The organism is Spirillospora sp. NPDC048819, from assembly GCF_040650055.1.
Taxonomy (GTDB): Bacteria; Actinomycetota; Actinomycetes; order Streptosporangiales; family Streptosporangiaceae; genus Spirillospora.
This window is the reverse complement of the sequence record NZ_JBEZGN010000005.1, coordinates 1-57419: the sequence shown is the minus strand read 5'-3', so window position 1 is coordinate 57419 and position 57419 is coordinate 1. Positions and strand designations below refer to the sequence as shown.

The following is a 57419-nucleotide window of genomic DNA, read 5'->3' as shown; positions in this document are numbered from 1 at the left end:
GGTGGCGACCTCCTTTTCGACCCGGACGCTGCGCTTCAGGCGGGTGTCCTTGGGGAAGGCGGTCTGGACGGCGCCGTTGAGCCACGAGGTGGGGCCGGTCAGGAGGGCCTGGACGAGTTGGGTCGGCAGGCTTTGCCGGTTCACGACGGGCAGGAAGATGCCGTTCGGGACGAGGGTGTGCCGGTCTGGCGCGAAGTAGAACAGGTTGACGGTGCGCATGGCGCGTTCGACGTCGTCGTTGGTGAGCAGAAGGCCGGTTCTCTCGTCGCCGGGCAGGCTGGTGATGCGCCAGAGGCCCTGCTGGGTCTTGGCGAGTTGGAACGTGGCGTCGAGTTCCTTCGGTGACGCGGTGTACTGGCCGTCGGTGGAGATGGTGCCGAGTTCCTCACCGGTGACCCTGACCGTCGCCTGGGTATCGGACGACTTGATGACCTGCGGGTCGGTGATGCGGCTCGACAGGACGGTCACGGAGGGGCGCAGCCCGGGGTTCCAGGTGTTCTGCTTGCTGAGGTAGAGCTTGGCGACCTTGTGGTTGTCGTCGAAGCTCGCGGACGCGGCGAGGAACCCGGAGACGATCTGGGCGGGGCCCCATTCGGGGTGCGGCTCCACCGGGATCAGCCGGACGTAGGGGTCGTCGACGCGTTCGGCGGGTTCGCCCGTCACGACCTGCCCGCCGCTCGGCACGGCCGCGCATCCGGCGCCGCCGAGGACGAGGGCGGCGGTCATCAGGAGGCAGGTGATCCGTCCGGTCACTCCTGGACCTCCAGTTCCGCGAACAGCGGGCGGGCGTCACCGGCCCCTGGAGGGACGAGCGGGAGCGGCGAGCCCCGGAGTTCGGCCCCGGCCGCGCGAGGCAGCGAGAGGCGGAACTGGGAGCCCACGCCGGGCTCTCCCCACGCCTGCAGCCACCCGCCGTGCAGTTGCGCGTCCTCCCGGGAGATCGACAGGCCGAGACCGGTGCCGCCGGTGGTGCGGGCGCGGGCTGGGTCGGCGCGCCAGAAGCGGTCGAAGACCATCTGCCCCTCCCCCGGCTTGAGCCCGACCCCGTGGTCGCGCACGGCGACGGCCACGGCGTCGCGGTCGGCGGCGACGGACACGACGATGTCCTCGCCGTCGCCGTGCTCGACGGCGTTGACGAGCAGATTGCGCAGGATGCGTTCGACGCGGCGGCGGTCGACCTCGGCCATGCACGGCTCGCCGGGCAGTTGCAGGACGAGCTTGCTGCCCTTGCGTTCGGACAGCCCTTGGATGTCGCCCACGACCCGCAGGACGAGGTCGCGCATGTCGAGGGACTCGGCGTCCAGGGTCGCCGCGCCCGCGTCGTGCCGGCTGATCTCCAGCAGGTCCGCCAGGAGGGACTCGAACCGCTCCAACTGGCTCTGCAGCAGTTCCGCGGAGCGTCCCACGGAGGGGTCGCCGAAGCTGTCGCGGTTCTCGTAGAGCATGTCCGCGGCGATCCTGATGGTGGTCAGGGGCGTGCGCAGTTCGTGGGAGACGTCCGAGACGAACTGGCGCTGCACCTGGGAAAGGTCTTCCAGTTCGCCGATCTTTTCTTGCAGGTTGGCGGCCATTTCGTTGAACGAGCGGGCGAGGCGCGCGAGATCGTCCTCGCCGCGGACTCTCATGCGTTCTTCGAGCCGTCCGGCGGCGAGCCTCTGCGCGCCCTGCGCGGCGAGCCGCACAGGTATGACGACCTGGCGCGTCACCAGCGAGGCGATCGCGGCCAAGAGCAGCACCAGCACGATGCCGACACCCGCCAGGGACCGCCCCACATTGGTCAGGGTCCGCTGTTCCTCCTCTAGCGGGAACAGATAGTAGAGCTCGAACTGGCCTGTCTTGCCTCCCACGATGAGGCCGCTCTCCGACGGACGGTCACCGACATAGGAAAGCTGGCCGTAGGTGTAGGCGCGCGTTCCCGCAGGCGCGTTCTTCAGTTCTTCGCGAAGCCGTGGTGGGACGCTCTCCTGACGCAGTTCATTGGTCGTGTACCCGTCGAAGTACTGTTCCGTGGTGTCGCGGATGTAGACCTCGTACAGCCCGGACGGGCCGCTGCGGGACTTCAGCCGGTCGATCGTGGTGTTGAGCCTGCTGTCGTCCCCCGGCGAGTTGCCCAGGTCTCGCTGTACCTGCGCCAGGCCGTCGTCCAGCTGGAGGCGTGCCGCCTTGACCTTCCCGTCCATGAGCGCCGACGACACCTGCTGCATCAGGAACGCGCCCAGGATCACCACCACGATCGCCGAAATGAACAGCGTGGACGTGACGACACGTACCTGGATCGACCGCCGCCAGCGCGTGTAGCCGCTGCGGGCGGCGCCCCGAAGGGCACGCTGAACCGCGCCCAGCGCACGCCGGACGGACCGCTTCACCCTCTTCATGTCGGTGTTCATGAGAGGCCCGCGAAGCGGTGTGGCCATGGAAAGCGCGGCTTTCCGGGAGAGTGCTCGACGGTCATCGGCGTGTCACGGGGGATACAGCGGATACAGCGGGTCAGGGAAACGCGGAGGTCACGGGGACCGGCCGCGGTCAGGCCGGTCCCGCCTTGTAGCCGACGCCGCGGACGGTGACGACTATCTCGGGACGTTCGGGGTCCTTCTCGATCTTGGCGCGGAGGCGCTGCACATGCACGTTGACCAGGCGCGTATCGGCGGCGTGCCGGTAGCCCCAGACCTGTTCGAGCAGGACCTCGCGGGTGAACACCTGGCGGGGCTTGCGAGCCAGGGCCACGAGCAGGTCGAACTCCAGCGGCGTCAGCGGGATGTGCCGGTCGACGCGCTTGACCGAGTGGCCGGCGACGTCGATGGTGATGTCCCCGATCTGCAGGGTCTCCGGCGCCGGTTCGTCGGTGCGCCGCAGACGCGCGCGTACGCGCGCCACCAGCTCCTTGGGCTTGAACGGCTTGACGATGTAGTCGTCGGCACCCGACTCCAGGCCGAGGACGACGTCCACGGTGTCGCTCTTGGCGGTCAGCATGACGATCGGCACGCCGGACTCGGCACGGATCTGGCGGCAGACGTCGATGCCGTCGGCCCCCGGCAGCATCAGGTCGAGCAGCACGAGGTCCGGCCGGGTCTCCCGGAACGCCTCGAGCGCCTTGTCGCCGTCGTGGACGAACGAGGGCTCGAAGCCCTCGCCCCTCAGCACGATGCCGAGCATCTCGGCGAGCGCGAGATCGTCGTCGACGACCAGTACACGTCCTCTCATGGCCCTCATCGTCACAAAGTCGGGGTTCGGTGGAGTGAGTGCTTTTCGTCCTCACCAGGGCTGACAGGTGCCGGCTCTCGCGATAGATCGGATGAAAGGTACTCGGCGGCGCGATGCTCCGCCCCCACCTCGCCAGGGAGAGATATGCCTTGGCGTGCCAGGTTACCCGCGTTTGCGTCGTCCATGGCTCTCCCGGGATCCGAGGGGCGGCACGGAATTGTAGGGGCGACTCGCGAAACCCGCGCAAGGCCGCCCGCGACCGGCGCGATTCGGCGTGAGCACACACCGTAGTACCCCAGATCAACACGCTCCGGACCGGTGACGGCAATGGGGGCACCGCGCCCGTGACAGGATGACCTGACCGGCGGTCGCTGCCGAGGCCCGGGGGGCCCGGGACACGCCGGGCACACCCTCGCCAGAGATCGCAGGAGCCGAGATGCCGGGACCGGACGGCTGGGACGACGACGCGGACGCACTCGACGTGCAGGGCGTCCCGTTCCGCCCCATGTCCATCTCGGAGATGCTGGACGGCGCGATCGCCGGGATCCGCCGCCGTCCGCGCACGTCGCTCGGGCTGTCGGTGGCGATCAGCACGGTGATCCAGGTGGCCAGTTCGGTCGCCGCGTATTTCTTCATCGGCGACGAGGCGCGTGACGAGGTCACCCCGGAAGTGCTGATGGAGTCGCTCGGCGCGCAGCTCACGCTGACGTTTCTGGGCCTCGTGCTGTCGGCGTTCGGAATTTTGCTGCTGTCGGGATTGCTGGCACCGATTCTGGGCCGTGAGCTGGTGGGCATGCCGATCGCGCCCAAGCAGGCGTGGCGGGACGCCCGTCCGAGGCTTGGCAGGCTGGTGGCCACCTCCGCGGCCGTCATGGGCATCTCGATGGCCGCGCTGGTCCTGCCGGTCGTGCCGTTCTTCCTCCTGATCGCCGCCGACGCGAATCCCGGGTTCATCGTGCCCGCCGGGATTTTGGGCTTCCCCCTCGGCGTCGGGCTGATGGTGTGGCTTTATCTCCTGTTCGTCTTGGCCGTCCCCGCGGTCGTCATGGAGCGGCAGACCGTCGGGGGCGCGCTTCGCCGGGCGGTGACGCTTTCCAAGGGCCGCTGGTTCCGGACGTGCGGGACGCTTCTGCTGGCTTTGCTCGTCACGGTCTTCATGGGCTTTTTCGCGTTGCGGATCCCGTTCCTGTTCGTGCAGCTGGTCTTCTTCGGTGACTCGTCCGGTACGGATTCGACGATGGCCGCGCTCGCCGTGGACACGCTCGGGCGGATCGTGAGCTGGTCGGTGGTGCTGCCGTTCGACGCCGGCGTGATCGCGCTGCTCTACATGGACCGGCGGATGCGCCGCGAAGGCTTCGATCTGGAGCTGCGCACCAGGGGACGTTCCGCGGCCGCCATCTCGGCGGGGCGGCAAGGCCGGGCCGCCGGCGGCCGCGACGGCCTCGACCAGGACTACCTCGACCGCGACGGCATCGACCGGGATGAGGGCTTCATCGACCTGTGGCGGACCGGCCCGCCGCCGGCACGTCCGGAGACGGGGGCGAATCCATGACCGTGCTCACAGCCTTGTCCTCCTCCATGTCCGCGGTGTCGCTCGATCCGGTCGGCCGTGACGAGGCCCGCGAGATGGCCCGCCGTGAGCTGGAGAAGCAGATCTACCAGCGCGACAAGCCGTCCTGGCTGGAACGCGCCTGGGACGACTTCTCCGAATGGCTGCAGGACCTGTTCAGCCAGACGGCCCAGCCGCAGGCGCAGGGCAGCGGCGGCGGCTGGGTGTCGATCGCCGTCATCGTCCTCATCGTCCTCATCGCGATCGCGCTGGTCGCGTGGCTGATGCGGGGTCGCTGGAACCCGCGCTCCCGGGCCGACCCGCTGCTGGACGACGAGCCGTCGACGGCGCTCGACCACCGGGACGCGGCGGAACGGCACGCGGCGGCCGGGCAGTGGGCCGAGGCGATCCGCGAACGGCTCCGCGCCATAGCCCGCGATCTCGAGGAGCGCGCGGTGCTGTCGGCGCGGCCGGGACGTACCGCCGACGAGCTGGCCGCCGAGGCGGGCGAGGCCGTGCCCGAGCTGGCCGACGACCTGCGCGCCGGCGTGCGGATCTTCGACGACGTCTGGTACGGCGACCGTCCCGGCACCGCCGACGGGTACGCGCGGGTCAGGGACCTGGACGACAGGCTGCGGGCGGCACGGCCGAAACCGCTGGAGGACGACGACCTCACGCTCGCCGGAGCCGGCGAGGACGGAGGCCCGCGATGGTGACGCAGACCCCGCCGCAGAGCGCACCGGCCGGGCAGGGCGGGCAAGGCGGGCAGGGCGGGCAGGGCACGGAGCCGTCCGCGCGGCAGGTCGCCGGGCGCCGCTGGCGGTCGGCCCGCGGCGTGGTCGCGGTGATGCTCGCGATGGTCGTGATCGCGGTGATCCTGGCGGCGCTGCGGCCCTCGACGTCGCCGCAGGCGCTCGACCCGACCTCGCCGAAGCAGGACGGCAGCAGGGCGCTCGCGGAGATCGTGCGGCAGAACGGGACGCCGGTGTCGGTGGCCAGGCACGTGGACGACGCCGTCCGGCAGTCCGCCCCCGGGACGGTCATGGTGGTGACCCGCAGCGAGCGGCTCACCAGCGAGGAGCTGAGCCTCCTGTCCGTCGCGCAGGTCGATCTGCTGCTCGTCCGGCCCACGTCGTTCACGCTGGCCGAGCTGGCCCCGCGCGTGCGCAAGGACGGCGCGACCTTCGAGGACGCCGACGAGCCGGGCTGTTCGCTGCAGGCCGCCACGCTCGCGGGCCCGGTCGCCCTCCACGAGTCGGAGACGTACGACGTGACCGGATCCGTCACGGAGTGTTACAAGACCGAGTACGGCGGGTCCAGGGTCGTCCAGGTGCAGAACGTCGGCAACACCGTCACCGTGCTGGGCTCCGCCTCGCCGCTGACGAACGAGCGCCTCACCGAGGAGGGCAACGCGGCGCTGGCGATGAACCTGCTCGGCACGACCGGCGACGGTACGAACTCCTCGGTCGTCTGGCTCGTCCCCGACATGCCGGAGGACGGCGCGGGCGCCGGGCAGCAGTCGCTCGGTGATCTGCTGCCGTTCGGCGTCAAGCTGCTCATGCTGCAGCTGCTCGTCACGGTGCTGCTGGTCGCCCTGTGGCGGGGCCGCCGCCTCGGCCCGGTCGTGGCGGAGGCGCTGCCGGTCGTCGTGCGCTCCGCCGAGACGGTCGAGGGACGCGCCCGCCTCTACCGCGCCGGGCACGCCCGCGACCGGGCCTCCGACGCGCTGCGCTCGGGGGCGCGCGAACGTCTCGTCCCGCTGCTCGGACTCCCCCGAAGCAGCGCGCAGGATCCCGCCGCCGCGCAGGAGATCGTCTCGGCGGTCGCGCACCGCTCGCCCTACGACGAGACGTACGTCGGCGCGGCCCTGTACGGTCCTGAACCCTTGGACGACGCGGGGCTCATCGCCCTCAGCGACGTCCTCGACGACCTGGAAAGGCAGGTACGCCAGTCTTGAACCACCCAGTGGAGCTAGGGAAGGACGACGTGCCCGGTGGCATGGGCGCCGTGAGCGGCACTCCGCCGAGCGGGCTGTCAGAGGAGACACGGCGGCAGGCCGAGACGGCCCGCAAAGCGCTCACGGCGCTGCGCGGTGAGATCGCCAAGACGGTCGTCGGTCAGGACTCCGTCGTGACCGGTCTGGTCATCGCGTTGCTCTGCCGCGGCCACGTGCTGCTGGAGGGCGTCCCAGGGACGGCGAAGACGCTGCTCATCAAGACGCTTTCACGCGCCCTCGACCTGGATTTCAAGCGCGTCCAGTTCACCCCTGACCTGATGCCCGGCGACGTGACCGGATCGCTGATCTACGACACCCGGACCGCGGAGTTCGAGTTCCGCGAGGGTCCCGTCTTCACCAACCTCCTCCTCGCCGACGAGATCAACCGGACGCCGCCGAAGACGCAGGCATCGCTCTTGGAGGCCATGGAGGAACGGCAGGTTTCGGTGGAGGGCGCCGCGCGCGCTCTGCCCGACCCGTTCGTGGTGTGCGCGACGCAGAACCCGATCGAGTACGAGGGCACCTACCCCCTGCCCGAGGCCCAGCTCGACCGGTTCCTGGTCAAGCTGACCGTGCCCGTCCCCACCCGGGACGAGGAGATCTCCATGATTCAGCGGCACGCGGCCGGTTTCGACCCGCGTGACCTGTCGGAGGTCCAGGCCGTCGCGGGTGCGGACGAACTCGCCGCCGGACGGGCCGCGGTCAGGGCCATCCACCTCGACCCCAAGGTCGCCGCGTACGTCGTCGACCTGTGCCGCGCCACCCGGCAGTCCCCGTCGCTCCAGCTCGGCGTCTCCCCGCGTGGTGCGACGGCGCTGCTGGCCACGTCCCGCGCCTGGGCCTGGCTGTCGGGCCGCGACTACGTGACGCCGGACGACGTGAAGGCGCTGGCCAGGCCGACGCTGCGGCACCGCGTCCAGCTTCGTCCCGAGGCGGAGCTGGAGGGCGCGACGGCCGACGGCGTGCTGGAGGGCATCCTCGCCCACGTCCCCGCCCCGCGCTGATGGCGCTGACCGGACGCCTGGGCCTGCTGGCGCTGCTCGGCGCGCTCGTCCCGCTGCTGGCGCCGAGCTGGTGGACGCTGTTCGCGGTGTGGGGCGTCCTGCTGCTCGGCGTCGTCGCCGACCTCGCGCTCGCCGGGAACGTCCGGGCGCTGCGCTTCCACCGCGCGGGCGACACCAACGTCCGTCTCGGTGAGACGGCCAAGGTGTCGCTGATCGTGGAGAACCTCGGGCGGCGGCGCCTCAAGGCCCGCCTGCGGGACGTGTGGCCGCCCAGCGCCGGTGCCACGCCCCGCACGGTCAAGGTGCACGTCCCCGCAGGGGAACGACGCCGCGTCGAGATGACGTTGACGCCGACCCGCCGCGGTGACCGGAAGGCCGTCACCGTCGTGGTCCGCTCTGTCGGACCGCTCGGGCTGGCCGCGCGGCAGCTTTCCCGTCCCGCGCCCTGGACGGTCCGTGCCCTGCCGGCGTTTCCGTCGCGCCGCCACCTTCCGTCCAAGCTCGCGCGGCTGCGTGAGCTGACCGGCGCGCACGTGGCCCTGATCCGCGGGCAGGGAACCGAGTTCGACTCGCTGCGCGAGTACGTGGACGGCGACGACGTCCGGTCCATCGACTGGCGGGCCACGGCACGCCGCAACGACGTCGTCGTCCGGACGTGGCGTCCCGAGCGCGACCGGCGGATCTACCTGGTGCTCGACACCGGCCGCACGTCCGCGGGCCGTGTCGGCGACATCCCCCGGCTCGACTGCTCGATGGACGCGGCGATGCTGCTCGGCGCCCTCGCGTCCCGCGCCGGCGACCGCGTCGACCTGCTCGCCTACGACCGCCGCGTCCGCACCCGCGTCGAGGGCGCGTCCCGCACGGACCTGCTGCCCGCGATGGTGCACGCCCTCGCGCCGCTGGAGCCGGAGCTGATCGAGTGCGACGCCGCCGGGATGGTGTCGACGCTGATGGCGCGCGTCCGGCAGCGGTGCCTGGTCGTCCTGCTCACCGAGCTGAACACCGCCGCGATGGAGGAGGGCCTGCTGCCGCTGCTGCCGCAGCTCACCGCCCGGCACCTCGTCATGATCGCCGCGGTGTCGGATCCGCGGGTCGGGGAGATGGCGGCGGGACGCGGCGACCTCGCGTCGGTGTACGACGCGGCCGCCGCCGAACGCGCCCGCGCCGAACGCCGCCGCCTCACCGCCGAGCTCCGCGGGCACGGCGTCGAGGTGGTGGACGCCCCACCCGAGGAGATCGCCCCCGCCCTCGCCGACGCCTACCTCGCCCTCAAGGCGGCAGGCCGACTCTGACCCCGGACGTCCGACACCCGGCTGGCCCGCCGGGCGCCCCGGTCAGCCGGCTACCGGGGCGAGGTCGGGGCGGAGGTCTGCGTCGCCTGTTTCGCCCTGGCGGGTGGCGCGGCGGCCGAGGACGATCACGTAGCCGAGGAACACGGCCTCGGCGACGACGCCGATGCCGATGCGCAGCCAGGTGACGTGCACCCAGCCGGTGACGAATCCCTCGATGAGGCCGGACACCAGCAGGACGGCGACGAGGCCGATGGCGATGCTGACGGCGGCGCGTCCCTCCTCGGCGAGCGCCTGCCCCCGCCGGCGCGGACCCGGATCGATGATCGTCCAGCCGAGTTTCAGGCCCCCCGCGCAGGCCAGGTAGACGGCGGTGAGTTCCAGCAGGCCGTGCGGGAGGATCAGCCCGAAGAACACGTCGCCCTTGCCGTAGGCGAACATCAGGCCGCCGGTCAGGCCGAGGTTGATCTGGTTCAGCAGCAGCACGTACACCGTCGGGATGCCGAGCAGGATGCCGAATATCAGCGCGATCGCCGACACCCAGGCATTGTTGATCCAGACCTGGAACGCGAACGACGCCGCCGAATGCTCGGTGTAATAGTTCGCGAAGTCGTTCTCGACCAGTTCGCGGATCTCGTCCGGTGTGCCGATGCTCGCCTGCACTTCGGGGCTGTGCACGACCCAGATCGCCAGGGCCAGCGACACCAGGTTGCCGAGGACCGCGCTGCCGAGCCACCACCACCGCATCCGGTACGCGGCCGCCGGGAACGACACCGTCGCGAACCGGGTGACGTCGCGCCAGAGCGGCGCCTGCGCGCCGGCCACCGCCGCCCTGCCCCGCGCCACGAGCGACGACAGGCGTCCTACAAGCTGGGGGTCGGGTGAACTCGACCGGACGACCGACAGGTGGGTCGCCGTCCGCTGGTAAAGCTCGACCAGTTCGTCGGCTTCCGCGCCGGTCAGCCTGCGGCCGCGGTTGATGAGCCACTCAAGGCGCTGCCACTCGGCGTTGTGCGCGGCCACATAGGCGTCGACGTCCACCCAGGGAGACTAACGTCTTCACCTAGCGAACCGGCAAAATGGACCCACCCCAGGCAATCGGAGGATCAGGACATGGCTGAACTCGTCACCGGCGAGGCCGTCGCGCTCGACATCCGCGTCGCGCGCCTGGCCAGCCGTGGCTGCGCCATGCTGCTCGACCTGATCCTCCAGCTGGTGCTGCTCAACATCGCGGTCTACCTGACGGCGATGACGGCGCTCGTCGCGGACGAAGCGTGGACGGTCGGGCTGACCCTGCTCGCCGTCATCGCCGTCCTGGTCGGCTATCCGTGCGTGTTCGAGACGCTGACGCGGGGCCGGACGCTGGGGAAGATGGCCGTCGGGCTCCGGGTCGTCGCCGACGACGGCGGGCCGATCCGGTTCCGGCAGGCCCTCGTGCGGGCGCTGGCCGGGGTCATCGAGTTCTGGACGCTCTACGGCTCGCCCGCGCTGATCACCTCGTTCTGCAACCGGCGCGGCAAGCGGCTCGGGGACCTGTTCGCCGGGACGATCGTCATCCAGGACCGGGCCCAGTCGGCGTACTTCACCCCCTTGGCGGTGATGCCACCGCAGCTCGCCTGGTGGGCCCGCTCGCTGGAGCTGTCGATGCTGTCGGACGAGCTGGCGATGACGGCGCGGCAGTACCTGTCGCGTTTCTGGGAGCTGCTGCCGGAGGTCCGCGACTCGCTGGGGCAGCGGATCGCGTCGCAGGTCGTCGCGGTGGTGAGCCCGCCCCCGCCGCCGGGCGTGCGCCCGGAGATCCTGCTGTCGGCCGTCCTCGCCGAGCGCCGCCACCGCGAGGAGTGGCGGCTGGCCCAGCGCCGCGCCCGCCGCATGCAGCGCTTCGGCTGGACGGCCTGGGCCCCCGCCACCGCCGCGGCGCCCGTCCCGGCCATGGCGGCGGCCGGGCCTCCGCCGGCCGGCCCGGCGCGGCAGGGCCCGCCAGCGCCGCCGCCGTTCAGCGCGCCCGCTCCCGGGCAGCCGCAGTTCCTGCCCCCGCCCAACTATGGCGCCGGGCCGTACCAGAACGTCCTGAACGCCCCTCGTCCGCCCGCCGGCGGCCCGTACCCGACGGGTCCCTACCCGGCAGGCGGCCCGCCGCCGAACGGCCCGTACCCGCCCCCAGGGGCCCCGCACAACCCGTACCCGCCCGACCGCTGAGGCGTGGGCCCGTACCCGGATGGTTGGCCGCGCGGTCGTCAGCGGCCCTGGAAGTCCGGGGGGCGGTTCTCCAGGAACGCCGTGATGCCTTCCTTGGCGTCTTCGGTGGCGGCCAGTTCGACGAGTTCGCCCAGCAGGTGGGCCACCTGGTCTTCCAGGGGGCGGCCTTCGATGGCGAAGAAGGCGTCGCGGCCCCGGCGCAGGCCGAGCGGGCTCTTGGACGCGATGACACCGGCGAGTTCGTCGACGCGGGCGTCCAGCGACGCGCGGGGGACGACCTCGGTGACCAGGCCGATGTCGCGGCCCTCGGCGGCGGTGATGCGGGAGCCCGTGTAGTAGAGCTTGAAGGCGTGCTTCGGGGCGACGTTCCGGTTGATGATCGCCATGATCATCATGGGCCAGAGGCCGACGTTGACCTCGGGAGTGGCGAGCTTGACGTCGTCGGCGGCGATCACGAGGTCGCAGGCGGCGGCGAGGCCCAGGCCGCCCGCGACGGCGTGTCCGGCGAGGCGGGCGATGATCGGCTTGCCGAGTTTCGGGAACGCGGTGAACAGGCGGAACGGCGCGCTCTCGCGAATCGCGTCGGGGGCGGCGAGACCCTTCTCGCCCAGCCCGCCGAGGTCGGCGCCCGCGCAGAACGCCCGGTCGCCCGAGCCGGTCAGGACGATGACGCGGACGTCGGAGTCGGTCTTGGCGCGGCCGAACGCGTCCAGGAGCTCGTCCGTCATCCGGTCGTTGAGGGCGTTGCGCGCCTCGGGCCGGTTCAAGGTGATCCGGGCGACCTGATCCGCGACCTCGTACAGGATCGTTTCGTACATGCCTTCGCCCTTCCTCCAGCCGCGCGACCACCGGCGAGCGCGTCGACTGCCCCTTGGAGTGAGCCGGAGGCGACGCACCAAGGGGCAGTTCGCGAAGCGATCCTAAACGCGCTCGATGATCGTGGCGTTGGCCTGGCCGCCGCCCTCGCACATGGTCTGGAGGCCGTAGCGGGTGCCGGTGCGCTCCAGCTCGTGCAGCAGCTTGGTCATCAGGATGCCGCCGGTGGCGCCGAGCGGGTGGCCGAGGGCGATCGCGCCGCCGTTGGGGTTGGTCTTCTCCAGGGACGCGCCGGTGTCCTTGGCCCAGGCCATCGGGACCGGGGCGAACGCCTCGTTCACCTCGAAGACGTCGATGTCGTCGACCTTCAGGCCGCCGCGGGAGAGGGCCTTCTCGGTGGCGGGGATCGGGCCGGTCAGCATGTAGACCGGGTCCGAGCCGACCACGGCGAGGGTGTGGATGCGGGCGCGGGGCGTCAGGTTGTGCTGCTTGACGGCCTCTTCGGACGCGATGAGCAGCGCGGACGCGCCGACGGAGATCTGCGAGGCGACGGCGGCGGTGATGTCCCAGCCCTCGCGGAGGGGCTTCAGGCCCGCCATCTTCTCCAGCGTGGTGTCGGGGCGGGCGCCCTCGTCCTTGGACAGGCCGGCGATCGGGGCGATCTCCCGGTCGTAGTAGCCGGCGTCGATGGCCTTGCTGGCGCGCTGGTGGCTTTCGAGAGCGAACTCTTCGAGGTCCTGGCGCTTGAAGCCCCACTTCTCGCACATCAGCTGCGCGCCGCGGAACTGGGAGATCTCCTGCTGGCCGTACCGCTCGGCCCAGCCGTCGCCGTACGGGAAGGGCATGCCCTTCTCCATGGCCATCGCGACGGAGGAGCCCATCGGGACGATCGCCATCTGCTCGACGCCGGACGCGACGACGAGGTCCTGGGTGCCGGACAGGACGCCCTGCGCGGCGAAGTGGATCGCCTGCTGGGACGATCCGCACTGCCGGTCGATGGTCACGCCGGGCACGGTGTCCGGCAGGCCCGCCGACAGCCACGCGGTGCGCGCGATGTCGAGGGACTGCGGGCCGACCTGCATGACACAGCCCATGATGTTGTCTTCGACCGCGGAGGGGTCGACGCCGGTGCGGTTGACGAGCTCCTTGAGCACGTGGGCCCCGAGGTCGGCGGGGTGGACGTCCTTCAGGGCGCCCTTCTTGGTACCGACGGGGGTACGGACCGCGCCGACGATGTACGCCTCGGCCACTACGCCTCCAAATTTTGGGGTTCCGTCCCGAAACCGAGTGAGATTCGGTCAGTCAGTATGAGATTACATCGCTCGCGACGCAACGCCATGTGAGCTGAGTCTCGGGCACTCTATGCGCGGTCCGCGGCCGGGTCCGGGCCGGGGCGGAGGATCTGGCCGTCCGCCTCGTCCCCGAGGGACGCCTCCGCGAGCCTGGCGAGGATGTCCGCCAACTCCGGGTGCTCCTCGGGCGACCAGCCCTCCACATGGCGGGTCAGGCCCTCGCGGCGCGCGGTGAAGAGCCGCTCGGCGACGACCTGGCCGGAATCGGTGATGGAGAGCGTTCCGTCCAGGCGCCGGACGTAGCCCGCGTCGACGAGCCGGTCGACGTAGGGGCGGCCGTGTTCGATCGCGACGCCGGCGCGTTCGGCGAGGTCCCGGCCCGTGACCGTCCTGTCCTTGGCGATCCTGCACAGCGCCCAGACGCTCCCGGCCGGGAGCTCGACCCCGGACCGCGCGCCCAGCCGCTCGTAGAGTTCGAGCGCCTTCGGGTCCTTGCGCATGAGTTCGCTCAACGCCCGCTCCATCTCGTGCCTGGACGAGCGGACGGTCGGCGCCGCACCGAAGCCCTCGCCATAGTCGCGCGTCCGCGACGTCTCGCGGAGCGGAACCTCACGCAGGAACCACGTCAGCACGAACGCGACCGCCGCCACTGGGACGGCCAACAGGAACACCGAGTCGATCGACTGCGCATAGGCGTGCAGGACGTCCTGCCTCACCTCGGCGGGGTACCGGTCGAGCAGTTCAGGGTTGCCCTGGACGGCCGAGGGGTCGAAGCCAGGGGGCAGGACAGGCGCCAGGTCCTCCACGTGGGCGGCGAGCCGGTTGCTGAAGACCGAGCCGAACACCGCGACGCCGAACGACCCGCCGATCTGCCGGAAGAACGTGACACCGGACGTGACGGCGCCGAGGTCCCGGTACGACACGGCGTTCTGGACGGCGATCACGAGCACCTGCATGACCAGGCCGAGCCCGAAGCCGAGCAGCGCGAACCGCAGGCTCATCGACAGGGTCGACGCGTTCTCGTCCAGCCGGGAGCACAGGTACAGCGCCAGCGCGATGATCGGGGTGCCGGCCACCGGGAAGATCTTGTAGCGGCCGAACCGGCTGATCAGCTGCCCGGAGCCGATCGAGCTGAGGAGCATGCCGAGCATCATCGGCAGCAGGTGCACCCCGGACAGCGTGGGCGAGACGCCGTGCACCACCTGCAGGAAGATCGGCAGGAACGTCAGCGCGCCGAACATCGCGAAGCCGACCGCGAAGCTGATCGCCGAGCCGAGCGAGAACACCGAGTCGGCCAGCAGCCGCGGCGGCATGATCGGCTCGGCGGCGCGGCGCTCGACGAGCACCCACACCCCGATCAGGACGGCGGACGCCGCGACGAGCCCGATGATCGGCGCGGAGACCCAGTCGTAGCGCGTCCCGCCCCACGTCGTCGCCAGCACCAGGCCGACGGCCCAGCCGACGATCAGCAGTGTCCCCAGGTAGTCGATGCGGTGCCGTTCGCGCTCCCCCGTCGCGGGCAGCACCGCCGCGACGACCAGCAGCGCCACGATGCCGATGGGCACGTTGATGTAGAACACCCAGTGCCACGACAGGTTGTCGACGAACCAGCCGCCGAGCAGCGGGCCGCACACGCTCGCCACGCCGAAGACGGCGCCGAACAGCCCCTGGTAGCGGCCGCGTTCACGCGGCGGCACCACCTCCCCGACGATCGCGACGGCGAGGACCATCAGCCCGCCGCCGCCGAGCCCCTGCACGCCGCGGAACACGATCAGCTCCGTCATGTCCCGCGCGAGGCCGCACAGCGCCGACCCGGCCAGGAAGATCACGATCGACGTCTGGAACAGCCGCTTGCGCCCGTACTGGTCGCCGAGCTTCCCCCACAGCGGCGTCGAGGCCGTCGCGGCGAGCAGGTACGCCGTCACGACCCAGGCCAGGTGGTTGAGCCCGCCGAGGTCGCTGACGATCGTGGGCAGCGCCGTCGACACGATCGTCTGGTCCAGCGCGGCGAGCAGCATGGCCAGCATGAGGGCGCCGAGGACGACGTACAGGTCCCTGCCCTTGGGCATGGCCTCCTCGTCCTGCGCCACCGCCCCCGCCGTCATGCCGCCGCCCCCCGCCGTCGTACGCGAACGGGAAGGGTCTACCCATGAGCCGGACGGGATCACCCGCCCGGCGACCGGCCGGGTCAGCCCATGATGTCGCGGGCGACCTTCGCCGCCCCGAGCGCCGCCGCGCTCCCGGCGACGCCCACGGCGCCTGCCGTGGCCCACAGCGGCAGACCCGGACGGGTCTTCATGCCGCTCATGACGTCGAGGGAGTCGACGGCGAGGCCGAGCCGCGCCCACAGCCGCCGCCCGGAGTCGTCGCCGCTGAGCAGGTACCCGGCGCCGAGCGCGATCTCCCGCGCGGCGAACATCCGGACCATGTAGTCGCGGCCCGGGTCGGCGCCGCCGCCCATGCCCATGGCCTTCACGGTCAGCCTGGGCGCGGCGAGCGCCGCGAGGCCGAGGGCGACCCGCCCGCGCGCCAGATTGGTCATCATGCCGTCGAGCCGGTCCCGGCCGTCTGTTTCCTTCGCATCTGCCACAAGGGCGAGGTTATCGGTGCCCCGCCCGGACCGAACCCGCGGGTAACCCTTTCCTTACACGTCTATCGTTCAGGGAGGCGGCACTCTCCCCCGACACATGAAGGTGGCCATGGAAGGCATCCTCAGCCTCGTCGTCGTGTCACTGCTCGCCGCGTTCTGCGTGCGCTGGGCCGCGGTGCGTCTCCGGTTGCCCATGCCGACCCGGATCGCGGTGATCACCGTGTTCGTCCTGGTCGTGCTGGCGCTGTACGGGCAGTACCTGAACACCTGAATTTGTGTGCGGCGGGTGCCGAACTTACTGCCTCGACCGTGAGTCATAACTGGCGAAACCGGCTTCACGCCCGTTCGACGCCCCCGCCGAGGCAGACGTGAGTCACCCGGATCGTCCGGGTGCCCCCGGCCCCCGGGCCCTGGCCTCGCGCGGCGGACGCGAGCGACACCCCGCCCGGCGAAGCCGGCCCGAGCCGAGGGAGAACCAGTGCCGCATCCCGCGACCGCGATCCAGGAGTCCGGCGGCACGATCGCCCCGCATCTGCGGCGGCTGCTGGAGTTCGTCGAACCCGCCCGCGACGACGTGTGCCTGGACATCGCGCGCGGCCACGGCCCGATGCCCGCCGCGCTCGGCCCGCAGGTGCGCCATGTGACCGCCGTGGACGCGATGCCCGCGCCCGCGCACGCGCAAGGCGCACCCGGCGCACGCGACACGCGCGGGGCGCACGGGCGGACGTCCACGGTGGAGTTCGGGACGGGCCCCGTCCGGATCACCGGAGACGACCCGCCGCCGGCGTCCGCGACGCGCGAGGACCGACGGCCGCATCCGGTCGGGCCGGACCAGACCACGATCAAGGCGGACGCCACCGCGCTGCCGTACAGGGACAACGCGTTCTCCCTGGTGACGGCCCGGTTCTCGCTCTACAACCTGGGCGACCCCGATCCCGTGCTGCGCGAGCTGCTGCGGGTGTGCCGGCCCGGCGGACGCGTGATCATCGCCGATCTGGTCCGCGGCAACCTCGCCGGGCCCGACCGGGACCGCATCCAGCGGCTCCGCGATCCCGACCATCCCGGGACGCCGTCCATCGCCCGCCTCACCGAGATGATCACCTCGGCGGGCGGGAGCATCCGCCGCCTCGACGTGTTCACCGTGGAACGTCCCGTGGAGCCGTGGCTCGCCGGGTCCTGCGACGACGCGACGGCCGACCGCATCCGCGACGCCCTCACCGACGAGGTCGACGGCGGCCCGCGCACCGGCGCGAAACCGCGCATCATCAGCGGCGAACTCTGGTTCACGCAGTCGTGGGCTCACGTGGCCGCCGAACCCATACCCTGAACGCACGTTCATCCGCGACGCGCCGGAGGGCGACACGCCGCGTCCCGCCGGGTCAGGGGACGAGGACGGCGGCGCCAGTGAAGCGGTCCGCGGCGAGGTCGGCCAGCGCGCGGTCGGCGTCGTCCAGCCCGTAGGGGTGCGTCGTGACGGCCACGTTCAGGCGGGCGGCCAGGGTGAGGAACTCCTCGCCGTCCGCGCGTGTGTTCGCCGTCACCGACCGGACCTCGCGCTCCTGGAACAGGTGCCGCTGATAGCCGAGGGACGGGACGTCGCTCAGATGGATGCCCGCGACGGCGCACGTCCCGCCGCGGTCAAGGCGTTCCAGGGCGGCCGGGACGAGTTCCCCGGCCGGGGCGAACACGATCGCCGAGTCGAGCGGGGCGGGGGCTGGGTCGAAGGAGTCGCCCGCCCAGGACGCGCCCAGCTCACGCGCCAGTTCGCGGGCGGCGGGGCTGCGGGTGAACACGTGCACGTCGGCGCCCTCCGCGATCGCGATCTGCGCGGCCAGATGGGCGGAGCCGCCGAAACCCCAGATGCCGAGGCGCCCGCCGGGCGGGACCGCGGCGCGGCGCAGGGCGCGGTAGCCGATGATGCCCGCGCACAGCAGCGGCGCGGCCCGGACGTCGTCCAGTTCGGGCGGCAGCGCGTAGGCGTAGGCGTCCACGGCCAGCGCGTACTCGGCGTAGCCGCCGTGGGCGTCCCAGCCCGTGTAGACCGACGACGGGCAGAGGTTCTCCGCGCCGCGGCGGCAGAAGCGGCACGCGCCGCACGTCCCGCGCAGCCAGGCGACACCGACCCGGTCGCCGGCGCCGTGCAGCGCGCCGTGGCCCGCGGCGACGACCTCCCCGACGATCTCGTGGCCCGGGGTCACGCCGGGCAGGTGGACGGGCAGGTCCCCCTCGGCGACGTGCAGGTCCGTCCGGCAGACACCGCAGGCCAGGACGCGCACGAGCAGCTCGCCCGGCCCGGGGGACGGGGTGTCGCGGTCGGCGCGCTCCAGCGGCCCCGAAGAGATCGGGGCCGGGGTCCGCACCACCCACGCGCGCATGGCGGTCAGGGCGTCAGCGGCAGCTCGAACCAGACGGCCTTGCCGTCCGCGGTCGGCCGGGCGCCCCACCGGGTCGCGAGCTGGTCGACCAGGTACAGGCCGCGGCCGCCCTCGTCGGTCTCGCCGGCGCTGCGGATGCGCGGCAGCCGCATGTCGGAGTCGAACACCTCGACCCAGATGGCGTCGGCGCCGCGCCGCAGGCGGAGCCGGAACTCCTTGGTCGGCGGCTCGCGGCGGCCGAGGTCGGCGCCGAGGTTCCAGTCGTCCTCGGCGAACGCGCCGCCCTCGAACGGGTCGCCGTCGAGCGGGCCGGTTTCGTAGCCGCCCGTGTCATAGGGACCCGTGCTGTACGGGCCGGCACCGAACTCGGTGTTGAACTGGACGGGCGGCGGGGCGCTGAGCGGCTCGCCGCCGCGCCCCGGAGGGCCGGCCGTCACCGGAACGCCCACCTCGCGGCGCGGGGTGGGCGTGGCGGTGGCGTGCAGCACGACGTTCGTGACGACCTCGGAGACCAGCAGGCACGCCAGCTCGGACTGCTCGTCCAGCATCCCCCAGGACGCGAACGTGTCGGCGGCCATCCGGCGGGCCTCCGACACCATGATCGGCTCGGCGGTGAAGTCGCGCTCCTCGACGGCCAGCTCGTCGCCGGCGGTGCGGATCACGACGATCGCCACGTCGTCGTCGATGTCGCCCGGCACCGCCTCGTAGGCGGCGTTGGCGACCGCCTCGACGCCGCCGCGGGACGCCTCGGCGACGGCGGCGCGGACCATCTCCCGCGACTCCTCGCGGGTGTAGTACTCGCCGTCCTCCTTGGGACGCCGGTCGATGAGGCCGTCGGTGTACAGGACGAGGGTGGAGCCCGGTTTCAGCTCGCTCGTCTCCTCGTTGAAGAGGATCTCGCCGCCCATGCCGGGGGCACGGAGGCCGAGCATGCCGCCCTCGCTCTCGAACGGCAGCTCGCCGACCTGGCCGTCCACGATCAGCAGCGGCGGGTCGTGGCCGGCGTTGGCGAACTCCAGCACCCGCGACCACGCGTCGTACACGAAGTAGGTGCACGAGACGAGCGGCGGGCGGACGAGGTCGTCGCTGTTCCAGCCGGACCGCATCCGCTCGGGCCGGGTCATCGTGCGGACCCACTCGTCCAGCTTGCGCAGTATGTCGGCGGGCGGCTTGTCGTCCTGGGCGAAGGCGCGCAGTGCGGCGCGGAGCTGCCCCATCACCGCGGCGGCGCGGGCGCCGCGGCCCTCGACGTCCCCGATGACGAGCCCGACGCGGCCCGCCGACAGCGGGATCACGTCGTACCAGTCGCCGCCGACCTGCGTCTGGATGCCGTGCCCGTGCGACTCCAGCGGGCGGGCCGGCTCGTACCGCCAGGCGATCTGCAGGCCGTCCAGCGGGGGCGGCCGGTCGCCGGGCAGCAGATGCTTCTGGAACGCCAGCGCGGTGTCGCGCTCCTCCTCGAACAGCAGCGCGTTGTCGACGGCGAGCGCGACGCGGCTGGCGATCGCGCCCATCAGGTCGCGGTCGAAGCCGTCGTAGTGCGGGTCGGGACGCTTGGTGAGGTTCGACAGCGCCAGGCTCATCACGCCGAGCAGTTCGCCGCGCACCAGCAGCGGCGCCGAGATCACCGAGGTGATGCCCATCTCGTCGCCGAGCCGCTTGGACGACTCGGTCGGCGCGGCGAACCGGTGCTGGATCATGTCCTCGACGAGGACGGCGTCGCGGCGGCTCATCGCCTTCTCGCTGAAGTGCCCGCGCGGGTAGGACACGGGCTCGCCGACCTCCGCCCAGGTGCCGGGCGGCGGCTCCCAGCCGCCCGCGTGCCGCGACACCCGCCGGTGCAGCCGGTCGCCGCTGTACAGGTCGATGAAGCAGTGGTCGGCGAACTGCGGGACGAGCGTGTCGGCGACGCGCCGCAGCGTGCTCTCCAGCTCCAGGGATCCGGCGAGCCGCTCGCCGATGCGCTCCATCAGGCCGTAGCGGTCCTGTTCGCGCTGGTTGGAGCGCAGCGCCTCCCGCGCGAAGATCACGACGCCGTCGACGGCGCCGGACGGGTGCCGCAGCGGCACCGCGTGCGCGCGGGTGTAGACGGTGGTGCCGTCGGCGCGCAGGTTGCAGAAGGTGCCCTCCCACACGCCGCCCTTGAGGACGTGCTTGGCGAGCTCAGTGGCCTGCTCGTGGTCCTCTTCGGCGATCCCCAGGGACAGGACGGAGTGGCCGATGATCTCGTCGCCGCCGAACCCGAACAGCTGGCGGGCGAAGGCGTTGCCGTAGATGACGTTGCTGAAGCGGTCGCAGACGATGACCGCCATCTCCATCTGGTTCAGGACGGTCTCGGGCGGCAGGTACGCCTCGTCAGGCGCTTCCCCCCAGTGGCTCATCTCCCCATCCCGATACCAGTCGCGGTTCCCGCCCGCACCGCCGCCCGGATGATCACCGGGCGTCGCGGCACGGGCATCGCACGTGTTCGTCTCGTCGTATTGAACGACGAACCCGCCGCCGGGATACGCCCGAAAGGCGCGATGTCACGGAGATCTTCGGTATAGACCGTCGAGATGGAGCCGTGCACACCGCCCACACGCATGCCCGCAGAGTCAGCGCCTGCTGACGAACACGTGCTCGGCGATGTCGCGCGGCAGTTCCGTCGCGGGACCGTCGGCCTCGTCCTCACTGATCACCCGCACCCCGTCATCGGTCGCCCGAAGAGTCACCTCACGTCCCGGTTGTATCCCTATCTGCTTGAGTCTAAGCATCAGGTCGCTGTCGCTTTGCACCTGCTCGCTGATCCGGCGGATCACGGCGTCCGAGCCGCCGGGGCTGGCCACCGCGGTCATCACCGACAACGGCGAGGTGTCGGCGGCGACGCCACCGGTCGCGCCGAGCTCGGCTAGGCCGGGGATCGGGTTGCCGTGCGGGCAGGTGGTCGGGTTGTCCAGCAGTGCGACGAGCCGGCGTTCGACGTCCTCCGACATCACGTGCTCCCACCGGCATGCCTCGATGTGGACGTCCTCCCAGGGCAGTCCGATCACGTTGACCAGCAGGCATTCGGCGAGGCGGTGCTTGCGCATGACGCGCGTCGCGAGACCGCGACCGCTTTCGGTCAGCTCGAGGTGCCGATCTCCCTCGACCCGCAGCAGCCCGTCGCGCTCCATCCGCGCGACCGTCTGGCTCACCGTCGGGCCGCTCTGGGAGAGCCGCTCGGCGATGCGCGCGCGGAGGGGGATGATCCCCTCCTCTTCGAGCTCGAAAACCGTCCGGAGGTACATCTCCGTGGTATCGATCAGGCCGTGTGAGGTCACAGCTCCCTCCAGTCTTATGGGCACGAGTCTACTTGCTCGGACCCGGCAGTGCCGGGCCACGCGAATATCCTCGTCAAGCCGGGTACGGGGGAACGCAAGATGAACGCGAAACCTTCCCCCGACGCGGAACCGTTCCTGCCGCGGACGCCCGAAGAGCGGGCCGATCTGGACGCGCTGCGCCGCGCGGCGGCCGGCTGCCGCGGCTGCGGCCTGTACGAGAACGCCACCCAGACCGTCTTCGGCGACGGGTCGCCGGGCGGACGGGTGATGTTCGTGGGCGAGCAGCCCGGCGACCAGGAGGACCGCAAGGGCCTCCCGTTCGTCGGCCCCGCCGGACGCGTCCTCGACCGGGCCCTGGTGGAGGCCGGGATCGAACGCGGCGACGTCTATGTCACCAACGCCGTCAAGCACTTCAAGTTCAAGCGGCAGGAAGGCGGAAAACGGCGCATCCACGAGCCACCGAACGCCGGCGAGATGCGCGCGTGCCGTCCCTGGCTGCTGGCGGAGCTGCGGCTCCTGGACCCGGACGTGGTGGTCGTGCTCGGCGCGACCGCGGGCAAGGCCCTGTTCGGCTCCTCGTTCCGGGTGACCAAGCAGCGCGGCCGCCTGCTCCCGCTCCCCGACCTGGAGACGATCGGCACCCCCGCGGCCGGCAGGGAGATCGTCGACGCACCGCCGGAGCGGGCCGGCGCGCAGATCGTCGCGACGATCCATCCCTCCGCCGTCCTGCGCGCCGAAGACCGCGAAGCGATGTACGAGGGCCTGGTCGAAGACCTCAAGATCGCCGCATCAGCTCTCGACTGACGCCGCGTCAGGGTTTGACGGGCACCGGTTCGGCGGTGCGGGTGTCGTAGCGGAGCAGCGCCGGGACGGTGAACGCCGCGATGATCACCAGGACCGCGCAGGCGAGGCCGCCGCCCACCCACGACGCGGTGGCGCCGGCGACGCTCGCGGTCGCGCCCGCGCGCACGTCCCCGAGCCGCGGTCCGCCCGCGACGACGACGGTGAACACGCCCTGGAGCCGTCCGCGCATCTCGTCCGGCGCGTAGGTCTGGAGCATCGACTGGCGGAAGACGGCCGACACCAGGTCCGCCGCGCCGCCGACGGCCAGCAGCACCACCACGAGCCACAACCGCCCGGACAGCCCGGCGGCCGCGACCGCGAGGCCCCCAGATCACGATGGACACGACGAGGGCGATGCCCTGGCGGTGCACCCGTCCGATCCAGCCGGACATCAGCCCGCCGAGGAACGCGCCGATCGCGATCGCGGCGAACAGGTACCCGACGGCGCCGTCGCCGCCGAACCGGGTCTCGGCCACCTCGGGGAACAGCGCGCGGGGCATCGCGATGGCCATCGCGATGATGTCCACGACGAACGACATCAGCAGCACCGGCTGCGTGGCCAGATACCGGAGCCCGTCGATCACCGACCGCAGGCCGGGCGAGCCGGTGATGTCGCCGAGGGGAGGGATCGGGGGAAGGCGGAGCGCCGCGTAGAGGGCGACGCTGAACAGCACGGCGTCGAGCGCGTACGCCGCCGCGTAGTTCCAGCGCGCCAGCAGCACCCCGGCGAACAGCGGCCCGGCCAGCATCCCGAACTGGCTGGCGGTGAAGGCGAGGGTGTTGGCCGCCGGGACGAGCGGCCTGTCGACGAGCCGGGGGATGATCGCGCTGCGGGTCGGTGAGGCCACCGCGAACCCGACGGCCTGGACCGCGACGACCCCCATGATCAGGGTGAGGCTCCCGATGCCGAGCAGAGCCTGGGCCAGCAGCAGCAGGGTCGCCACCCACATGATGCAGGACGAGACGAACAGCAGCTTGCGCCGGTCCATGTGGTCGGCCACCGCGCCGCCCCAGAGCCCGAACACGATCAGTGGGACGAGGTTGACGAAGCCGAGCACACCGACCCAGAAGGACGACCTCGTCATGTCGTACACCTGGACGGGCACGGCCACGGCGGTGACCTGGAAGCCGACGAACGACACTCCCTGCCCCAGCCACAGCCGCCGGAACGCGGGCAGGCCGAGCGGCCGGGTGTCGATCGCCAGCCGGCGCAGCCTGCTCCCCCGCGCCTTCTTGCGGGCCTTGCCGTCCTTCAGGGGTTCCTCCGGGGCCTCAGGGAGACAGTCTCTCCATCACCCAGTCCCCCGAATCGTCCGGGGCGGGGCGACGATAGCGGATTCGATCATGGAGCCGGTCACGGCGGCCCTGCCAGAACTCGATCGACTCCGGGACGAGCCGGTAGCCGCCCCAGAAGTCCGGCAGCGGGACGGCGTCCGCGTCGTCGGCGTCCGGTGCCCCCGGAGGACGCCCCGAGGCGGGGTCCGGCCAGCGTTCGGCCAGCTCGGCGTAGCGCCGCTCCAGCACGTCCCGTCCGGGGATGACGCCGGACTGCCGCTCGCTGGCCCACGCGCCGAGCCGCGATCCGTACGGGCGCGTCCGGAAATAGGCGGCCGACTCGTCCCGCGACAGTTCCTCCACCGGGCCCGCGACGCGCACCTGCCGGTGCATCTCGTGCCAGGGGAAGACGAGCGCCGCGCGGGGGTTCTCCGCGAGGTCGCGCCCCTTGTGCGAGGTCAAGTTCGTGAAGAAGCGGAATCCGTGCGGCCCGTACCCCTTGAGCAGGACGGTCCGGGCGCTCGGCACCCCGTCCCCGGACGCCGTGGCCAGCACCATCGCGTTCGGTTCGGCGAGCCCGAAGGCGTGCACGTCGGCGAACCACGCGGCGAACAGTGCGAGCGGATCGGCGGGGAGCGAAGTTTCCACCAATTCGCCCCCTTCGTAGGATCTTCGGAGCCGCGCGGGATCGGGCGTCGTGGAATCCACAGCGTCAGAGCCTCTCACCTGGGTCTTGTGCAACTCACATGGCCCCTGGGTACTGGCAAGTAAGGCGGACAGGGTTCAATGGCACGGCACCGCCTTATCACTCTTGGGGACGAAAGGCAGGACGACATGTCCGACTTCAAACCTGGTCTCGAGGGGGTCGTGGCCTTCGAGACCGAGATCGCCGAACCGGACAAGGAGGGCGGCGCCCTCCGCTACCGGGGCGTCGACATCGAGGATCTCGTCGGCCGCGTCTCCTTCGGCGACGCCTGGGGCCTGCTGGTGGACGACAGCTTCGACCCGGGACTTGCCCCCGCCGACCCGCACGTCCTGCCGGTCACCTCCGGCGACGTACGGGTGGACGTGCAGAGCGCGCTCCCCACCCTCGCCCCCGCGTACGGGATGCGCCCGCTGCTCGACATCTCCGACGAGGAGGCCCGCGCCGACCTCGCCCGGGTGTCGGTGACGGCGCTGTCGTTCGTCGCCCAGTCCGCGCGTGGCATCGGCGTGCCGATGGTCCCGCAGGACAAGATCGACTCCGCCGGGACGATCACCGAGCGGTTCATGGTCCGCTGGCGCGGTGAGCCCGACCCGAAGCACGTCCGGGCCATCGACGCGTACTGGGTCTCCGCCGCAGAGCACGGCATGAACGCCTCCACCTTCACCGCGCGGGTGATCGCCTCCACCGGCGCGGACGTGGCGGCCAGCGTGTCCGGCGCGATCGGCGCCATGTCCGGCCCGCTGCACGGCGGCGCCCCCGCCCGGGTGCTGCCGATGATCGAGAAGGTGGAGCAGCTCGGCGACGCCCGCAAGGTCGTCAGCGACATCCTCGACTCCGGCGACCGGCTGATGGGCTTCGGCCACCGCGTCTACCGCGCCGAGGACCCGCGCGCCCGGGTGCTGCGCCGCACCGCCAGGGAACTGGACGCGCCGCGCTTCGAGGCCGCGAAGGCGCTGGAGGACGCCGCCCTCACCGAACTGCGCGAGCGCCGCCCGGACCGGCCGATCGAGACGAACGTGGAGTTCTGGGCCGCGGTCATCCTGGACTTCGCCGAGGTCCCGACCGCGATGATGCCCGCCATGTTCACCTGTGGCCGCACCGCCGGATGGGCGGCGCACATCCTGGAGCAGAAGCGCACCGGCCGCCTCGTCCGGCCGAGCGCCAAGTACACCGGCCCCGGTACCCGCGAGATCAACGACGTCGCCGGAGCGGCGAAGGTCCTCAAGGCCGGCTGAACGGCCGATCCCCCGCCCCCGAAAACGCCTTGAGGCCCCCGGTCGAACCGGCCGGGGGCCTTCTGCCGCGCTCACCCTGCAGCGCTCAGGACGTGCCGCGCTCAACGCGACATGCCAGGCTCAACGCGACGAGCCGGCTCAACGCGACGTGCCGGGCTCGTTCGCGGGGGCGGGCGGGCAGGCGGCCTGGCCTTGCTCGCCCGCGATGAGGCGGCCGCAGACCTGCTCGACCTCCGTCGTCCCGTCCGGGTTGATCGTCGCGAGGATCACCGGCTTGTCGAGCACCTGGTGGCCGGTGCGGCGGGAGCTGAACCGGATGACGCCGCTCGCCCCGTTGCGCAGGACGTCGTGGTCGGGGTCGTTCAGCGCCGCGAACACCGATCCCGCCGACGGCAGCGCCTCCTCCTGCCAGTACACCTTGCTCGCCACGGTCGCGACGAGGGTGGCCGCGTCGTAGGCGACGGCGGCGCGGGTGATGGACGGCCGCTGGCCCTCGTTGTTCTCGTCCGTCATCTCGCGTACGGCGGGGTCATAGTCGGAGTAGAACGTCTGCGGCGCCTGGTCGCCGATCCACCGCCACGTCCACGCCTCCCGCGCGGCCAGCGGCGTGAAGTACAGGTCGAAGGTGTCCTTGCGGCCGAGCTCGCCCGCGTTGTCGCTGACGTACTTGGCGATCTCGTCGTCGGCCATGACCAGCGGCCGCTTCGGGCAGGACAGCTCCATCACGTTGATGAACGAGCGGAACTCGTCCGACCTGCCGGCGTAGTAGAACATGTCGGGCTGGTCCTGGCAGGCCTCGCGCGCGGCCTTGTCGAGCTCGCCGGGATTCCTGTACGGCCGCATGCGCACCTTGCCGGGCCGGAAGGCCTTCTGGAAGTCGACGGCCAGGTTCTCGCTGTAGAGGTCGTCGGGGTCATCGTTGTAGAGGACGACCGCGTCCTTCACCTTCGTGCCGCCGATGTGCCCGTTCCGCGCCCAGTAGGCGGCGTGCCGGGCGGTCCGCAGGTTCGGCGACGCGAGCCGGAAGTAGTACGGCGAGTAGCCAGCGTCGCCGTCGAGCAGGGCCGTCCCGTCGTAGCTGTTGGCCGTGCCGACCAGCGGCAGCGCCGACTTGGCCAGCATCTTGATCGCCTCCTGCGTCTGCCGGCGGCTCTGCTCGAACCCGATCACCGCGACGATGGAGCGGTCCTCCAGCGCCAGCTCCCGGATCTGCTGGGCGACCTGCCCGGCGTAGCGGAACTTGGCGCCCGCGTTGCCGATCAGCACCCGCAGCCGAAGGTCGTTGCTCTCGGCGGCGTCGTTGAACCGCTTCTGCGCGATCGCCAGCCCGATCAGCTCGCCCTGTACGCCGGCGAGGAGCTCGCTGCGGTGATTCTTGATCGACGGGTCGGCGGTCACCGGGCCGAGGTAGACCACCGTCGCGTACGGCTTGCCGGACTCCTCGACGTGGTCGTTCAGGTCCTCGATCCGGTCGAGCACCCTGTTCAGCCGGTTGTCGTTGTTGCGGCCGCCGGAGTCCACGCCGAAGCGGAACGACCCGTCGGTGATGCCGACGCATTCGCCGTTCGCCATCCGCCTGATGGCGAACGGCGAGCAGTACTTCACCACCTGGACCGAGATCACGGTGATGGACGCCGCCGCGACCGCGACCATCGCGATCCACGGCAGCGCGGGGTGGGCGATCCGGGGGCGGCGCCGCACGGACCGGACGGGCGGCAGGTCGCCGCCCGGGTCGCGGGTGATGTCGACGCGCAGTTCCCGGCGCGAGCCGAGGGCGCCGACGCGCCGCTGCTCGCGCGTGTAGCGGTCCCACAGGGCGCGCGCGCCGATGACGTTCTGCGGCTCGCCCGGCGACAGGTCCACGCGGACCGCCTGCGCGAGCCGGTCGACGAGCCGCGGACCGGACGGGGAGGACGGGTCGTCGTCGGAGGGCGCGGTCGGGTCGATGCCGGCGGCGATGATGAGCGGGTCGAAGCCGGTGAGCCGGTCATCGGCCTGGAGGTCGGTGCGGACCCGCTCGGCCAGCTCGATGAACGTCACGCCGGGATGCCCGGCCGACAGCTGCTCGAAGATCAGCACCGGGTAGCGGACCCGCGCCCACGCGGCCCGCCGGTAGTCGCGCCGGTAGTTGCGGCGCAGATCCTCCAGGAACGCGGCGACGAGCAGCAGGTCGAGCTGCTCGCCGTGGTCGTCCGGCTCGACCGGGCGCGGGTCGAACACCCCGAGCGCGAACCCGAGGAACTCGGTGGAGTCGCGGTCCACGTAGGGCTGGCGGAGGAACCACCCGAATTGGCGCACCCCGTACCAGCCGCGCGTCCTGGCGAGGATCTGCACGGTCACGAACGCCAGCCCGATGACCGCGGCGAACACGGCCGCCGCCAGGTCGAGGGCGGCCGCCGTCCCGGCGCTGATCAGCGCGACGGCCGCGATCCCGATCGGGGCGATCTGCTCCAGGAACCCCAGGAACGTCGCGGGCCGGCCGCGCGGTGACTCGAGGTCGCGCAGGACGTCCCGCCCGCGCCGGCGGATCACCCGGTTCAGCTCGCGGCGCCGGGCGTTCTCGTTGTCCCCGACCGGCGGATGCGTCAGCCGCCGGATGAGCTGGTGGTTCTCCCGTTCGGCGGGCGCGGCGCCGCGCGGCGGCGGGCGGTCCCCGGCGACCCGGATCTCCCGCAGGTCGCGCAGCCACAGCGCCATCTCCAGCATCGGGAACCGCAGCGGCGGCTCGCCCTTGGCGTGGCTGCTGGGCTGCGACAGCTCCCGCTTGGCCTCCCGCAGGACGCCCGCGACGTCGGTGGCGAGGGTGTCGGCGGCGATGTGCGACACCGGGTCCTTCTCGCACCGCGTCTTGAGCATCTCGGCGACCTGGGAGGTGGCGCGGCCGGGGCCGAGCAGCAGGAGCAGCGGCCGCAGCCGCTCCCGCCACCGCCACGGCGGCCGCTCCCGCAGCCGTTCGAACAGGTCGAGCACTCCGCGCAGCCGATCCTCGCTCAGGATCCGGTCGCCGTCGCTCGCCATGGCACGCCTCGCTTCCCCGCTCGCCTCGCTTCCGCCGTCCCCGGCTCGCCCGCCGAGCCCCCTGTCGGGTTGGACGCGGCGCACCGTGAAAAGGATCGAAAATTTTTCATGAACATGCGACCGAACATGAAAATCGGCCACTTTGTCATCATTGGGCCCATGAGTGATGACCGTGCCGGTGCGGACGAGCCGCTCGACGGCGACATCGGCCCCATGTCCGGCACCACCGCGTCCGACAGCGCGGCGTCCGGCGCGGTGGCCGATGCAGCGGAGGATCTGCGACGGGCGGCGGCCGATGTGGCCGAGGAGCTGCGGCAATACGAGGCGGAGCGCGAGGAGCGCCGCCGCCGCACCAACGCGGTGTCGGGACGGGTCGCCGCCGTGATGGCCGCCCTGTTCCTGGCGTTCCTCGTCTACGACTCCGTCCGCACGGCCGTGGCGGCGCATGCGAAGGGCGACGACTGGATCTACCCGCCCGCGGTCGTCGCCGGGATCTGCGCGATCGCGCTGGCGACCCTGCTTACCTGGGCCGCACGGCGCGTGAAGTAGCCTTTTCGAGTGACCGACAGCGCGAATCCCACCATGGAAATACCCGCCGATCTGAAGCCCGCCGACGGCCGTTTCGGGTGCGGCCCGTCGAAGGTGCGTCCCGAGCAGCTCACCGCGCTCGCCGAGTCCGGCTCGACGTACATGGGGACCTCGCACCGGCAGAAGCCCGTCAAGTCCCTCGTCGGGCGGGTCCGTGAGGGCCTGGCCCAGCTGTTCTCGCTCCCCGAGGGGCACAAGGTCCTGCTCGGCAACGGCGGCACCACCGCGTTCTGGGACGCCGCCGCGTTCGGCCTCGTCCGGCAGCGGTCGCAGCACCTGACGTTCGGTGAGTTCTCCAGCAAGTTCGCCAAGGTCACCTCGAGCGCGCCGTGGCTGGGGGACCCGACCGTCATCAGCGGCCCGCCCGGAACGCACCCGGAGGCGTCGGCCGAGGAGGACGTCGACGTCTACGCCCTCACCCACAACGAGACCTCGACCGGCGTGGCGATGCCGATCAGGCGCCCGGCGGGCACGACCGCGCGCGAGGGCCTCGTGCTGGTGGACGCCACCTCGGGCGCGGGCGGCCTGCCCGTCGACGTGACCGAGACCGACGTCTACTACTTCGCGCCGCAGAAGTGCTTCGCGGCGGACGGCGGGCTGTGGCTGGCGCTCGCGTCCCCGGCGGCCCTGGAGCGGATCGACGAGATCGCCATGTCCGACCGGTACGTCCCGGAGTCCCTGAACCTGAAGACGGCCGCGGACAACTCCGCCAAGGACCAGACCTACAACACCCCGGCCGTGGCGACGCTGCTCCTGCTCGCCGAGCAGATCGAGTGGATGAACGGCCAGGGCGGCCTGGAGTGGACGACGTCCCGTACGGCCGACTCGTCCCGGCGGCTCTACACGTGGGCGGAGAAGACGGCGTACACGACGCCGTTCGTCGTCGACCCGGCGCAGCGCTCGCAGGTGGTCGGCACGGTCGACTTCAACGACGACGTGGACGCGGCGGCCGTCGCCAAGACGCTGCGCGCCAACGGGATCGTGGACACCGAGCCGTACCGCAAGCTGGGCCGCAACCAGCTGCGCATCGGCATGTTCCCGGCGATCGACCCCGACGACGTGGAGGCCCTGACCGCCTGCATCGACTACGTGGTCGAGCGTCTCTAGGAGTTCGGGGGCCGCAGGTGCGGGAGAACCCTCGGGGGCGCCACGCCGCTCCCCCGAGGGTCCGTCTCAGGCGGCGGCCGGCAGACCGCCGGTGCCGCCCGGCCGCGCCACCACGCGATGGCGGAGACCGGCGCGGTCGCATTCCTCGTCGGCGCGGGTGAAGCCCGTCCAGACGCGATCGTCCATGTCGGAGTCCCTGGCCGTCGGCAGGAAGGCGGCCGTCGCGAGCACGTCGGGCAGGTCTCGGCGTCCGGGACGCCGCTCCATGCCGACCTTCAGGTAGGTGCCCTCGCGGAGCATGACGATGGTCGCGAACTCCACCCGCGTGTGCTTCTCCGCATCGCGGAACCAGCGCGGGTTGGACGCCCAGTAGATGTTCTGCTCGGTGTCGACGGCCACGGTCAGCGGGCTCAGCGCGGCGCGGGCCAGATGCACCTCGGTCGGGCGGTCCCGGTGGACCCAGGCCAGCGCGGCCCGGCCGACCACCGATTCGAGCACCCCGGTCACCTCGGACGTGTCCGCGCAGCCGGCGAGGAGCTGGAAGACGGGTTCGCTGTCGGTCGTCCCGGACGCGGGCGGCAGCGCGAACCGCGACCGCAGGTCACCGGCGTCGATGTCGCCGTTGTGCGTGGCCACCACCCCGGCGGCGGGGCCGTCACCGGTGGACGCGGCGCCGGCGACGGCCATCGGGCTGGCGTTGTCCGGCTCGGCGGGCGAGCCCTGCGTCGCCCAGCGGGTGTGCCCCAGGGCGACCGGCGCGCGGTCGAGTTCGGGGAGCAGGTCCGGCCGCCAGATCCCGGAGAAGCGGCCGCGGCCCTTCAGCACGCGGCAGCCGTCGCCGCCGGTTCCCTGCCCGCCGAGGCCCGGCCAGGCGCCGAGGAGCGCCAGCCCCGCCGAGTCCGTGCCGCGTTCCTCCGCGAGCATGCCCAGCGTGACGAACACGTCCGACGCCGGTCCCGCGTCGGCGAACGGTGAACGCACCATCCCGAACAATCCGCACATGCTGGATGAGATGCAGATCATGGGCGGACGGTTCGACTCCCCTGCGGGGACGAATAGGCTCGAAGCGTGAACCGCGCGCCCCGATGGCTGCTTCCCACCGTGCTGACCGCGCTCGTACTGGCCGTGGTCGTCGGTGCGATGCTGAATTGACGGCGGTGCGGGACGGCGGTCCCGCTACGACGGCGCGGGTCATATGATCGACGGGGCGCGGAACGGGGATGATCAGGCCATGGCAGTGCGTCCGTCCCCGTGCCGCCGCGCGGTCCGCGCCGGAGCCGCGCTCGGCCTCGTCGCCGCGTTCGTCTGCCTGCCGTCCTCCACCGCCTCCGCCGCCCCGGCCGGCCCCGCGCAGCGGTCGGCCCCGGGCGGGGACGACCGGGTGCTCTTCAAGATCAGCGATGAGCGGATCACCGAGTCCAGCGGGCTCGCGGCCAGCAGGCGGCACGAGGGCGTCGTCTACACCCACAACGACTCGGGCGGCGTCCCGGCGATCTACGCGCTCGGCATGGACGGACGTGTCAGGGCCACGCTGACGGTCGGCGGCGCCGGCGCCCGCGACTGGGAGGGCATCGCGGTCGGCAAGGACGGCAACGGCCGTCCGGCGATCTTCGTCGCGGACATCGGCGACAATCTCGGCGGCGCATGGCCGTACGTGACCGTGTACCGGATCCCGGAGCCGGCCCGGCTGCGCAGCCGGACGCTGCCCGCCACCGCGTTCAAGATCAAATACGAGGACGGGCCGCGCAACGCCGAGACGTTCATGATCAACCCGCGGACCAACCGGATCTACATCGCCAGCAAGCTGTTCGGCGGCAAGGTGTACGAGGGCCCGGCGAAGCTGCGGACGAGCGGGTTCAACATCATGCGGAAGGTCCGCGACGCCCCCTCCATGGCGACCGACGGCGCGTTCGCCCCGGACGGCCGCACCTGCGTCATCCGGACCTACTTCGGCGCGCGCCTCTACTCGGTGAAGCCGGACGGCAACCCCGGCGAGTCGCTGAAGTCCATCGGCCTGCCCATGCAGAGCCAGGGCGAGTCGGTGACCTACGCCCCGGACGGCAAGTCCATCCTGGTGGGGTCCGAAGGGACGAACGAGCCCGTCTACCAGGTCCCGCTGCCGGAGGAGGCGCTGCCGTCGCCGTCCGCCACGCCTGAGAGCGCCGAAACGACGAGCGACTCCGAAGAGGGGCGCAGGGACGCCTCCGGCCCGAGAATGGGGTTGTTCCTCGCGCTCGCCATCGCCGGAGCGGTCGGCTATGGGCTGATACGGAGACGCGGGGGGTCGTCGGGAGGCAAGTGACGGAAGCGATGGGCCGACCTGACCCGCACGATGGAAGTCGGTTTCGCCGGGCGACCGGATGCTGGAAGGAGGCGACGGTCCCACGGGGACCCGTGTGAGGATGCGGACTGTGGAGCATGAGCTGGTGGGCCTCGCGGGTCCTGGTGACCGGTGGCGTCCCGTCGCCGCCGGCCCGTTCGCCCTCCTGGCGGTGGCGCTGGCGCTGATGCCGATCCGTCCCGTGTGGCTGTGGGCGGCGCTGATCGGCGTCGTCGCGGCCGTCCCGTGGGCGCTCGGCGCGGCCCCGGAGGCGCGGCGGAGGCGTCCCCGGCCGTTCTGGCGGCTGTCGGCGGCCGGCCTCGAACGGATCGGGCCGGACGGGCTGAGCATCGTCTCCTACGAGCGGTCCCGGATCGACGCCCTGGCCATCACGACCGGCGACGGCGTGCTGACGGTGTTCCACCGGTTCGGACGTACCGCGGTGGGCGGGATGACCGCGATGGGCCTGGAACCGCTCGCCGTGTTCGTGACGGCCCGCCGGATCGGGATTCCCCTGCACGTCCTTGACGGCGAGTCCGCGGATCTGCTCGATCCGGCGCTCGACGAGGCCCTGCGCATCCCCGGGCTGGACGACGACGTCCCCGGGGGAAGCGCCCTGCCACGCGACCACGCCGCGGAGAAGCGCCTCCTGGACCAGGAGGCGGCACTCCTCGCCGCGGCCCACGAGCCGTCCCTCCAGGTGTCCCCTGAGCCGCTTGTCGAGCCCCCTGCCGAGGGCCGGCCCACGCGCGGCAAGAACAAGGCGGGCGGCAGGCGCAGGGCGAACGAGCAGCGCCTCGACACGCCGGAGCCGCTGCCGAGCCGCCGCCGGATCGTGCTCCTCGGCGTGCTGACCGCCCTGCTCGGCGCGGTCATGATCATCCGGATCGCGGTGGACGGGACCGGCGAGTTCGGCGCCCGGCTCGCCGCCGGCTGCTGGACGCTCGCCGCGATCGCGGGCGTCCTCGCGGCGCGCCGCCGGCTGCTGCGGGCCGCCCAGGTCCGGTGGACGATCAACGCGGAGCGGCTGCTGGTGCGGGCCCTGCCGGGACGCCGCCGCGAGGCCCAGGACCTGCGGGCCGGGGACGTCGCCGCGGTCGTCGTCGGCCCTGGCCTGCGCCTCGACCCGGTCAGCGGCGAGCCGCGCCGCGCCGACCTCGCCGCGCTCGCGTTCGGGCACCGGATGGAGCTCGTCGCCCGGCTGCCCGCGCACGGCCTGGACGGCTTCCAGCTCGCGCACGCCCTCGACGACCACGGCTACCGCGTGATCACGCCGGGGGCGCGGGCGCCGCGGCGTCCCGACTACGGGCTGGAGGGGCTGCCGGAGATCTTCGCGCAGGTGCCGGGCGGACGGCTCGTCGTCGCCGACGGCGGGCTCGGCTGGGCCGACGCCGCCGGCGACGTCGTGCTGAAGATGCCCGAGGACCGCATCGGCGGCATCGAGCTGCTGACCATCGCCGGGCACGCGTGGGTCCGGTTGTACGACACCGACGGCGACGAGTTCTTCGCCGCTCCCCTGTCGGCGCTGCGGATCTCCCGCACCGACCTGCGCGACTCGGCCCGCCGCGCCGGGCTGCCCGTGAACGACGCCGAGTACGACGCGTACCTGAGCGCCGCGTTCCACTCGGCGGTGTCCACGCTCGCCGCCCCCGAGCCCGGGACGGAGCCGGAGCCGGCCACCGCCGCGCTGCCCGCGCAGAGCGCCGGGCAGGAGGGCGCGGCACTCCGGCCCGACCGTGCCGAGGAGCCCGACTTCACGTTCTCCGTCCCCCCTCCGCCCAGCCCCGCCACGGCACCGGGTGCGCTTCTGGACGCGACCCGGCGTTCCCGCATCGGCACGTACGGGATGAGCGTTCTGCTGTGCGAGGCGGTGGCGCTGCTGGGCGCGGTCTGGCTCGGCCCAGAGCTGGGCGGGTTCAACGCCACGGCGAGCTGGTCCGTGCCCGCCGGGCTCGTCATCGGACTGGTCGGCTACTGGCTCTACGACCGCAACCGCTCGCAGCTGCGCGTGTCGTCCGCCGGGCTCGCGGTCGTCACCAGACGCGGCAAGGTCGAATGGGACCTGGCCCGCGACCGCATCGGCGGCGTCGGCATCGACGAGGCGCGCGAGCGGATGCCGCGGCTGGTGGTGTGGGGGCCGTCCGGGCGGGTGCTGCGCCAGGTCACGTTCCCGCCGGACCTGGACGAGCTGCGCCGCGCCTGCGAACGTTACGGCGTCCCCTGGGGGCCGCCCGACGCCGACCGTCCCGCGCCGCCGCCGCCCGAGCTCTGACGCAGCGACCACGTCTTCAGCTGCCGCGGCTGGTGGTGTGGGGGCCGTCCGGGCGGGTGCTGCGCCAGGTCACGTTCCCGCCGGACCTGGACGAGCTGCGCCGCGCCTGCGAACGTTACGGCGTCCCCTGGGGGCCGCCCGACGCCGACCGTCCCGCGCCGCCGCCGCCCGAGCTCTGACGCAGCGACCACGTCTTCAGCGACTCGTACCTCACCTGGCTGTAGTCCTTGCCGGGCAGGTGGCTGCGCATCAGATGGACGGAGTCCGCCGTCCACGGGGCGCTCGCGAACGCCGACAGCGCCTCCAGGAGGGGCCGCACGTCCACCGGCTTTCTGGACCGCGCCAACGTCAGGTGGGGACGGAACGTGCGGTGCTTGTCGGGCATCATCCCGACGCGGCGCCCTGCGGCCGTGGTCGACGCCGCCAGCCGCACGGCACGGCGGCGGTCGCCGTACAGGCCCGTCCACAGGACGCGGGCGTGCGTCCCGCCGCCGGGGAACGCGCCCGCGCCCGCCAGCGACAGCGACATCCGCTCATGCCGCCCGACGGCGCGTTCCAGCCTCGGGAGGAGCCGGTCCAGGGTGCGGTCGTCGACCTCGCCGAGGAACGTCAGGGTGACGTGCAGCAGTTCGCGCCGGACCCATTTCAGCTCGGGCACCGCGCCGGCGTGCGGCGCGATGGCCTCCTCCAGCTCGTCCAGGATGTCCGGTGGCGGGACGAGCGCCACAAATAGCCTCATGGGAGTGTCCGAGGGGCCACCCGGCCAGCATTTCAGCAGATGGCACCCGTTGTCACGCCGATCGGCGCCGCGCCGCCCTTCCGGTGGCGGCCCGGCGGGGTCCGGTCACCTTTCGGCGGTGCGGCGTATCCGGCGGCGTATGCGGCGGCGGGGCCGGATCCGGGCGAGCGCCGGGCGGATCGACCCGCGCGCGGCCAGCACGCCGACGCCGAGGGCGGCGAGGGCGGAGATCAGGCCGCCCAGGACGAGGGCCGTCCGGGCGCCGAAATGCTCGGCCAGCCAGCCGATCGTGGGCGCCCCCACCGGGTTCGTCCCGAGGAACACGAACATGTAGAGGCCCATCACCCGGCCCCGCATCTCGGGCGCGACGCTGAGCTGGAGGGTCGTGTTGGCCGCCGTCATGATCGTCATCATCACGATGCCGGTCGGGACGAGCAGCACCAGGAACGACCAGTACGTCGGCATCAGCCCGGTGACGACCTCCAGCGCGCCGAACAGCACGCCCATCCCCACCAGCAGCCGCAGCCGCGGCCTGGCCACCCGCCGCGCGGCCAGCAGCGCGCCGCTGAGCGCGCCGAGCGCGAGCATGCTGGAGGCGAGGCCGAACGCCGACGCGCCGGTGTTGAAGACCTCCTTGGCGATCAGCGCCACCGTGGTGGAGAAGTTCATCCCGAACATGGCGATGAACCCGATGAAGATCAGGACCAGTCTGAGGTCGCGGCGTCCGCGCACGTAACGCAGGCCCTCGCGGAGCTGCCCCTTGGCGCGCTTCACCGGGGCCGCCGGGTACAGCTCGCCGGACCGCATCGCGTAGAGGCCGAACAGGACGGCGCCGAACGACGCCGCGTTCACCAGGAACACCGGCCCGGTGCCGATCGCCGCGATCAGCACCCCCGCGACGGCGGGGCCGAGCAGGCGGGCGCCGTTGAAGGTGGCGCTGTTCAGCGCGATCGCGTTCGGCAGGTCGCGCCTGCCGACCATCTCGACGACGAACGACTGGCGGGTCGGGTTGTCGACGACGGTGGCGAGCCCGAGCCCGAACGCCAGCACGTACACGTGCCACACCTGCGCCGTGCCGGTCACCGCGAGCAGGCCGAGGACGAGCGCGAGCACGCCCATCGACACCTGCGTGAGCACCAGGACGCGGCGCTTGGGGTAGCGGTCGGCGATGACGCCGCCCCACAGCCCGAACAGCAGCATCGGCAGGAACTGCAGCCCGGTGGTGATGCCGAGCGCGACGCCGCTGCCGTGCGCGAGTTCGAGGACGAGCCAGTCCTGCGCGACGCGCTGCATCCACGTCCCGGTGTTGGAGACGACCTGGCCCGCGGCGAACAACCGGTAGTTGCGGTTGCGCAGGGAACGGAACATGCCTCCGGACCGCGGCTCTTCGTCCGCGTCCTGTTCGCCGGGATCTTCCGGGTCGTCGCCCGTGCCGGGGTCCGCTCCGGGGTCCCTGTCGGGGTCCAACACCGCCCGCCCGCGGGCGCCGCGCATCGCGTTCCCCCCGGGCTCGCCGTGTCCATCGTTAGCGGGAGTCATTAACACTGCTAACGATAATTGCCCGATCGCCATTCCGGCAAACCGCGCACCCGCCACCCGTCCTGCGCGGCCGTCGAACGGCGCGGCCGGTGCGGCGCCGGGGTCAGGAGCGGCTGAGCTCGTCGATGATCGGGGCGGCCAGCCGGAGGACCTCCCGCTCCTCGTCGGTCAGCTCGCCGAGCCGCTTGGCCAGCCACGCCTCCTTGCGGCGCCGCTCGTCGGCCAGCAGCGCGCTGCCCTCCTCGGTCGCGTTCAGCACCACCTGCCGCCCGTCCGTCGGATGGGGACGGCGCGCGACGAGCCCCCGCTCCTCCAGATGGGCGATCACGCGGGTCATCGACGGCGGCTGCACCTTCTCGTGGTCGGCCAGCTCACGCGGCGTCATCGACCCGTGCCGCTCGATCGCGGCGAGCGCGGCGAACTGGGTGAGCGACAGCGGACCGCGGGCGCCGTCGCCGCCGGGCGTGGGGCGCAGCGTGCGCAGCCTGCGCGAGAGCCGCGCGATCGAGATGCGCAGCTCTTCGGCGAGCGCCGGCGTGGACGACGCGCGTCCGCCGGTCGGTGGCGTTGTCATCGTCAATGGTCTCCCGTGCTGCCCATGCTGCCACGCCGCGTCCCGGCACCGCCGGGGACGCCGGCCTCGCGGCCGCCGCCCCCGGAGGACCCGGTGCCCGCACGCCGATGGAAGAACTTACCGAACCGCCCGGAGACCGCCGTAATCAGGAGCTTGTGAGGATCTCAGGAACTCGTGAGGACGACGAGCCGCTGGGTCGCCCGGGTCATCGCGACATAACGGTCGACCGCTCCCTCGATGCCCTCCCCGAACGCCTCCGGGTCGACGAGGACGACCAGGTCGAACTCGAGCCCCTTCGCCAGCTCCGGGGTCAGCGAGCGGACGCGGGACGTCCCCCGGAACGCGGGATCGCCGATGACGCAGGCGACCCCGTCGGCGTTCTCGGCGAGCCAGGCGTCGAGGACCGAGCCCAGATCCGCGGCGGACCCGTGGACGACGGGAACACCGCCGCTGCGGATGGAGGTCGGCACGTTGGCGTCCGGGAGCACGGCCCGGATGACCGGCTCGGCCTCCGCCATGACCTCCTCCGGCGTCCGGTAGTTGATGCTCAGGGAGGCCAGGTCGATCCGGTCCAACCCGATCCGCTTGAGCCGCTCCTGCCACGACTCGGTGAACCCGTGCCTGGCCTGGGCGCGGTCCCCGACGATGGTGAAGCTCCGGGACGGGCAGCGCAGCAGCAGCATCTGCCACTCCGCGTCGGTCAGTTCCTGCGCCTCGTCCACGACGATGTGCGCGAACGGGCCGGCGAGCAGATCAGGGTCGGTGCTGGGAAGCGCGGTCTCGTCGACCAGGCTGACCTGTGCGTCCTGTCCGCGCAGCATCACCACCAGCCCTTCGCCGTCGTCGCCGTCGGCGCCGGAGGCCGCCGCCGCCTCGATCAGGTTGTCGACGACCTGGGCCATGTGCTCGCGTTGGGCGGCGAGAGCGGCCTCCTGGCGGCGCCTGCGGCGGGTCGCCTCCGGGTCGCCGAGGCGCTGCCGCGCCGCGTCCAGGAGCGGCAGGTCGGACACCGTCCATGCCTGGGCGTCCTCGCGCTGCAATTTGCGAATCTCGTCGGGGCTGAGCCACGGAGCGCACAACCGCAGGTAGGCGGGTACCGACCACAGGTCCCCGACGAGGTCGGACGCCTCGATCAGCGGCCACGCGCGGTTGAAGGCCGTGAGCAGTTCCCTGTCCTGCTGCAGAGACCGGCGGAGCAGGGCCTCCGGCGCGTCGCCGTCGTACTTGTCCATCAGGATCGTGACCAGTTCCTCCCAGATCTGGTCGCGCGCCTCGTTGTGCGGGGTACCGGGGTCTCGTGCCTGGAAGGCCTCGGCCCAGTCGTGGGGGCTCAGCCAGATGTCGGACCAGTCGGTCGTGACCGTCATCCCCTCGGTGGGCGGATTCTCGTAGAACCTGACGGCCGGCTCGATCGCCTTCACCAGGTCCGCGGACGACTTCAGACGGGCGACGTCCGGGTCGCTCTCGTCCGCCGCTGCGGCTCCCTCGGCGACGAGGTCCCGCAGGGTGCAGGTCTGCACACCCTCCTCTCCGAGGCTCGGGAGGACGTCGGCGACGTAGGCCAGATAGGGCTGGTGCGGACCGACGAACAGCACGCCGCCCCGGCGGTGACCGAGGCGGGGGTCGGAGTAGAGGAGGTAGGCGGAGCGGTGCAGGGCCACGACGGTCTTCCCGGTGCCCGGACCGCCGTCGACGACGAGAGCGCCCCGGGATCCCGCGCGGATGATGGCGTCCTGGTCGGCCTGGATGGTGCCGAGCACGTCGCGCATCCGCGGCGACCGGCTGCCGCCCAGGCTGGCGATGAAGGCCGACTGGTCGTCGAGCGCGGCGTGCCCTTCGAAGCCGTCCGAGGTGAACACCTCGTCCCAGTAGTCGCTGACGCGGCCGCGGGTCCAGCGATACCGGCGGCGGCTCGCCAGGCCCATGGGATTGGCGTGGGTCGCTCCGAAGAACGGCTCGGCCGCCGGGGAGCGCCAGTCGACCAGCAGCCTACGGCCGGCGCCGTCCTTGAGGCCGAGTCGCCCGACGTACACGGGCTCGGAGTCGCCCTCGCGCACGATGTGCCCGAGGCACAGGTCCAGGCCGAAGCGGCGCAGCGTGCGGAGCCGGGTGGTCAGCCGGTGGATCTCCATGTCCCGCTCCAACGCCTTCTGGCCGGTGCCGGCGGGCGCCATGCGCTCGGCGTCGAGGCGGTCGGACAGGTCGGCGATCGACTGCTCAAGGCTCTCCGCGATCGCCGCGAAGTGCCGCTCGTCACCGGCGATCAGCGCCGGGTCGGCCTTGGGAGCGAGGTGGTCGGGAAGGTCGAACGCGCTGGTGGTCAAGGGATTCACGTCGACGATTGTGCGGCACGGCCGGGGTCTTGCCGCAAGCCCAGGGGTGCGCTATACATTGAGAGTGGAGAGGAGTGTGCATCCCTCCCCTCCCTCCTTCCTCTAGCTCTCTCCTTCACGCCCCGCCGCGTAGCCTGGCCACATGACCCGACCACGCCGCCCGGATCCGCCGCCGATGCCTACCAACGACGTACGTATCGCGGCCACGGGCACGGCCGCCTGGGCGGTGGCGCTCGTGGTTCTGCTCCTCGTCGGGCTGCCGTCCGAGGACCGCTGGTGGTTGTGGGTGTGCGTCGCGGGCATCGCGATCGGCCTGTTCGCGGTCTGGTACGTCCCCAGGCTCCAGCGCGGTCGCGCCCGCCAGGAGGCCGCCCGCGCCGCGAAACGTGAGCGTGAGGCTTCGTCAGAGGCGGAGGGCGCGTCTGCGCAGGAGGACACGTCTGCACAGGAGGGCGCGTCCGTGCAGAAGGGCGCGTCTGAGCGGGAGGGCACTTCCGAGCGGGAGACGGCCGACTAGGGTTCCAGGTCGGCTTCGGCCAGGAGGAGCGGCAGGGCCTCGGGGTCGCGCAGGACGGCCTCGGCCATGAGCCGTCCGGCCCAGTCCCCCGTGGCCCACGCGAGTGCCCGGGCGAGCCCGCCGGCCCCGCTCGCGTGGATCTCGCCGTCTCTCGTCCACCATGGGACGTCCTGGCCGTCCACGATCAGCCGTTCGTGCGCGAGGTAGTGGGCGGGCGCGCCGGGCAGGACGGCACCGACCGCTTCCGGCACGGAACGTTTCTCCCCCTCCGACTGGACGACGCCCGGGACCTCGTCGCCGGCCAGCGGCAAGTCGAGAAGTTCAGAGAGGCGCGTGTCCCGCCCCTGCGCGGCGATGACGAGCGGCTGTCCCTGGAGGAGCGGCAGGACGTCCGGTCCGTCCAGGACGAGGGCGTCGGCGGCGTCCACGACCTCGGTCCGGCCGTCCACGACCGCCCGCACATGGTCGGGTGGTTCGACAGCGGCCTCGGGCGCGTCGGCCAGTGCCGTCCAGAGCCCGCCCAGCTGGACCCGTGTGACGGACCGTCCCGGGTCACCGAGGCGATCGAGCAGCTCTTGGGCGCCACCGGGCTCGTCGAGCAGATCCACCAGCGATGTACGAACGCCCAGGGCGAGCAGGAGCCGCTCGTCCAGCCCTTCTGGCGCGACGTCGTACAGCCCGGTGAGGGACTCGTCCCCGCCTAGCCGGAACTCACCGGGTCTACGTCCGTCCAGGACGCGCCGGCGGCTCAGCCACCACGCCGTGTAGGACGGGACGGCAACGCGGCGCCCGTTGTGCAAGGTCACGTGCGCGGGGTCGACGATCGCGGCCCGCCACGGCGCCCCGGCAAGGACGCGCAACGCCGCGGACCAGTCGTCGACCAGTTCGAGGTCTCGGACGGCGAGGAACTCCGGCACGAGGGGCGGAAGGTCCTGCGGGCCGATCCGCCGCAGGACGTCGTCCGCCCACAGGTCCTCGTCGTCGAGTTCGAGGGTCTCCGCTTCATCGGCGAGCCCTGTGAGGTTGACGTCCTCCTCCCTGGCGAGGGCGAACCCGTCCAGGACGCCGACGGCCGCGAGGGTTTCCGCGCCCCACCGCTCCAGGATCTCGCCGTCGACCACGCCGAACGGCGCGTCCTCGGCCATGAGGTCGCGTAGCGGGCTCTCCGGCAGAAGCAGCTCGCCTGCCGGGTAAAGCTCCCCGTCGTTGCCGGGCAGGGCCAGCTCGGCCAGCCAGGGCTCCTCACCGGGATCGAGCCGCGCGGCCGCGACCAGCTCCAGGACGGCCTCGGCGACCGCATCGGGGTCGTCGGACTCGAACGACTCCCCCACGGCCGCCCTCACGGCGGCGTCGGCGAGGACGGTGCGCGGCCCCGCCTCGACCGCACCGAGCCGGGTCAGCAGCGGATGCACCGCGTCGGGGTGGACGAACCGCAGCCCCAGCGCGTCCAGGCGCCCGGGATCGACCCCGTCCGCGATCAGCAGGCCCCGCGGACCCCGTACGATCCGCCCGGCGTCTCCCGCCAGCGGCACCGGGAGGGCCCCCAGAGCGTCTGTGGCGGCCTCGACGAGCGTCCCGTACATCCTGTGCCACCACGCCGGTTCCCGGTCCATAGCGGCCAGCTCATCGATCAGGTCGGCCAGCTCGACCCGCCGGACCCCGAGCGCGGCCAGCGCCGCACTCCGCGCGGGCCACTCCGGAGGAAGCAACCCAACGACGACCGCACCCCCACCGCCGCCGAGGACCTTGATGAACGGGGCCGGCGCGTCCACCGCGATCGCGTCGCGTCCGCGGGTGCGGTGGGGTAGCAGCGGCGCCTCGGGAAGGCGCTCCCGGATGCCGCGCCGGATCTTGGCGTCCAGTTCCCCGGCGCCGACCGGCCCCGGCACGAACCCGAGGACTCGTGGTGAGGTCGGAAGGCCGCTCAGCAACCGGATGTAGGTCTCGGCGACCCGATTCACGAGGAAGTCGGTCAGTGGCCCGGGCGCGACGTGCCGCCTATCGGGCGCGAGCGGAAACGACGCGATGAGCAGCGCCGGCAGATCCAGCCGTTCGTCACTGGGCGTGGGCGCATGCACGACACTCGGCATGCCCTCCGGCAGACCGTCCTCTGGCAGGGCCCAACGGACCTGCCAGAACGGCCGTGCCCGTTCCTCCACGGGACGGTCTTCCAGTAGCGCCACCGGGGTTTCCCCGTGTGCTTCGGCCGTCCGCCACACTCCCCCGTTGATGACCACTTCGCCTGACGCGCGGTGCTCGGCGTTCAGCTCGCGGACGTCCCCGTCGACGTCGATCTCAACGACTTCCAGCGCCGGCAGGGCCAGCATCAGCGCCGCGCCGACCTGCCCTAGCTGCCCCCGGACGGACTCGACCGCGTCCCCGCGCAACGGCAACCGCACCACCGTGTCGAACCCCGCCGGGATCTCCGGCACCTCCGCCTCGTCCAGCGCGAACGGCAACCGCAACAGCGGAACGTGCCCGCCGCGCCGCGTCAGCTCGTCCGCGAGCACGGGGATGCCCTCCACCAGTTCCCGGGCCCGCTCGCGCGACCACGCCACGCCCGCCGCGCGGGACGCGATGGCGGGACGGTCGCTGACGGCCACGACGGCGGCGAACCCGACCCCGAACCGTCCCGTCGCGCCGGTGTCGTCCCGCTTGGACGACGCCCGCAGCGTGGACAGCGCCTCCACGCCCGCGGCGTCCAGCGGCGCCCCCGCGTTCGCCGCGCTCAGGAACGCCCCCTGTTCAGAGACGTCGTGCTTCGTGCCGTCGCCGTCCGTGCGGAGGGTCAGGCGGAGGCGACCGGGGACACCGGCGCGCAGCGCGGCGTCGGCGGCGTTCTGCGCAAGCTCCACCACGACGCGGTCGCGGTAGCCGCCGAGCGCGAAGTCCTCCTCGGTGTTGGCGTCCTCGCGGAAACGGGCGGGTGACTCGCTCCACGCGCGCAGCACCCGTGCGCGCAGCGCCCGCGTGCCGAACGGGTCCCCGTCTTCCGCGAAGCCGTCGACCACCGGGCGTTCAACCACCGAGCCTGTCCCCCAAAGGGCCGTCCGTCATCTGGTCAGCTGTGACCGAGGGCCTCGTCCTCCAGGGCGGCGTCCTCGTCACCGCCGGTGGAAACGATCTCGTAGTCGAGCTCGTCGATCACCGGCGGGTTGTGCTCGGACACGGCCGGCAGCGAAACCGCCTCGGAATGCGCGCCGCAGCCGTGGTCGGCGGACACGACGCGCCCGTCGTCGGGGGCGTACTCGTTCGCGCACACCCCGAAGACCTGCCGCAGCTCCCCGGCCAGCGCCAGGAAGAACCCGCAGGTGGAGCACTGCGCGGGAGCGGACGCGGCGATCGGGGCGCGGGGGCCTCCGACGCCGTCGTACCAGCGCGCCGCGGCCTCGTCGCGGCCCTCCCGGGACAGCACCCGGACGCGGCCGAGCCCGGGCTCCCACTGCGCCTGCCAGTCGGCGGAGTCCTCGACCTGCGTGAAGCCCGGGGCGAGCCGGACGTCGTCGGGCGCCGTCGGCAGCAGGTCGCCGGGGCCGAGGTCGCCGGGACGCAGCCGCTCCAGCCACGGCACCCACGGCGGGGCGAGCATGGCGTCGTCCCCCGGCAGCAGGACGCATTCGCTGACGGTCACGACCTTGGCGCGGGCGGCCCGCGTCACGGTGACCGACCAGCGCCACCCCGTGTAGGCGGGGTCGAGGCACGCGAAATAGTGCGTGACCAGGCGGTCGCCCTCGGCGCGCAGGCCGAGATGCTCACCGACCGGCTGGGGCCGGGCGGTGTCCTCCGCGGCCTCCCGGGCGAGGTCGACGGCCTCGGCGCACGCGGTGTCCACGGCGGGCGTGCGGGTCCGGCGGGCAGATCCGGAGGCGGTGTGCGCGGCGGCGGGTCGCGCTGGGCTGGACTGGCGCATTGGGCTCACATGTCGATTCTCGCCTATGAAACGACGTGGCCGGGCACGCACCCGGCGCCGGCCGCGAGGTGAGCCCGCATCCCGGCGGGGAACGTACTCTCAGTTGGAGTCGCTGCGAGGGCCGCGCCTCGGCCGGCGGCCCGGATGACCGCAGGGGGAGATCAGCGCGCATGGGGGACCGGACACGGTTCGGACGGGCCGTCCACGCCGGCGCCGGCGGGACGGCGCGGGCGTTCCGCGGCGCACGTTCGGCGGTGCTGCGAACGGGCCGGCTGACCCGGCGCGCCACCCACGCCCAGGGCGCGGGACGCAGCGGGCTCGGCAGCCTGATCGAGTCGTCGGCGTTCAACTCCGCGGGCGACGCGATGGTCACGGTCGCCCTCGCCGGGACGCTGTTCTTCGGCCTGGACGTCAACCAGGCGCGCGGCCAGGTCGCCCTCTACCTCCTCGTCACCATGGCGCCGTTCGCGCTGGTCGCGCCGCTGATCGGCCCGGCGCTCGACCGGGCGCGGCACGTCCGCCGGTACGCGATGGCGAGCACGTTCGTGATGCGCGCGCTGCTGTGCTGGGGGATGGCGAGCGCCCTCCCGCACGGCGACCAGGTCACCTTCCTGCCCGCCGCGTTCGGCGTGCTCGTGCTGTCCAAGGCGTTCGGTGTGCTGCGGGCGGCGGTGACGCCCCAGGTCATGCCCGGTGAGATCACGCTGGTGACGGCGAACGCGCGGTGCTCGTTCGCCGGGCTGGTCGCCGCGTCGGTCACCGCCCCGATCGCCGCGGGCCTCGCCGTGCTCATCGGGGCCGGCTGGGTGCTGCGGCTCGGCACGGTCGTGTTCCTGCTGGGCGTCGTGATCACCATGCGGCTGCCGCGGCAGGTGGACGTCCCCGACGCCGCGCCGCCACCGGAACGCGAGGCGGAGGCCGGGGCGGAGGCCGGGCCGGAGCCGGAATCGGCGGCGGGTCCGGCGGGTGCGGCGAAACCGGCCGCGGCTCGCGGGACGCACTGGCGGACGCTGCCGCGGGTCGGCCCGGTCGTGGCGGAGGCGATGCAGGCGAACGCGGTGCTGCGGGCGCTGTCCGGCTTCCTGATCATCTATCTGGCGTTCCTGCTCCGCCAGCAGCGGTTCGACCCGGTGTCCCACCATGTCGCGCTCGGCCTGCTGGCGGCGTCCGCCGGGGCCGGCGGCCTGATCGGCACGGCGCTCGGCGTCTGGATGAAGGCGCGGGCGCCCCGCCGGATCGTCTCGGCGACGCTGGCGGCCGTCACCGTCGTCACCGCCACCGCGGCGGCGTTCTTCGGGCTGTGGGCTGCGCTGGCGGTGGCGGCCGCGGCGGGGCTCGGGCAGGTGTTCGGGAAGCTGTCCATGGACGCGGTGGTGCAGCAGGAGATCGGCGAGGAGATGCGCTCGTCCACGTTCGCGGTCACCGAGACCCTGCACCAGCTCGTCTGGGTGATCGGCGGGCTGCTCGGCCTCGGCATGTCGATCGTCGCGGACGGGCAGGTCGCGCTCGCGGTCGTCGCGGCTGCGCTCGCCGTGTCGCTGGGGCTGCTGCTGTCGCGCCGGCAGCGCGGAACCCGCCGCCGGGCCCGCCGCCCCCGCCGCACGAACACGATCAAGGACGCGCATCCGGAGATGCACACCTGAGCCCCGCCCGCGGCACACCGCTCACCGGCGACGCCCGCGGCACGTCGGGCACCTCAGGGCGCCGGGCGTCAGTTGGCCAGGTCGTCGGCGACCGCCCGCAGCACGGTCGCGATCTTCTTGGCCTCCGCGGGGGCCGGGTGCTTGCCGCGCCGGTAGGTGTTGGAGATGTCGTCCAGCAGCTTGATGAGGTCCTCGGTGATGACGACCATCTCGTCCGGCTTCTTGCGCCGCTGCTTGGCGATGGTCTTCTCGACCGACGGCAGCGTCTCCAGCACCCGGACCTGGAGCGCCTGCTGGCCCCTGCGCCCCTCGACCACGCCGAACTCGATGCGCTGGCCGGGTTTCAGCGTCGTGACCCCGCCCGGCAGCGCCGACGAATGCACGAAGACCTCACCGCCGTCGTCGCGCGTGAGGAAGCCGAAACCCTTGTCGGCGTCGTACCACTTGACCTTGCCAGTCGGCACCGGAGACCTCGTTCGGTAATCGTCCTGAATCGACCCCAAGATTAGTGCCTCGCCATGCGCCGGTGTACACACCGGGGGTGGCTTACGCGACGCCTGCGGGGCCGTTCGAAGACGCTATCTCGAACGTCCGGCAAGGGCATCCCGATATCGGCGCGGCCGGGGTCACGCGGTCGCCGCGAAGGCCCTCATCCAGCCGGGGAAGGCCAGCAGGTCGGGCAGGACGACGTCCGCGCCGTAGGCGGTGAGGGCCGCCGAGTCGAACGCGCCGGTCGCGACGCCCACGGCCACCGCCGACGCGGCCCGCGCGGCGTCCACGTCGCCGGTGTGGTCGCCGATGTAGGCGCCGGCGCCGTGCTCGCGCAGCGCGGCGCCCTTGTCCGCGCCGAACAGGCCGCCCACCACGACGTCCACCTCAAGGCCGAGGTAGCGGACGGTGCGCTCGGTGTCGGCCTGGTTCTTGCCCGAGACGACGATCACACGTCCGCTTCCGGCCCGCACCGCGTCCAGCGCGGCGAGCGCCCCGGGCATGAGGACCGTCGCCGGGACCGCGATGTCGGCGTACATGGCCCGGTAGCGCGCCGCCATCGCGGGCACCTCGCCGGCCGGGAACCAGTACGCGAGCTCCTCCTCCAGCGGAGGGCCGATGCGCCGCACGACCAGGTCGGTGTCGATCGGGACGCCGGACTCGGCGGCGAGGGCGGCGTACACCGCGGCGATCCCGGCCCGGGTGTCGGCAAGGGTCAGGTCGAGATCGAAACCGACGGCGAGGGCGGAGTCAGGAGATTTCGGGAGATCGAGGTCAAGCACGCCCCACAGGGTAAGGGGCTGGACACACGCGAGTACCCGCGCTCTCCTGGTAGTGGCGATGCGACGGGATCCGAGTAGGAGAGCGCGGGAACTTTTCGCGCGGGAACCGTTCTGTTGTGATCGGGTCTGGTGTGCCCGATCCTCCGGGAACGGCCGCCCGTGTTGGCGATATACCCGAGCCCTCTGCCACAAACCATCTGACCAGGGAAAACGCGGGACTCGAACAAACCACCCGAAGGAAAAGGACGATCAGCACCACGGAGCCGGGCCGTCCACCCCCCGGCGAAGTCCCTCCCGGCGAAGGAGACCGCACATGGCAGGGAACCCCGACCGGCCGCTCGACCAGGACCCAGGCGGGACGAGTGAGCACACCATGACCCGCACCGAGCCGGGCGGCGACCACCGCGCGCCGCGGACCCGGCGTTCGTTCGCCGCCGGCGCCGCCGCGGCCCGCCGCCGCGCCGTCACGATCGCCGCGACCGTGGTCTCCGTCATCACCACGGTCATCGTGCTGATCCTGGCCGTGCACATCGTGTTCGTCGCGTTCGAGGCCAACACGGCCAACGACCTCGTCCGCTGGTTCGGCGACCGCGCCACCGACCTGTCCTGGCAGTTCAAGGACATCTTCCAGCCCGAAGACCGCAAGGTCGGGGTCGCCGTCAACTACGGCCTCGCCGCCCTCGTCTACCTGGTGATCGGCCGAATCCTGACGGGCCTGATCCGCCGCCTTGACTGACGTCGGGCTAAGACTGACGTCGGGCTAATCGCGCCCGGGAAAGCGGACCTCGTCGAACGGCCAAGCGGTCTTCACCCACTCGCGGACGAACTCCTCCAGCTCCTTCTCCAGAGCGGAGTTCTCCTCGTCGGCGCGGACCCAGAACACCACGACCGCGTCCGCGCCGGGCTCGTCCGACGGCGCGACGTGGATGCGGCCGATCTGGCGCTCCCCGTCCGGTGTGATCACGACGTAGCTGAACGAGCGCCGCAGCTGCCCCTCCTTCTGCAGCCAGGCGACGTCGATCAGGGCCTGCTCGAAGGTGAACTCGAGGTCCGGCCATCCCCACTCCGGCCCGAACCGCCCGGCGAGCCGGTCCAGGCTGCCGATCACGGCGCCGTAGTCCTTGACCACGTCGTGGACGGTGATCGGGCGGATCTGGAACCGGGGACCGGCCACCAGCGTGGGCACCACGAAGTCCTCGGGCAGGAAGGCCCCGTCGGCCGCCTTCCGCGGAGACATGAACATCGCGACCTCTCCGACGACGGCCCCTTCCGGCGATGGGGCGCGGAGAACTGAAACTCTAGTCGCCCCCGGCCCGGTGCGAGCGGGATCACGAATTCGGGCGTGCCGCGCAGGACGGGGGGTCGCGCAGGTCGAAGATGCCTTACTGTTCTTGCGGAGGAACTCATCACCATGACGACACCTACGCGCGATCGGATCGTTGCCGAGTCGCTCCGGCTGTTCGCCGACCGCGGCTACACGGCGACCTCGGTCGCGGAGATCGAGGCCGCGGCCGGCCTGTCGCCGGGCGCGGGCGGTCTCTACCGGCATTTCCGGTCCAAGGAAGAGGTGCTCGCCTCCGCCATCCGCGAGCACATCGACCGCACCAGGCAGCAGATCAGCGAGGTCCTGGACCAGGCGACCGTCTTCGAGGACCGTCCGCTCGAGGTGCGGCTGCGGATGACGTGCCATGCCGGGCTGGCGAAGATGCGCGAGGAGCAGGACCTCATCCGGGTGCTGTTCCGCGACCTCGACCAGTTCCCGCACCTGGTCGCCGAGATGCGCGAGGGCATCGTCAACCCGCTGTACGACGGAATCTCCACCTGGCTTTCCGCGCAGCCCGAGTTCGAAGGGTCCGACGAGGACTGGCCGGCCATCGCCTCCATCCTCGGCGGCGCCGTCGTGAACTACTGGCTCGCGAACGAGTCGATGTACGAACCGCCGACCCGCATCGACGAGAAGCGGTTCGTGGACAGCTGGGCACGGCTCGGCCTCGGGCTGATGCACCTGGACCGCACCCCCGCGCCCTGACCCGCGGAACCCGGTGCCGCGGTGAGCCACGGAGGATCCTCCGGCGGCGGTCCGCGGATCCGATCCTCCCGATCCGGCAGGCCGTGCGGGCTCCTACCCTGAGGGGGCCGGCACAGGCGGCGTGCACGCCACCTAAAGTTGGGGATCGGCAAGTTGGGGATCGGCATGGAAACGTATGCGGACTGGTTGCGCGCACGCGACGACGATGAGCTTCGTGCGCTGCTGTCCGCGCGTCCCGAGCTGCTCGCCCCCGTCCCCGCCGACCTGAACGCCCTCGCCGCCCGCGCCGCGACGCCCGCCGCGATCTCCCGCGCCCTCGACCGGCTCGACCGCTTCACGCTCGCCGTCCTGGAGGCCCTGCTCGTCCTGCCGGCGCCGGCCGGGCCTGACGCGCTCGCCGCCGCCATCGGCGCCGCCCCCGGCCAGGTCGCCGACGCGCTTGGAACGCTTCGGCGGTACGGGCTGGTGTGGGGGAACGGGAACGGGACGCTGAACACGGCGCCCGGCGTCCGGCAGGGCCTGCCGCACCCGGCGGGCCTCGGGCCCCCCGTCCAGGAGGTCTTCGCCGGGTACCCCGCCGAGCGGCTCACCGACCTGGTCACCGACCTGGAGGGGGAGGCGCCGCGCGGGTTCGCCGACTCCGCGCGGCTCCTGCGGCGGCTCGCCGACCTGCTGGGCGACCCCGGCCCGCTCATCGGCGACGCGGGGCCCGAGGCGCACGCCGCCCTCGACGCCCTCACGTGGGGCCCGCCGTTCGGACGCGTCGCCGACGCGCGCCGTCCCGTCCGGATCGACACCGCCGCCACCCCCATCGAGCGGCTCCTCGCCCGCGGGCTCCTCGCCGCCGAGGACGACCGCACCGTCACCCTCCCCCGCGAGGTCGCGCTGCACCTGCGCGGCGGGCGCCTCTTCCAGGACGTCCCGGCGGAACCGCCCCCGCTCACGTCCGCGGCGCGTGGACCGCGCGGCGAGGACGTGGTGGTGCGGGCCGCGGCGGGCGAGGCGGCCGCCGCCGTCCGGCTCATCGAGGAGCTGCTGGAGCGGTGGGGGCTGGAACCGCCGCCCGTCCTGCGCAGCGGCGGCCTCGCCGTCCGCGACCTGCGCGCCGCCGCCGTCCTCCTGGACGTCCCCGAATGGCAGGCGGCACTGCTCGTCGAGGTCGCGTACGCGGCGGGGCTGCTGACCCGCAGCGGCGACCTGGACGGCGAATGGCTGCCCACCCCCGCCTACGACCTGTGGCTCATGCGCGACACCGCCGGCCGCTGGACGGAACTCGCCCGCGGCTGGCTGAAGTCCGACCGGGCCGCCGGGCTCGCCGGGGAACGCGACGACCGCGACCGGCTCATCAACGCGCTGAGCGAGGCCATGGTGCGCAGCAGCGCACCCGCCACCCGCCGCGCGACCCTGGAGATCCTCGCGGACGCGGAAGGCGGCGCCGCCGCCGAGGACGCCGTCCGCGCCCGGCTCGCGTGGCTGCGGCCGCGCCGCGGCGGACCGGCCCGCGACCGCCTCCTCGGCTGGACGCTGCGCGAGGCCGCCGCCCTCGGGATCACCGGATTCGGGGCGCTGGCCCCGTTCGCCCGCGACCTCCTCGCCGGCGACGACCCCGAACCCCGCCTGGAGAAGCACCTTCCCGCGCCGGTCGACGAGATCGTCATCCAGGCCGACCTGACCGCGATCGCGCCCGGCCCGCTCGTCACCGACCTCGCCCGCGAACTCGCCCTCGCCGCCGACGTCGAGTCCACCGGCGCCGCCACCGTGTACCGCTTCACCCCCGAGTCGGTCCGCCGCGCCCTGGACGCCGGCCGGACCGCCGCCGACGTCACCGACCTGCTGGCCAGGCATTCGGCGACCCCGCTCCCGCAGCCGCTCACCTACCTGATCGACGACGTCGCCCGCCGGCACGGTCACCTGCGCGTCGGCGCCCTCTCGTCCTACGTCCGGACCGATTCACCGGCCACGCTCGACGAGATCCTCGCCGACCGGCGCTCGGACACGCTGCGCCTGTACCGCCTCGCCCCGACCGTCCTCGCGTCCGGGCTGCAGCGCGCCGACCTGCTCGACGGGCTGCGCGCGATGGGCCTCGCGCCCGTCGCCGAGGCCCCCGGCGGCGGGGTGATCGTGACCCGCCCCGACGCACAGCGCGCGGAGCCCCCGCCGACCGCCGAGATCGTCCGGTTCCGGCCGGAGCAGCGCACCGACGCCTCGATGATCTCCGCCGCCGTCCGCGCGCTGCGGGCCGGCGACGAGGCGTCCGCGCACGGCGCCGAGCAGGCCCGGCTGCGGGCGGACGCCCCGTCCGGCGAACCGCCCCGGTCCCCCGCGATGGCCACCATCGACCGCCTCCGCGCGGCCGTCGAACGCGGCGGACGCGTCTGGATCGGCTACCTCGACCAGCAGGGCCAGGCGTCCAGCCGCATCGTGGAACCCGTCCGCGTCGAGGGCGGTTTCCTCACCGGGTACGACGCCACCCGCGCCGCCGTGCACCGCTTCGCCCTCCACCGCATCACCGGCGTCTCCGAACTCACCGACGACCCGGCCCCCTGACCTTCTCCGGGGCCGCACGTTTCACCGCCCAGGCCTCTCCGACGGCACCGGATTCCCTTCGCCCAAAGGGGTGCGAGGAGGTGCGGCCGGTTGCGGACGACGAGGAACCCTGGTTCTGTCGGAGGCGTCGTAGCGGGGTACCGAGTCAGGCGAGAGGAGACCGCCCGTGAGCGGATACGGAGGCAACCCGCCGCCTGGCTGGCAGGACCCGTACGGCGGTTCGCAGGACCCGTACGGCGGCGGTTCGCAGGGCTGGAGCGGCGACCCCTACGGCGGCAACCCGTACGGCGGCGCGTACGGGCCGGGGGGCGGGCAACCCGGCTACGGCTACGGACCTCCCGGAGTCCCGACGAGGCCCCAGAGCAACGCCAACACCATCGCCGCCCTCGTCTGCAACATCATCGGGGTGCTGCTGTGCTGCGGCATCCTGTCCATTCCCGGCGTCATCACCGCCGCGATCGCGATGGGCCGGGTGGACTCCGACCCGGAGTCCGCGCGGAAGCTGACCATCTGGAGCTGGGTGCTGTTCGGCGTGTCGGTCGTCCTCGGGATCATCATCATGGTCGTCTACGTCATCGTGATCATCATGAGCGAGGACTACCAATCGACCACGTACTGACCGTTCCCGCCGGGCGGACCGCAATAAATCCGGCGGCATCCGGTGTTGGATCCCCTGGTCCCGTTCGTACGGACGACGTGCCGGCGTCCCTCGGGTAACGTGCACGGGCGGTGCCAGGCCGAATCCGGCATCCGATCATCGAATCCCGACGGGGGCTCTCGCTTTGACCGACGGTCCGCTCATCGTCCAGTCCGACAAGACGCTGCTGCTGGAGGTCGACCACGATCTGGCCGACGCCTGCCGCAAGGAGATCGCCCCGTTCGCCGAACTCGAACGGGCGCCCGAGCATGTCCACACCTACCGGGTGACGCCGCTCGCCCTGTGGAACGCCCGCGCCGCCGGCCACGACGCCGAGCAGGTCGTCGACACGCTGATCAGGTTCTCCCGGTATCCCGTCCCGCACGCCCTGCTGGTGGACGTCGCCGACACCATGGCCCGGTACGGGCGGCTGCGGCTGGAGAAGGACCCCGCGAACGGGCTCGTCCTGTCGTCCTCCGACCATTCGGTGCTGGAGGAGGTGCTGCGGGCCAAGAAGATCAAGGGCATGATCGGCGACCGGGTCGGCGAGGACGCCGTCGCCGTCCACCCGAGCGAACGCGGCGCGCTCAAGCAGGCGCTGCTCAAGCTCGGCTGGCCCGCCGAGGACCTCGCCGGATACGTGGACGGCGAGGCCCACGCGATCTCCCTCGTCGAGGACGGCTGGGAACTGCGCTCCTACCAGCGGGAGGCCACCGACACGTTCTGGCACGGCGGCTCCGGCGTCGTCGTGCTCCCCTGCGGTGCGGGCAAGACCATCGTCGGCGCCGCCGCCATGGCCCGCGCCGAGGCGACCACGCTGATCCTCGTCACCAACACCGTCTCGGCGCACCAGTGGAAGCAGGAACTCATCCGCCGCACCACCCTCACCGAGGACGAGATCGGCGAGTACACCGGCACGAAGAAGGAGATCCGCCCCGTCACGATCGCGACCTATCAGATCATGACGACGCGCCGTAAGGGCGCCTACACGCACCTCGAACTGTTCGACGCCCGCGACTGGGGCCTGGTCGTCTACGACGAGGTGCACCTGCTGCCCGCACCGATCTTCCGCATGACCGCCGACCTGCAGGCACGCCGCCGCCTCGGCCTCACCGCGACCCTCGTCCGCGAGGACGGCCGCGAAGGGGACGTGTTCTCCCTCATCGGCCCCAAGCGCTACGACGCGCCGTGGAAGGACATGGAGGCGCAGGGCTGGATCGCGCCCGCCGACTGCGTCGAGGTCCGCGTCACCCTCACCGACTCCGAGCGCCTCGCCTACGCGACCGCCGAACCCGAAGAGCGCTACCGCTTCTGCGCCACCACCGACACCAAGACCAAACTCATCCAGGCGCTCGTGGACCGGCACCGGGGTGAGCCGACCCTCGTCATCGGCCAGTACATCGACCAGCTCGACGAACTCGGCGCCCTTCTGGACGCACCCGTCATCAAGGGCGAGACCCGCGTCCGCGAACGGGAACGCCTCTTCGACGCGTTCCGCGCCGGCGAGATAGACGTCCTGGTCGTATCCAAGGTCGCGAACTTCTCCATCGACCTTCCGGAGGCGTCCGTCGCCGTCCAGGTATCGGGGGCCTTCGGTTCCCGCCAAGAAGAGGCCCAGCGTCTGGGCCGCCTGCTGCGGCCCAAGGCGTCCGGCCATGGCGCCCGCTTCTACGCCGTCGTCGCCCGCGACACCCTCGATCAGGACTACGCCGCCCATCGCCAGCGCTTCCTGGCCGAGCAGGGCTACGCCTACCGCATCGTCGACGCCGACACCGTCCTCGCCGGCGACGAGATCTAAGGTCTGTTCGGAGGTCCCGCCGGGGACTTGTTGGACAGCCGTGCTCGCGCCCGGTGTCTCTGGGGCGTCACGCCGCGGGCGTCCGGTAGCTCAGGCGCCCGGGACCGAGTCACGGACGGTACGGGCGGCGTGAGCGCCCAGGCCCGCTTCTGCGATGCGCCCGAGCAGCTCGCGGAGCTTGAGCAGGTCCTTCCGAGGAAGCGCGAAGAGGGCGACCGCATCCGCGTGGCTGCCCTGACGCAGCAGCGCACGCTTCCGCTCGCCCTCCTCGGTGAGGACCAGATGCTTGACCCGCCGGTCCTCCGGGTTGGGCTGCCGCCTGACGAGGCCGCGGCGCTCCAGACCGTCCACGATGCCGGTCACGTTCGAGGCGTCGCATCGCAGCCAGTCGGCCAGCTCCCGCATGGGGGCCGGCGCGCTCAAGTTCGCCAGGGCCATCGCCTGGGCGGGCGGCAGGCCCAGCTCAGCCGCCGTCGCGTCGAACTTCGCACGCAGCAGCCCCGCCACCTGAAAGACCGAGTCGGCCAGGTCGGCCACAACCGGATCAGGGTCCTCGCTCATACCCCGATCATACGCGCTCCTTCATGAGCTCGATTATTGAGGATCCCAACTAAGTCTGCCTATACTGCCCGACAAGTTGAGCACCTCAACCATCGAGTCGCCCAAGGAGTACGGATGAACGTTCCGAGCCGAGCACTCGTTGTGGCCGGCGCAGTCGCGGCACCCCTCGCGGTATGGGTGCTGGGGGATCCACTGCTCGGGCACGAACTGGTCGTCGAACAGCCGGGCCGGGAAGCCACGAACCTCGCCGCGGGCGAGTTCATCGTGTTCTCCCTCACCGCCTCGCTCCTCGGATGGGCGTTGCTCGCCGTCCTGGAACGCCTGACCCCCCATGCACTCCGCATCTGGACGGTGGTCGCGGCCGCCGTCCTCGCCCTGTCCTTCATTCCACTCACCGCCGTCGAGGCGACCGGCGGATCCAAGACGGTGCTGGCCCTCGCCCACCTCACCGTCGCCGCCGTCCTCATCCCGCTCTTCTGGCAGACCTCACCCCGCGGCCGAAAAGCCGAAAAGCCCGCCCAGGACGCCGAGGCGGTCGGCGGCCAGTGAAGCAGGAAGGCCCCGCCGTGCCCGGCGGGGCCTACCTGCCCGGCGCACACAGAGCCCGACCCAAACCACACATCACGCCCCGCCCCCCGCCGTGCCCTACCTGCCTGGCGCCGCGCAGAGCCCGACCCAAACCGCACATCGCACCTCCCCCCCCCCGCCATACCGGCGGGGGCCTACCTGCCTGGCGCGCACAGAGCCCGGCCAACCCACACATCACGCCTCGCCCCCATACCGCTGATCTGGACGCTCCGGCCTCTGCGAGATCGCCGACAATGTGGGTGTCGGTACGGCACCGATCTCCCGCTGTTTCGGCTCGAAGAACTCGAAGGAGAAGTTGAACTCCGAGGTCGCCCGTGTCGACGTCCCGTTCGGCCTGGCCGCCGACCCGCACGGCCCGCTCGCCCACATCACCGACCAACAGCTCCACGACATCGCCTTCGGCGACTGGCAGTAGTTCGACGGCGAGCGCTCCCCCAAGGTCCGCCCCTAACGCACGAAACAGGAAGGCCCGGCCGCCGTCGGGCGGCGCCTTTCCCAGACGGCCACGCCTCGCACCCGGCGCCACTTCCTCGCCGAGCGGACCATGCGAACCGCATCAGTGGACGTTCACACCGTCCTCGCCGGCCACGGCTCATGAGCGGCCCTCCCAAGCCTTTGGCAGGCGAGACCCGAAGGCCTTCCGACGGTGCTCGCCCGGTTCACGAGACCTCCGGACCACCGCATCCGCTGGAGAGGTGACCCCGGCGTCCTGTAGCGCGGGTCAGGACGCCGGGGCCGTCGCAGTCAGTTGAGATCGTGTTCGCCGGCCTTGACGACGTTCACGAACCTCACCCATTCGGCGGCGGTGACGGTCAGCACCGGACCGGCAGGTGACTTGCTGTCCCGGATCCCGATGCCGGTCCCCAGGCCAGCGACCTCTACGCAGTTGCTCACGCCATTGCTACGAGAACTCTTGCGCCAGGAGGCGCGACTGAGAACAGGACGGTCCATCCATCTCCTCCCTAAGATCGGGGGGCTCCTACCCCGCTCACACCATTAACTCAAAAGAGTGCGTTTCGGTTGCTCGAAACCCGTCCGGCAGCGTGTCTCTTCATTCCGATAATGCTTCGAACGGTCGGGCCCGGACCATCCGTGGGTGAACCTGCGGCCTGTATCGCGGCCGGCCTGGCCCGGCCCGGCCGAGCACCTTGCCGGAAGCACCAACCGCCGGTCGAGGTCGCAGCGCCACAGCCCGTCTCCGTCCCGTCGGGGCAGACGACCTCTTCGCGTACGCCATCCAATCGCGTCTGGGGTGACGGCGCGGCCGCCCACGGCCGCATCCACCCGAGCTGGACGGCACAACCGACCCGGCAGCCGTCTGGACACGGTGTCCATCTCGTGGACGCACACGCATCCGCCGACGAAGCGCATGGAAGCGCAATTCGGGCGGGCAGGTCATCGGCCGGTGAAATGAGAAAGGGCCCCGCCGGTGTCGGCGAGGCCCTTTCTGCAATATGAGTCCGGCGGCGTCCTACTCTCCCACACAGTCTCCCATGCAGTACCATCGGCGCTGAAGGGCTTAACTTCCGGGTTCGGGATGGGACCGGGTGTTTCCCCCTCGCCAAAACCACCGAACGTCTCAACGCACCACCCCACAACCGGGGGCGGGCAAGTCAACGCCCGAGCAGCCAGCTCGGAATACACTTATCAATACCGCGGGATTGCCCAGGTTGTTTCCTGAGAACCACACAGGGACGCGAACACAACTTGCAGCGATTCGGATTGAACGTCATGTGTGTTCAAGCCACTCGGCCTATTA

At 72.2% G+C, this 57419-nt stretch carries 48 protein-coding genes, 1 rRNA gene and 1 pseudogene (1 of these 50 running past the window's edge); 22 read left to right on the top strand and 28 right to left on the bottom strand.

Annotation, left to right across the window (positions count from 1 at the left end; all coding sequences use genetic code 11):
* The 3 genes from AB0C35_RS09685 to mtrA form a co-directional block, all read right to left on the bottom strand.
* Window positions 1-753: the start of an LpqB family beta-propeller domain-containing protein gene (locus AB0C35_RS09685; protein ID WP_358452532.1), read on the bottom strand. It extends 1020 nt beyond the left edge of the window; only the first 753 of its 1773 coding nucleotides appear in the window; its start codon is at window positions 751-753; its stop codon lies beyond the left edge, outside the window.
* Window positions 750-2375 (bottom strand): MtrAB system histidine kinase MtrB, encoded by a 1626-nt coding sequence (gene mtrB / locus AB0C35_RS09680; RefSeq protein ID WP_358452530.1) that lies wholly within the window; start codon window positions 2373-2375, stop codon window positions 750-752. Before mtrB ends, AB0C35_RS09685 begins: the two co-directional genes overlap by 4 nt.
* A gap of 148 nt (window positions 2376-2523) precedes the next feature.
* Window positions 2524-3201, bottom strand: coding sequence for an MtrAB system response regulator MtrA (gene mtrA, locus AB0C35_RS09675; protein ID WP_358452528.1), 678 nt, complete (start codon window positions 3199-3201; stop codon window positions 2524-2526).
* 436 nt (window positions 3202-3637) lie between these two features.
* Between mtrA and AB0C35_RS09670 the strand changes: the two genes are divergently transcribed.
* Genes AB0C35_RS09670 through AB0C35_RS09650 form a run of 5 tightly spaced genes read left to right on the top strand, consistent with a single transcriptional unit; the run spans window position 3638 to window position 9042 of the window.
* A complete protein-coding gene (locus AB0C35_RS09670) occupies window positions 3638-4753 on the top strand; it encodes a hypothetical protein (RefSeq protein ID WP_358452519.1) in 1116 nt (371 codons plus the stop codon).
* The gene (locus AB0C35_RS09665; protein WP_358452517.1) at window positions 4750-5466 is read left to right on the top strand and encodes a DUF4129 domain-containing protein; all 717 of its coding nucleotides are present in this window, start codon (window positions 4750-4752) and stop codon (window positions 5464-5466) included. The genes AB0C35_RS09670 and AB0C35_RS09665 overlap by 4 nt, the downstream gene beginning before the upstream one ends.
* On the top strand, window positions 5460-6707 hold the full coding sequence (locus tag AB0C35_RS09660) for a DUF4350 domain-containing protein (RefSeq protein ID WP_358452515.1): 1248 nt from the start codon (window positions 5460-5462) through the stop codon (window positions 6705-6707). Before AB0C35_RS09665 ends, AB0C35_RS09660 begins: the two co-directional genes overlap by 7 nt.
* A gap of 41 nt (window positions 6708-6748) precedes the next feature.
* Window positions 6749-7750 (top strand): MoxR family ATPase, encoded by a 1002-nt coding sequence (locus AB0C35_RS09655; RefSeq protein WP_358452904.1) that lies wholly within the window; start codon window positions 6749-6751, stop codon window positions 7748-7750.
* Window positions 7750-9042 (top strand): DUF58 domain-containing protein, encoded by a 1293-nt coding sequence (locus tag AB0C35_RS09650; RefSeq protein WP_358452513.1) that lies wholly within the window; start codon window positions 7750-7752, stop codon window positions 9040-9042. The genes AB0C35_RS09655 and AB0C35_RS09650 overlap by 1 nt, the downstream gene beginning before the upstream one ends.
* A 42-nt stretch (window positions 9043-9084) precedes the next feature.
* Here AB0C35_RS09650 and AB0C35_RS09645 read toward each other — a convergent pair whose 3' ends face one another.
* Window positions 9085-10080, bottom strand: coding sequence for a stage II sporulation protein M (locus tag AB0C35_RS09645; protein WP_358452511.1), 996 nt, complete (start codon window positions 10078-10080; stop codon window positions 9085-9087).
* A gap of 72 nt (window positions 10081-10152) precedes the next feature.
* On the opposite strand from AB0C35_RS09645, the gene AB0C35_RS09640 reads away from it, so the two are divergent.
* On the top strand, window positions 10153-11238 hold the full coding sequence (locus AB0C35_RS09640) for an RDD family protein (protein ID WP_358452509.1): 1086 nt from the start codon (window positions 10153-10155) through the stop codon (window positions 11236-11238).
* A 38-nt stretch (window positions 11239-11276) separates the two neighbouring features.
* Here AB0C35_RS09640 and AB0C35_RS09635 read toward each other — a convergent pair whose 3' ends face one another.
* From AB0C35_RS09635 to AB0C35_RS09620, 4 genes are all read right to left on the bottom strand, one after another.
* Window positions 11277-12056, bottom strand: a complete 780-nt coding sequence (locus AB0C35_RS09635; RefSeq protein WP_358452507.1) for an enoyl-CoA hydratase-related protein — start codon at window positions 12054-12056, stop codon at window positions 11277-11279.
* A 102-nt stretch (window positions 12057-12158) separates the two neighbouring features.
* Entirely contained in the window at window positions 12159-13304 is a 1146-nt protein-coding gene (locus tag AB0C35_RS09630) for an acetyl-CoA C-acetyltransferase (RefSeq protein ID WP_358452505.1), read from the bottom strand.
* A 110-nt stretch (window positions 13305-13414) separates the two neighbouring features.
* Complete coding sequence (locus AB0C35_RS09625) at window positions 13415-15451, bottom strand: MDR family MFS transporter (RefSeq protein ID WP_358452503.1); 2037 nt, start codon at window positions 15449-15451, stop codon at window positions 13415-13417.
* An 83-nt stretch (window positions 15452-15534) separates the two neighbouring features.
* Window positions 15535-15936 carry a hypothetical protein gene (locus tag AB0C35_RS09620; protein WP_358452501.1) on the bottom strand — a complete coding sequence of 134 codons (402 nt, stop codon included), beginning with the start codon at window positions 15934-15936 and terminating at the stop codon, window positions 15535-15537.
* A 109-nt stretch (window positions 15937-16045) separates the two neighbouring features.
* Between AB0C35_RS09620 and AB0C35_RS09615 the strand changes: the two genes are divergently transcribed.
* Window positions 16046-16207, top strand: a complete 162-nt coding sequence (locus AB0C35_RS09615; RefSeq protein WP_358452499.1) for a hypothetical protein — start codon at window positions 16046-16048, stop codon at window positions 16205-16207.
* Between the two features lie 207 nt (window positions 16208-16414).
* Window positions 16415-17263, top strand: coding sequence for a methyltransferase domain-containing protein (locus AB0C35_RS09610; RefSeq protein ID WP_358452497.1), 849 nt, complete (start codon window positions 16415-16417; stop codon window positions 17261-17263).
* 52 nt (window positions 17264-17315) lie between these two features.
* Here the strand turns inward: AB0C35_RS09610 and AB0C35_RS09605 are convergent, their stop codons facing one another.
* The 3 genes from AB0C35_RS09605 to AB0C35_RS09595 all read right to left on the bottom strand — a co-directional run bounded on the left by AB0C35_RS09605 (window position 17316) and on the right by AB0C35_RS09595 (window position 21610).
* Entirely contained in the window at window positions 17316-18311 is a 996-nt protein-coding gene (locus AB0C35_RS09605; RefSeq protein ID WP_358452496.1) for a zinc-dependent alcohol dehydrogenase family protein, read from the bottom strand.
* Window positions 18312-18316: 5 nt separating this feature from the next.
* Window positions 18317-20692: a SpoIIE family protein phosphatase gene (locus tag AB0C35_RS09600; protein ID WP_358452495.1), complete on the bottom strand. Its 2376-nt coding sequence runs from the start codon at window positions 20690-20692 to the stop codon at window positions 18317-18319.
* Window positions 20693-20905: 213 nt separating this feature from the next.
* Entirely contained in the window at window positions 20906-21610 is a 705-nt protein-coding gene (locus AB0C35_RS09595; protein WP_358452494.1) for a metal-dependent transcriptional regulator, read from the bottom strand.
* A 99-nt stretch (window positions 21611-21709) separates the two neighbouring features.
* Here AB0C35_RS09595 and AB0C35_RS09590 point away from each other — a divergent pair, with 99 nt between their 5' ends.
* Window positions 21710-22414 carry a UdgX family uracil-DNA binding protein gene (locus tag AB0C35_RS09590; protein WP_358452492.1) on the top strand — a complete coding sequence of 235 codons (705 nt, stop codon included), beginning with the start codon at window positions 21710-21712 and terminating at the stop codon, window positions 22412-22414.
* 7 nt (window positions 22415-22421) lie between these two features.
* Here the strand turns inward: AB0C35_RS09590 and AB0C35_RS09585 are convergent, their stop codons facing one another.
* From AB0C35_RS09585 to pdxH, 3 genes and pseudogenes are all read right to left on the bottom strand, one after another.
* Window positions 22422-22733 carry a hypothetical protein gene (locus AB0C35_RS09585; protein ID WP_358452490.1) on the bottom strand — a complete coding sequence of 104 codons (312 nt, stop codon included), beginning with the start codon at window positions 22731-22733 and terminating at the stop codon, window positions 22422-22424.
* 112 nt (window positions 22734-22845) lie between these two features.
* Window positions 22846-23595: pseudogene (locus tag AB0C35_RS09580) on the bottom strand (MFS transporter); the annotation flags it as partial.
* A gap of 130 nt (window positions 23596-23725) precedes the next feature.
* Window positions 23726-24436, bottom strand: a complete 711-nt coding sequence (gene pdxH / locus AB0C35_RS09575; RefSeq protein ID WP_358452488.1) for a pyridoxamine 5'-phosphate oxidase — start codon at window positions 24434-24436, stop codon at window positions 23726-23728.
* A 126-nt stretch (window positions 24437-24562) separates the two neighbouring features.
* Between pdxH and AB0C35_RS09570 the strand changes: the two genes are divergently transcribed.
* Window positions 24563-25669 carry a citrate synthase 2 gene (locus tag AB0C35_RS09570; RefSeq protein WP_358452486.1) on the top strand — a complete coding sequence of 369 codons (1107 nt, stop codon included), beginning with the start codon at window positions 24563-24565 and terminating at the stop codon, window positions 25667-25669.
* Between the two features lie 138 nt (window positions 25670-25807).
* Here the strand turns inward: AB0C35_RS09570 and AB0C35_RS09565 are convergent, their stop codons facing one another.
* Window positions 25808-28687, bottom strand: a complete 2880-nt coding sequence (locus AB0C35_RS09565) for an ABC transporter substrate-binding protein (protein ID WP_358452484.1) — start codon at window positions 28685-28687, stop codon at window positions 25808-25810.
* Between the two features lie 159 nt (window positions 28688-28846).
* Between AB0C35_RS09565 and AB0C35_RS09560 the strand changes: the two genes are divergently transcribed.
* Both AB0C35_RS09560 and serC read left to right on the top strand, forming a co-directional pair.
* Complete coding sequence (locus AB0C35_RS09560; protein WP_358452482.1) at window positions 28847-29236, top strand: hypothetical protein; 390 nt, start codon at window positions 28847-28849, stop codon at window positions 29234-29236.
* A 9-nt stretch (window positions 29237-29245) separates the two neighbouring features.
* On the top strand, window positions 29246-30382 hold the full coding sequence (gene serC / locus AB0C35_RS09555) for a phosphoserine transaminase (RefSeq protein WP_358452480.1): 1137 nt from the start codon (window positions 29246-29248) through the stop codon (window positions 30380-30382).
* A gap of 66 nt (window positions 30383-30448) precedes the next feature.
* Here the strand turns inward: serC and AB0C35_RS09550 are convergent, their stop codons facing one another.
* Window positions 30449-31405: a hypothetical protein gene (locus AB0C35_RS09550; protein WP_358452478.1), complete on the bottom strand. Its 957-nt coding sequence runs from the start codon at window positions 31403-31405 to the stop codon at window positions 30449-30451.
* Window positions 31406-31613: 208 nt separating this feature from the next.
* Here AB0C35_RS09550 and AB0C35_RS09545 point away from each other — a divergent pair, with 208 nt between their 5' ends.
* Window positions 31614-32684: a hypothetical protein gene (locus AB0C35_RS09545; RefSeq protein WP_358452476.1), complete on the top strand. Its 1071-nt coding sequence runs from the start codon at window positions 31614-31616 to the stop codon at window positions 32682-32684.
* Between the two features lie 109 nt (window positions 32685-32793).
* Window positions 32794-34974 carry a hypothetical protein gene (locus AB0C35_RS09540; protein WP_358452474.1) on the top strand — a complete coding sequence of 727 codons (2181 nt, stop codon included), beginning with the start codon at window positions 32794-32796 and terminating at the stop codon, window positions 34972-34974.
* A gap of 115 nt (window positions 34975-35089) precedes the next feature.
* On the opposite strand, the gene thpR is transcribed toward AB0C35_RS09540, so the two are convergent.
* The 4 genes from thpR to helR form a co-directional block, all read right to left on the bottom strand.
* Entirely contained in the window at window positions 35090-35713 is a 624-nt protein-coding gene (gene thpR, locus AB0C35_RS09535; RefSeq protein WP_358452472.1) for an RNA 2',3'-cyclic phosphodiesterase, read from the bottom strand.
* A 105-nt stretch (window positions 35714-35818) separates the two neighbouring features.
* Window positions 35819-37081 (bottom strand): MFS transporter, encoded by a 1263-nt coding sequence (locus AB0C35_RS09530; RefSeq protein ID WP_358452903.1) that lies wholly within the window; start codon window positions 37079-37081, stop codon window positions 35819-35821.
* 274 nt (window positions 37082-37355) lie between these two features.
* Window positions 37356-37826, bottom strand: coding sequence for a MarR family transcriptional regulator (locus tag AB0C35_RS09525; protein ID WP_358452470.1), 471 nt, complete (start codon window positions 37824-37826; stop codon window positions 37356-37358).
* A gap of 164 nt (window positions 37827-37990) precedes the next feature.
* Complete coding sequence (helR, locus tag AB0C35_RS09520; RefSeq protein ID WP_358452468.1) at window positions 37991-40159, bottom strand: RNA polymerase recycling motor ATPase HelR; 2169 nt, start codon at window positions 40157-40159, stop codon at window positions 37991-37993.
* 142 nt (window positions 40160-40301) lie between these two features.
* Between helR and AB0C35_RS09515 the strand changes: the two genes are divergently transcribed.
* A complete protein-coding gene (locus tag AB0C35_RS09515) occupies window positions 40302-40676 on the top strand; it encodes a DUF2530 domain-containing protein (RefSeq protein ID WP_358452466.1) in 375 nt (124 codons plus the stop codon).
* On the opposite strand, the gene AB0C35_RS09510 is transcribed toward AB0C35_RS09515, so the two are convergent.
* Complete coding sequence (locus AB0C35_RS09510) at window positions 40673-43702, bottom strand: hypothetical protein (protein WP_358452464.1); 3030 nt, start codon at window positions 43700-43702, stop codon at window positions 40673-40675. The two genes, AB0C35_RS09515 and AB0C35_RS09510, sit on opposite strands and share 4 nt — an antisense overlap.
* Before the next feature lie 35 nt (window positions 43703-43737).
* Window positions 43738-44586 (bottom strand): DUF3027 domain-containing protein, encoded by an 849-nt coding sequence (locus AB0C35_RS09505; RefSeq protein ID WP_358452902.1) that lies wholly within the window; start codon window positions 44584-44586, stop codon window positions 43738-43740.
* A gap of 170 nt (window positions 44587-44756) precedes the next feature.
* Between AB0C35_RS09505 and AB0C35_RS09500 the strand changes: the two genes are divergently transcribed.
* Window positions 44757-46229, top strand: coding sequence for an MFS transporter (locus AB0C35_RS09500; protein WP_358452462.1), 1473 nt, complete (start codon window positions 44757-44759; stop codon window positions 46227-46229).
* Window positions 46230-46297: 68 nt separating this feature from the next.
* On the opposite strand, the gene AB0C35_RS09495 is transcribed toward AB0C35_RS09500, so the two are convergent.
* The gene (locus AB0C35_RS09495; protein ID WP_358452460.1) at window positions 46298-46693 is read right to left on the bottom strand and encodes a cold-shock protein; all 396 of its coding nucleotides are present in this window, start codon (window positions 46691-46693) and stop codon (window positions 46298-46300) included.
* Window positions 46694-46855: 162 nt separating this feature from the next.
* The gene (locus AB0C35_RS09490; protein ID WP_358452458.1) at window positions 46856-47500 is read right to left on the bottom strand and encodes an HAD hydrolase-like protein; all 645 of its coding nucleotides are present in this window, start codon (window positions 47498-47500) and stop codon (window positions 46856-46858) included.
* 313 nt (window positions 47501-47813) lie between these two features.
* On the opposite strand from AB0C35_RS09490, the gene AB0C35_RS09485 reads away from it, so the two are divergent.
* Window positions 47814-48236 carry a hypothetical protein gene (locus tag AB0C35_RS09485; protein ID WP_358452456.1) on the top strand — a complete coding sequence of 141 codons (423 nt, stop codon included), beginning with the start codon at window positions 47814-47816 and terminating at the stop codon, window positions 48234-48236.
* 24 nt (window positions 48237-48260) lie between these two features.
* Here AB0C35_RS09485 and AB0C35_RS09480 read toward each other — a convergent pair whose 3' ends face one another.
* Entirely contained in the window at window positions 48261-48743 is a 483-nt protein-coding gene (locus AB0C35_RS09480) for a GNAT family N-acetyltransferase (RefSeq protein WP_358452455.1), read from the bottom strand.
* A 168-nt stretch (window positions 48744-48911) separates the two neighbouring features.
* On the opposite strand from AB0C35_RS09480, the gene AB0C35_RS09475 reads away from it, so the two are divergent.
* From AB0C35_RS09475 to AB0C35_RS09460, 4 genes are all read left to right on the top strand, one after another.
* Window positions 48912-49529, top strand: a complete 618-nt coding sequence (locus AB0C35_RS09475; RefSeq protein ID WP_358452453.1) for a TetR/AcrR family transcriptional regulator — start codon at window positions 48912-48914, stop codon at window positions 49527-49529.
* Between the two features lie 165 nt (window positions 49530-49694).
* Complete coding sequence (locus AB0C35_RS09470) at window positions 49695-52076, top strand: helicase-associated domain-containing protein (RefSeq protein WP_358452451.1); 2382 nt, start codon at window positions 49695-49697, stop codon at window positions 52074-52076.
* Window positions 52077-52242: 166 nt separating this feature from the next.
* Window positions 52243-52695: a DUF4190 domain-containing protein gene (locus AB0C35_RS09465; RefSeq protein ID WP_358452449.1), complete on the top strand. Its 453-nt coding sequence runs from the start codon at window positions 52243-52245 to the stop codon at window positions 52693-52695.
* A 163-nt stretch (window positions 52696-52858) separates the two neighbouring features.
* Entirely contained in the window at window positions 52859-54511 is a 1653-nt protein-coding gene (locus AB0C35_RS09460; RefSeq protein WP_358452447.1) for a DNA repair helicase XPB, read from the top strand.
* Window positions 54512-54601: 90 nt separating this feature from the next.
* Here the strand turns inward: AB0C35_RS09460 and AB0C35_RS09455 are convergent, their stop codons facing one another.
* Window positions 54602-55072 carry a MarR family transcriptional regulator gene (locus AB0C35_RS09455; protein WP_358452445.1) on the bottom strand — a complete coding sequence of 157 codons (471 nt, stop codon included), beginning with the start codon at window positions 55070-55072 and terminating at the stop codon, window positions 54602-54604.
* Window positions 55073-55186: 114 nt separating this feature from the next.
* On the opposite strand from AB0C35_RS09455, the gene AB0C35_RS09450 reads away from it, so the two are divergent.
* Window positions 55187-55621: a DUF6069 family protein gene (locus tag AB0C35_RS09450; RefSeq protein WP_358452443.1), complete on the top strand. Its 435-nt coding sequence runs from the start codon at window positions 55187-55189 to the stop codon at window positions 55619-55621.
* Window positions 55622-56404: 783 nt separating this feature from the next.
* On the opposite strand, the gene AB0C35_RS09445 is transcribed toward AB0C35_RS09450, so the two are convergent.
* Together AB0C35_RS09445 and rrf are read right to left on the bottom strand one after the other, a co-directional pair.
* Complete coding sequence (locus AB0C35_RS09445; protein WP_358452441.1) at window positions 56405-56611, bottom strand: DUF397 domain-containing protein; 207 nt, start codon at window positions 56609-56611, stop codon at window positions 56405-56407.
* A 507-nt stretch (window positions 56612-57118) separates the two neighbouring features.
* Window positions 57119-57235: ribosomal RNA gene (gene rrf, locus AB0C35_RS09440) — 5S ribosomal RNA — on the bottom strand.
* Between the last annotated feature and the right edge of the window lie 184 nt (window positions 57236-57419).

Coding starts and splice junctions, on each gene's coding strand:
- mtrB (WP_358452530.1), bottom strand. CDS start 2,375: ATGAAGAGGGTGAAGCGGTCCGTCCGGCGTGCGCTGGGCGCGGTTCAG.
- mtrA (WP_358452528.1), bottom strand. CDS start 3,201: ATGAGAGGACGTGTACTGGTCGTCGACGACGATCTCGCGCTCGCCGAG.
- AB0C35_RS09670 (WP_358452519.1), top strand. CDS start 3,638: ATGCCGGGACCGGACGGCTGGGACGACGACGCGGACGCACTCGACGTG.
- AB0C35_RS09665 (WP_358452517.1), top strand. CDS start 4,750: ATGACCGTGCTCACAGCCTTGTCCTCCTCCATGTCCGCGGTGTCGCTC.
- AB0C35_RS09660 (WP_358452515.1), top strand. CDS start 5,460: ATGGTGACGCAGACCCCGCCGCAGAGCGCACCGGCCGGGCAGGGCGGG.
- AB0C35_RS09655 (WP_358452904.1), top strand. CDS start 6,749: ATGGGCGCCGTGAGCGGCACTCCGCCGAGCGGGCTGTCAGAGGAGACA.
- AB0C35_RS09650 (WP_358452513.1), top strand. CDS start 7,750: ATGGCGCTGACCGGACGCCTGGGCCTGCTGGCGCTGCTCGGCGCGCTC.
- AB0C35_RS09640 (WP_358452509.1), top strand. CDS start 10,153: ATGGCTGAACTCGTCACCGGCGAGGCCGTCGCGCTCGACATCCGCGTC.
- AB0C35_RS09635 (WP_358452507.1), bottom strand. CDS start 12,056: ATGTACGAAACGATCCTGTACGAGGTCGCGGATCAGGTCGCCCGGATC.
- AB0C35_RS09625 (WP_358452503.1), bottom strand. CDS start 15,451: ATGACGGCGGGGGCGGTGGCGCAGGACGAGGAGGCCATGCCCAAGGGC.
- AB0C35_RS09615 (WP_358452499.1), top strand. CDS start 16,046: ATGGAAGGCATCCTCAGCCTCGTCGTCGTGTCACTGCTCGCCGCGTTC.
- AB0C35_RS09605 (WP_358452496.1), bottom strand. CDS start 18,311: ATGCGCGCGTGGGTGGTGCGGACCCCGGCCCCGATCTCTTCGGGGCCG.
- AB0C35_RS09600 (WP_358452495.1), bottom strand. CDS start 20,692: ATGAGCCACTGGGGGGAAGCGCCTGACGAGGCGTACCTGCCGCCCGAG.
- AB0C35_RS09590 (WP_358452492.1), top strand. CDS start 21,710: ATGAACGCGAAACCTTCCCCCGACGCGGAACCGTTCCTGCCGCGGACG.
- AB0C35_RS09570 (WP_358452486.1), top strand. CDS start 24,563: ATGTCCGACTTCAAACCTGGTCTCGAGGGGGTCGTGGCCTTCGAGACC.
- AB0C35_RS09565 (WP_358452484.1), bottom strand. CDS start 28,687: ATGGCGAGCGACGGCGACCGGATCCTGAGCGAGGATCGGCTGCGCGGA.
- AB0C35_RS09560 (WP_358452482.1), top strand. CDS start 28,847: ATGAGTGATGACCGTGCCGGTGCGGACGAGCCGCTCGACGGCGACATC.
- AB0C35_RS09550 (WP_358452478.1), bottom strand. CDS start 31,405: ATGATCTGCATCTCATCCAGCATGTGCGGATTGTTCGGGATGGTGCGT.
- AB0C35_RS09545 (WP_358452476.1), top strand. CDS start 31,614: ATGGCAGTGCGTCCGTCCCCGTGCCGCCGCGCGGTCCGCGCCGGAGCC.
- thpR (WP_358452472.1), bottom strand. CDS start 35,713: ATGAGGCTATTTGTGGCGCTCGTCCCGCCACCGGACATCCTGGACGAG.
- AB0C35_RS09530 (WP_358452903.1), bottom strand. CDS start 37,081: ATGTTCCGTTCCCTGCGCAACCGCAACTACCGGTTGTTCGCCGCGGGC.
- AB0C35_RS09525 (WP_358452470.1), bottom strand. CDS start 37,826: ATGACAACGCCACCGACCGGCGGACGCGCGTCGTCCACGCCGGCGCTC.
- AB0C35_RS09515 (WP_358452466.1), top strand. CDS start 40,302: ATGACCCGACCACGCCGCCCGGATCCGCCGCCGATGCCTACCAACGAC.
- AB0C35_RS09505 (WP_358452902.1), bottom strand. CDS start 44,586: ATGCGCCAGTCCAGCCCAGCGCGACCCGCCGCCGCGCACACCGCCTCC.
- AB0C35_RS09500 (WP_358452462.1), top strand. CDS start 44,757: ATGGGGGACCGGACACGGTTCGGACGGGCCGTCCACGCCGGCGCCGGC.
- AB0C35_RS09485 (WP_358452456.1), top strand. CDS start 47,814: ATGGCAGGGAACCCCGACCGGCCGCTCGACCAGGACCCAGGCGGGACG.
- AB0C35_RS09480 (WP_358452455.1), bottom strand. CDS start 48,743: ATGTTCATGTCTCCGCGGAAGGCGGCCGACGGGGCCTTCCTGCCCGAG.
- AB0C35_RS09475 (WP_358452453.1), top strand. CDS start 48,912: ATGACGACACCTACGCGCGATCGGATCGTTGCCGAGTCGCTCCGGCTG.
- AB0C35_RS09470 (WP_358452451.1), top strand. CDS start 49,695: ATGGAAACGTATGCGGACTGGTTGCGCGCACGCGACGACGATGAGCTT.
- AB0C35_RS09455 (WP_358452445.1), bottom strand. CDS start 55,072: ATGAGCGAGGACCCTGATCCGGTTGTGGCCGACCTGGCCGACTCGGTC.
- AB0C35_RS09450 (WP_358452443.1), top strand. CDS start 55,187: ATGAACGTTCCGAGCCGAGCACTCGTTGTGGCCGGCGCAGTCGCGGCA.
- AB0C35_RS09445 (WP_358452441.1), bottom strand. CDS start 56,611: ATGGACCGTCCTGTTCTCAGTCGCGCCTCCTGGCGCAAGAGTTCTCGT.